General features: G+C 61.0%; 52 protein-coding genes and 1 pseudogene (1 of these 53 only partly in view). 24 read left to right on the forward strand and 29 right to left on the reverse strand.

Annotated features, from left to right (window positions below; translation table 11 throughout):
* The 9 genes in view from QX071_RS21750 to QX071_RS21790 are tightly spaced (at most 51 nt apart) and all read right to left on the reverse strand, a layout consistent with a single transcriptional unit that may run on beyond the window.
* Nucleotides 1–120: the 5' portion of a hypothetical protein gene (locus QX071_RS21750; protein ID WP_315704717.1), read on the reverse strand. 69 nt of this gene lie to the left of the window's left edge; only the first 120 of its 189 coding nucleotides appear in the window; its start codon is at nt 118–120; the stop codon falls past the left edge of the window.
* A gap of 27 nt (nt 121–147) precedes the next feature.
* Nucleotides 148–555 (reverse strand): DUF4440 domain-containing protein, encoded by a 408-nt coding sequence (locus QX071_RS21755; protein ID WP_315704718.1) that lies wholly within the window; start codon nt 553–555, stop codon nt 148–150.
* Between the two features lie 39 nt (nt 556–594).
* Nucleotides 595–1,161 carry a nuclear transport factor 2 family protein gene (locus QX071_RS21760; RefSeq protein ID WP_315704719.1) on the reverse strand — a complete coding sequence of 189 codons (567 nt, stop codon included), beginning with the start codon at nt 1,159–1,161 and terminating at the stop codon, nt 595–597.
* Between the two features lies 1 nt (nt 1,162).
* Nucleotides 1,163–1,699 carry a flavin reductase gene (locus QX071_RS21765; RefSeq protein ID WP_315704720.1) on the reverse strand — a complete coding sequence of 179 codons (537 nt, stop codon included), beginning with the start codon at nt 1,697–1,699 and terminating at the stop codon, nt 1,163–1,165.
* A 7-nt stretch (nt 1,700–1,706) separates the two neighbouring features.
* Nucleotides 1,707–2,666 (reverse strand): PDR/VanB family oxidoreductase, encoded by a 960-nt coding sequence (locus tag QX071_RS21770; protein WP_315704721.1) that lies wholly within the window; start codon nt 2,664–2,666, stop codon nt 1,707–1,709.
* Nucleotides 2,667–2,684: 18 nt separating this feature from the next.
* Complete coding sequence (locus QX071_RS21775; protein ID WP_315704722.1) at nt 2,685–3,443, reverse strand: SDR family NAD(P)-dependent oxidoreductase; 759 nt, start codon at nt 3,441–3,443, stop codon at nt 2,685–2,687.
* Entirely contained in the window at nt 3,440–3,922 is a 483-nt protein-coding gene (locus tag QX071_RS21780; RefSeq protein WP_315704723.1) for an aromatic-ring-hydroxylating dioxygenase subunit beta, read from the reverse strand. The genes QX071_RS21775 and QX071_RS21780 overlap by 4 nt, the downstream gene beginning before the upstream one ends.
* A gap of 15 nt (nt 3,923–3,937) precedes the next feature.
* The gene (locus QX071_RS21785) at nt 3,938–5,203 is read right to left on the reverse strand and encodes an aromatic ring-hydroxylating dioxygenase subunit alpha (protein WP_315704724.1); all 1,266 of its coding nucleotides are present in this window, start codon (nt 5,201–5,203) and stop codon (nt 3,938–3,940) included.
* A gap of 51 nt (nt 5,204–5,254) precedes the next feature.
* Nucleotides 5,255–6,418 carry an acyl-CoA dehydrogenase family protein gene (locus tag QX071_RS21790; RefSeq protein ID WP_315704725.1) on the reverse strand — a complete coding sequence of 388 codons (1,164 nt, stop codon included), beginning with the start codon at nt 6,416–6,418 and terminating at the stop codon, nt 5,255–5,257.
* A gap of 327 nt (nt 6,419–6,745) precedes the next feature.
* Between QX071_RS21790 and QX071_RS21795 the strand changes: the two genes are divergently transcribed.
* The 6 genes from QX071_RS21795 to QX071_RS21820 all read left to right on the forward strand — a co-directional run bounded on the left by QX071_RS21795 (nt 6,746) and on the right by QX071_RS21820 (nt 14,087).
* Complete coding sequence (locus tag QX071_RS21795; RefSeq protein ID WP_315704726.1) at nt 6,746–7,210, forward strand: MarR family winged helix-turn-helix transcriptional regulator; 465 nt, start codon at nt 6,746–6,748, stop codon at nt 7,208–7,210.
* 246 nt (nt 7,211–7,456) lie between these two features.
* A complete protein-coding gene (locus tag QX071_RS21800; RefSeq protein WP_315704727.1) occupies nt 7,457–8,596 on the forward strand; it encodes an ABC transporter substrate-binding protein in 1,140 nt (379 codons plus the stop codon).
* Between the two features lie 63 nt (nt 8,597–8,659).
* The gene (locus QX071_RS21805) at nt 8,660–11,521 is read left to right on the forward strand and encodes a branched-chain amino acid ABC transporter permease/ATP-binding protein (protein WP_315704728.1); all 2,862 of its coding nucleotides are present in this window, start codon (nt 8,660–8,662) and stop codon (nt 11,519–11,521) included.
* A complete protein-coding gene (locus QX071_RS21810) occupies nt 11,518–12,273 on the forward strand; it encodes an ABC transporter ATP-binding protein (protein ID WP_315704729.1) in 756 nt (251 codons plus the stop codon). Before QX071_RS21805 ends, QX071_RS21810 begins: the two co-directional genes overlap by 4 nt.
* A 44-nt stretch (nt 12,274–12,317) precedes the next feature.
* Nucleotides 12,318–13,070, forward strand: coding sequence for a class II aldolase/adducin family protein (locus QX071_RS21815; RefSeq protein ID WP_315704730.1), 753 nt, complete (start codon nt 12,318–12,320; stop codon nt 13,068–13,070).
* Between the two features lie 21 nt (nt 13,071–13,091).
* Complete coding sequence (locus QX071_RS21820; RefSeq protein WP_315704731.1) at nt 13,092–14,087, forward strand: 2-dehydropantoate 2-reductase; 996 nt, start codon at nt 13,092–13,094, stop codon at nt 14,085–14,087.
* A gap of 172 nt (nt 14,088–14,259) precedes the next feature.
* On the opposite strand, the gene QX071_RS21825 is transcribed toward QX071_RS21820, so the two are convergent.
* The 4 genes and pseudogenes from QX071_RS21825 to QX071_RS21840 all read right to left on the reverse strand — a co-directional run bounded on the left by QX071_RS21825 (nt 14,260) and on the right by QX071_RS21840 (nt 18,897).
* A complete protein-coding gene (locus tag QX071_RS21825; RefSeq protein ID WP_315704732.1) occupies nt 14,260–14,925 on the reverse strand; it encodes a sugar transferase in 666 nt (221 codons plus the stop codon).
* Nucleotides 14,926–15,074: 149 nt separating this feature from the next.
* Nucleotides 15,075–15,176 (reverse strand): annotated as a pseudogene (locus tag QX071_RS34110) (PEP-CTERM sorting domain-containing protein); the annotation flags it as partial.
* A gap of 783 nt (nt 15,177–15,959) precedes the next feature.
* Nucleotides 15,960–16,514 carry an FxDxF family PEP-CTERM protein gene (locus QX071_RS21835; protein WP_315704734.1) on the reverse strand — a complete coding sequence of 185 codons (555 nt, stop codon included), beginning with the start codon at nt 16,512–16,514 and terminating at the stop codon, nt 15,960–15,962.
* 1,195 nt (nt 16,515–17,709) lie between these two features.
* Complete coding sequence (locus tag QX071_RS21840) at nt 17,710–18,897, reverse strand: glycosyltransferase family 2 protein (RefSeq protein ID WP_315704735.1); 1,188 nt, start codon at nt 18,895–18,897, stop codon at nt 17,710–17,712.
* A gap of 160 nt (nt 18,898–19,057) precedes the next feature.
* On the opposite strand from QX071_RS21840, the gene QX071_RS21845 reads away from it, so the two are divergent.
* The gene (locus QX071_RS21845; protein WP_315704736.1) at nt 19,058–20,281 is read left to right on the forward strand and encodes a glycosyltransferase family 4 protein; all 1,224 of its coding nucleotides are present in this window, start codon (nt 19,058–19,060) and stop codon (nt 20,279–20,281) included.
* A 32-nt stretch (nt 20,282–20,313) separates the two neighbouring features.
* Here the strand turns inward: QX071_RS21845 and QX071_RS21850 are convergent, their stop codons facing one another.
* From QX071_RS21850 to QX071_RS21865, 4 genes are all read right to left on the reverse strand, one after another.
* Entirely contained in the window at nt 20,314–21,009 is a 696-nt protein-coding gene (locus tag QX071_RS21850; RefSeq protein WP_315704737.1) for a metallophosphoesterase, read from the reverse strand.
* 64 nt (nt 21,010–21,073) lie between these two features.
* Nucleotides 21,074–22,006 (reverse strand): exosortase, encoded by a 933-nt coding sequence (xrt, locus tag QX071_RS21855; RefSeq protein ID WP_315704738.1) that lies wholly within the window; start codon nt 22,004–22,006, stop codon nt 21,074–21,076.
* A gap of 91 nt (nt 22,007–22,097) precedes the next feature.
* Entirely contained in the window at nt 22,098–22,319 is a 222-nt protein-coding gene (locus QX071_RS21860; RefSeq protein ID WP_315704739.1) for an XrtV sorting system accessory protein, read from the reverse strand.
* Nucleotides 22,320–22,360: 41 nt separating this feature from the next.
* Complete coding sequence (locus QX071_RS21865; RefSeq protein ID WP_315704740.1) at nt 22,361–23,191, reverse strand: hypothetical protein; 831 nt, start codon at nt 23,189–23,191, stop codon at nt 22,361–22,363.
* A gap of 277 nt (nt 23,192–23,468) precedes the next feature.
* On the opposite strand from QX071_RS21865, the gene epsI reads away from it, so the two are divergent.
* Nucleotides 23,469–24,170 carry an exosortase-associated protein EpsI, V-type gene (gene epsI, locus QX071_RS21870; RefSeq protein ID WP_315704741.1) on the forward strand — a complete coding sequence of 234 codons (702 nt, stop codon included), beginning with the start codon at nt 23,469–23,471 and terminating at the stop codon, nt 24,168–24,170.
* A gap of 131 nt (nt 24,171–24,301) precedes the next feature.
* Here epsI and QX071_RS21875 read toward each other — a convergent pair whose 3' ends face one another.
* Both QX071_RS21875 and QX071_RS21880 read right to left on the reverse strand, forming a co-directional pair.
* Nucleotides 24,302–25,093, reverse strand: coding sequence for a CpsD/CapB family tyrosine-protein kinase (locus QX071_RS21875; protein WP_315704742.1), 792 nt, complete (start codon nt 25,091–25,093; stop codon nt 24,302–24,304).
* 21 nt (nt 25,094–25,114) lie between these two features.
* Complete coding sequence (locus tag QX071_RS21880; protein ID WP_315704743.1) at nt 25,115–26,446, reverse strand: sugar transporter; 1,332 nt, start codon at nt 26,444–26,446, stop codon at nt 25,115–25,117.
* A gap of 352 nt (nt 26,447–26,798) precedes the next feature.
* On the opposite strand from QX071_RS21880, the gene QX071_RS21885 reads away from it, so the two are divergent.
* The 3 genes from QX071_RS21885 to QX071_RS21895 all read left to right on the forward strand — a co-directional run bounded on the left by QX071_RS21885 (nt 26,799) and on the right by QX071_RS21895 (nt 29,502).
* Nucleotides 26,799–27,548, forward strand: a complete 750-nt coding sequence (locus QX071_RS21885; protein ID WP_315704744.1) for an ExeA family protein — start codon at nt 26,799–26,801, stop codon at nt 27,546–27,548.
* Between the two features lie 125 nt (nt 27,549–27,673).
* Nucleotides 27,674–28,252, forward strand: coding sequence for a polysaccharide biosynthesis/export family protein (locus QX071_RS21890; protein ID WP_315704745.1), 579 nt, complete (start codon nt 27,674–27,676; stop codon nt 28,250–28,252).
* Between the two features lie 110 nt (nt 28,253–28,362).
* Nucleotides 28,363–29,502, forward strand: coding sequence for a hypothetical protein (locus tag QX071_RS21895; protein WP_315704746.1), 1,140 nt, complete (start codon nt 28,363–28,365; stop codon nt 29,500–29,502).
* A 250-nt stretch (nt 29,503–29,752) separates the two neighbouring features.
* On the opposite strand, the gene QX071_RS21900 is transcribed toward QX071_RS21895, so the two are convergent.
* Together QX071_RS21900 and QX071_RS21905 are read right to left on the reverse strand one after the other, a co-directional pair.
* Nucleotides 29,753–32,128 carry a tetratricopeptide repeat protein gene (locus QX071_RS21900; protein WP_315704747.1) on the reverse strand — a complete coding sequence of 792 codons (2,376 nt, stop codon included), beginning with the start codon at nt 32,126–32,128 and terminating at the stop codon, nt 29,753–29,755.
* A 17-nt stretch (nt 32,129–32,145) separates the two neighbouring features.
* Complete coding sequence (locus tag QX071_RS21905) at nt 32,146–33,384, reverse strand: WecB/TagA/CpsF family glycosyltransferase (RefSeq protein ID WP_315704748.1); 1,239 nt, start codon at nt 33,382–33,384, stop codon at nt 32,146–32,148.
* Nucleotides 33,385–33,590: 206 nt separating this feature from the next.
* Between QX071_RS21905 and QX071_RS21910 the strand changes: the two genes are divergently transcribed.
* The 4 genes from QX071_RS21910 to QX071_RS21925 all read left to right on the forward strand — a co-directional run bounded on the left by QX071_RS21910 (nt 33,591) and on the right by QX071_RS21925 (nt 37,097).
* Complete coding sequence (locus tag QX071_RS21910; protein WP_315727670.1) at nt 33,591–34,199, forward strand: serine acetyltransferase; 609 nt, start codon at nt 33,591–33,593, stop codon at nt 34,197–34,199.
* 85 nt (nt 34,200–34,284) lie between these two features.
* Nucleotides 34,285–34,803 carry a serine O-acetyltransferase gene (locus tag QX071_RS21915; RefSeq protein ID WP_315704750.1) on the forward strand — a complete coding sequence of 173 codons (519 nt, stop codon included), beginning with the start codon at nt 34,285–34,287 and terminating at the stop codon, nt 34,801–34,803.
* A complete protein-coding gene (locus QX071_RS21920; protein ID WP_315704751.1) occupies nt 34,803–35,792 on the forward strand; it encodes a glycosyltransferase family 2 protein in 990 nt (329 codons plus the stop codon). Before QX071_RS21915 ends, QX071_RS21920 begins: the two co-directional genes overlap by 1 nt.
* A 72-nt stretch (nt 35,793–35,864) precedes the next feature.
* Nucleotides 35,865–37,097: a glycosyltransferase gene (locus QX071_RS21925; protein ID WP_315704752.1), complete on the forward strand. Its 1,233-nt coding sequence runs from the start codon at nt 35,865–35,867 to the stop codon at nt 37,095–37,097.
* A gap of 75 nt (nt 37,098–37,172) precedes the next feature.
* Here QX071_RS21925 and QX071_RS21930 read toward each other — a convergent pair whose 3' ends face one another.
* Together QX071_RS21930 and QX071_RS21935 are read right to left on the reverse strand one after the other, a co-directional pair.
* On the reverse strand, nt 37,173–38,213 hold the full coding sequence (locus QX071_RS21930) for a glycosyltransferase family 61 protein (RefSeq protein ID WP_315704753.1): 1,041 nt from the start codon (nt 38,211–38,213) through the stop codon (nt 37,173–37,175).
* A gap of 265 nt (nt 38,214–38,478) precedes the next feature.
* Complete coding sequence (locus QX071_RS21935; RefSeq protein WP_315704754.1) at nt 38,479–39,255, reverse strand: class I SAM-dependent methyltransferase; 777 nt, start codon at nt 39,253–39,255, stop codon at nt 38,479–38,481.
* A gap of 56 nt (nt 39,256–39,311) precedes the next feature.
* On the opposite strand from QX071_RS21935, the gene QX071_RS21940 reads away from it, so the two are divergent.
* A complete protein-coding gene (locus QX071_RS21940) occupies nt 39,312–40,664 on the forward strand; it encodes a glycosyltransferase (RefSeq protein WP_315704755.1) in 1,353 nt (450 codons plus the stop codon).
* On the opposite strand, the gene QX071_RS21945 is transcribed toward QX071_RS21940, so the two are convergent.
* The 3 genes from QX071_RS21945 to QX071_RS21955 form a co-directional block, all read right to left on the reverse strand.
* Nucleotides 40,641–42,023, reverse strand: a complete 1,383-nt coding sequence (locus QX071_RS21945; protein WP_315704756.1) for an oligosaccharide flippase family protein — start codon at nt 42,021–42,023, stop codon at nt 40,641–40,643. The genes QX071_RS21940 and QX071_RS21945 overlap by 24 nt on opposite strands.
* 27 nt (nt 42,024–42,050) lie before the next feature.
* On the reverse strand, nt 42,051–43,454 hold the full coding sequence (locus QX071_RS21950; RefSeq protein ID WP_315704757.1) for a hypothetical protein: 1,404 nt from the start codon (nt 43,452–43,454) through the stop codon (nt 42,051–42,053).
* 124 nt (nt 43,455–43,578) lie between these two features.
* The gene (locus QX071_RS21955; RefSeq protein WP_315704758.1) at nt 43,579–45,723 is read right to left on the reverse strand and encodes a hypothetical protein; all 2,145 of its coding nucleotides are present in this window, start codon (nt 45,721–45,723) and stop codon (nt 43,579–43,581) included.
* Between the two features lie 394 nt (nt 45,724–46,117).
* Here QX071_RS21955 and QX071_RS21960 point away from each other — a divergent pair, with 394 nt between their 5' ends.
* Together QX071_RS21960 and QX071_RS21965 are read left to right on the forward strand one after the other, a co-directional pair.
* Nucleotides 46,118–47,221: an acyltransferase gene (locus QX071_RS21960; RefSeq protein WP_315704759.1), complete on the forward strand. Its 1,104-nt coding sequence runs from the start codon at nt 46,118–46,120 to the stop codon at nt 47,219–47,221.
* A gap of 210 nt (nt 47,222–47,431) precedes the next feature.
* Nucleotides 47,432–48,442: a glycosyltransferase family 2 protein gene (locus QX071_RS21965; RefSeq protein ID WP_315704760.1), complete on the forward strand. Its 1,011-nt coding sequence runs from the start codon at nt 47,432–47,434 to the stop codon at nt 48,440–48,442.
* 7 nt (nt 48,443–48,449) lie between these two features.
* Here the strand turns inward: QX071_RS21965 and QX071_RS21970 are convergent, their stop codons facing one another.
* Entirely contained in the window at nt 48,450–49,109 is a 660-nt protein-coding gene (locus tag QX071_RS21970; protein ID WP_315704761.1) for a hypothetical protein, read from the reverse strand.
* A gap of 399 nt (nt 49,110–49,508) precedes the next feature.
* Here QX071_RS21970 and rfbF point away from each other — a divergent pair, with 399 nt between their 5' ends.
* The 5 genes from rfbF (at nt 49,509) to QX071_RS21995 (ending at nt 54,116) form a co-directional block, all read left to right on the forward strand.
* Complete coding sequence (gene rfbF / locus QX071_RS21975; RefSeq protein WP_315704762.1) at nt 49,509–50,279, forward strand: glucose-1-phosphate cytidylyltransferase; 771 nt, start codon at nt 49,509–49,511, stop codon at nt 50,277–50,279.
* 4 nt (nt 50,280–50,283) lie between these two features.
* Nucleotides 50,284–51,348 carry an SDR family oxidoreductase gene (locus QX071_RS21980; RefSeq protein ID WP_315704763.1) on the forward strand — a complete coding sequence of 355 codons (1,065 nt, stop codon included), beginning with the start codon at nt 50,284–50,286 and terminating at the stop codon, nt 51,346–51,348.
* Entirely contained in the window at nt 51,345–51,911 is a 567-nt protein-coding gene (rfbC, locus tag QX071_RS21985; protein WP_315704764.1) for a dTDP-4-dehydrorhamnose 3,5-epimerase, read from the forward strand. The genes QX071_RS21980 and rfbC overlap by 4 nt, the downstream gene beginning before the upstream one ends.
* On the forward strand, nt 51,812–52,837 hold the full coding sequence (locus QX071_RS21990; RefSeq protein ID WP_315704765.1) for an NAD(P)-dependent oxidoreductase: 1,026 nt from the start codon (nt 51,812–51,814) through the stop codon (nt 52,835–52,837). Before rfbC ends, QX071_RS21990 begins: the two co-directional genes overlap by 100 nt.
* Before the next feature lie 895 nt (nt 52,838–53,732).
* Nucleotides 53,733–54,116, forward strand: coding sequence for an H-NS histone family protein (locus QX071_RS21995; protein ID WP_315704766.1), 384 nt, complete (start codon nt 53,733–53,735; stop codon nt 54,114–54,116).
* A gap of 764 nt (nt 54,117–54,880) precedes the next feature.
* Here the strand turns inward: QX071_RS21995 and QX071_RS22000 are convergent.
* Nucleotides 54,881–56,311 (reverse strand): undecaprenyl-phosphate glucose phosphotransferase, encoded by a 1,431-nt coding sequence (locus QX071_RS22000; protein WP_315729647.1) that lies wholly within the window; start codon nt 56,309–56,311, stop codon nt 54,881–54,883.
* 200 nt (nt 56,312–56,511) lie between these two features.
* Between QX071_RS22000 and QX071_RS22005 the strand changes: the two genes are divergently transcribed.
* Complete coding sequence (locus QX071_RS22005) at nt 56,512–56,784, forward strand: hypothetical protein (RefSeq protein WP_315704768.1); 273 nt, start codon at nt 56,512–56,514, stop codon at nt 56,782–56,784.
* Between the two features lie 197 nt (nt 56,785–56,981).
* Here QX071_RS22005 and QX071_RS22010 read toward each other — a convergent pair whose 3' ends face one another.
* Nucleotides 56,982–57,185 (reverse strand): hypothetical protein, encoded by a 204-nt coding sequence (locus tag QX071_RS22010; protein ID WP_315704769.1) that lies wholly within the window; start codon nt 57,183–57,185, stop codon nt 56,982–56,984.
* Nucleotides 57,186–57,420 lie beyond the last annotated feature (235 nt).

Here is a 57,420-nt window from a genome sequence, read left to right on the forward strand (position 1 = left end):
ATCGTCCGCGGTCTCGATGCGGACATGGGACACGCCGAACGGATCGCGCCATTGCTGGACGACGCGAACCTTGTAGCCGCGGAACGCATAGAGCCGCCACATCTCCGCCCGATCGGCCATGACGCTGCCTCCCTCTCCCGCTCGCGCCTACGCGATCCAAGTTTCCTGCAGATGGCGCCACACCGGCGTCGGACGATCGGGGCGGCTGAGCAGCAGTGCAGTCGAGACCCGCTCGGTGGTGCCGGAGTCCTGGATCTGCCGCTCGTGATAGGTGACGAGCGCAGTCGTGTCGCTGACATGCCGCACGACGACCTCGCTGATCTCCATGATCAGCGTCGGCCGCGAGCCGCGCATGGACGGCAGCCCGCCCGCAAACTGCGCGTAAGTCACCAGCTTGCCGGCGGGCGAGACCATCGTGAACCCCTCATCGAAGCGGGCGAGGATCGGCGCCGGATCGTCGCTGCCTTCGGCACGAAACCAGGCCTGCAGCAGCCGATGCAGGGCATCGGCCTCGGCGGCAGCGGCGGCGGTGAATGGACTGGCTGAAACGGACATGATGGCTCCTGATCTCGTGACAAATGAGGTTGATGCGGCTCAGGCGCGCATCAACACCGATTTTTCCGGAATGCTTTCCGCCCAGCCGGATGTCAGCGGCGCGACGAAGACGTTCTCTGTCCGCGTCCGCGCCAGTTTCCAGACGCCGTTCTCCTTGCGGAAGGCGTTGTTGAGCCGGCTCGACCGCAACAGCGACGAGCCGTCGCTGAAGATCCAGGGCTGGCAATGCACCCATTGACCATCCGCCTCGTCGCCGCGGACATGGATCTGCTCCGAGGTCAGGTAATGCACGTTGAGCACCAGCGCGGGATCGCGCTTGGTGCCCCAGAAGCCCTCGAAATGCTTGCGGATCGCGGCCTTGCCGACCATACGGCCGAACTGGTTGTCATAATAGGAGCCGACGCCTTCCCAGATCGCGTCTTCGGTGTAGAGCTCCATGATGCGGTTGATCCGCTCGGCATCGTCGTCCGCGCCGGCCTCCGGGCATGGGGTATCGCACAGGAACATGTAGCGGGCCTGAACCCGGCGAATGTCGGCTTCCGCGCGCAGCACTTCAACCTGTTTCTCAAGCGCCTCCAGCTTGGCCGCCAGATCTTCCAGCTTCATCTCAGGTGGTCTCCTGCTCCTTGGCCGGCAGCGCCGGCGCGGCCGCATTCAGGTGATGATAGGCACGGTTGAAATAGATGAGACCTTCCGGATCGGTCGCGATCGCAACATCGACCACCTCGCAGAAGAACACGGTGTGGGTGCCGACCTCCTCGTTGCGCACGATCCTGCAATCCAGGCTGACGGACGCATCGCTCAGCACCGGCGCGCCTGTGGTCAGCGCCCGCCACGACGCCCGCGCAAAACGCTCGGTGATCTCCAGCCCCTTGCCGCCGAATGCGCCGGACAGCGCCTCGTGCCGGCCGGTCAGGACGTTGACGCACAGCACGCCATTTTCGACGAGATGGGCATGCGCGCCGGCCTGCCGGTTGACGCAGACGAGCAAGGTCGGTGGGGTATCCGTCACGCTGCAGACGGCCGAGGCCGTCAACCCATGCCGGCCGGCGGGACCGTCGGTCGTCACCACATTCACGGCGGCTCCCAACCGGCTCATCGCGTCGCGGAATTCGTTTTGGCCGATCGGGCTCATCACAGTCATTCCGCCCTCAGAGATCGAGCACGAGCGTCGGCGTCTTCGAGCGAGAACAGCACACCAGGATCTGGTCGTTGGCTGCCTTCTCCTCGTCGGTCAGATAGTTGTCGCGGTGGTCGGGCACCCCCTCCAGCACCGTGCACATGCAGGTGCCGCAGATGCCCTGCTCGCACGACACTTCAACTTTGACCCCGATCTCCGCGAGCGCCTTGACGATCGGGACGCCGGCCGGAACCATGACGCTCTTGCCGGACTTGGCGAGTTTCACCTCGAAGGCATCACCCGAGGTATCCACATCGGCTTCGAAATATTCGCGATGGATCTGCGCCTCGGGGTGGCCCAGCCGATGCGCCTCGCCGATCACCCATTCCATGAATCCAGCGGGACCGCAGACATAAAGGTGAGTGCCCGCTGCGGGCGCCGGCAAGTCGCGCTCCGGCAGGAAGCGCTGGGCTTCGGGGCCGTCGTCCAAATGCAAACAGCTGTGCGCGGCGAGCGGTGCTGCCTCGAGCACATCCAGGAACGCGGCCTTGGCTCGGCTGCGCGCGCAATAATGCAGCGTGAAATCCTTGGCGTGGGCGGCACAATGCCGCGCCATTGCCAGCAGCGGCGTCACGCCGATACCGCCGCCGATCAGGATCGTCTTGCTGGCCGCGGCTTGCAGCGGAAACAGGTTGCGCGGCACGCCGATCCGCAAGTGATCGCCGGCGTGCACGTCCCGGTGGATCGCGGCGGAGCCGCCGCGCGAGCCTGCGGCCAGCAGGATGCCGAGCTGATAGCGCGAACGATCGGCCGGATCGCCGCACAGCGAATATTGCCGGATCAGATCGGGCCCCAGATGGACATCGACATGCGCGCCCGGCTCGAACCGCGGCAGGCTGGCTCCGGCCGCGGCCGCGAGATCGAGCACGACGATCTCCTCCGCCGGCTCGCTGCGGCTGACGACGACGACATCCAGCGTCTGTTCACTCATGCTCACTTTAATCTTTGCTCAACGCAGATAGATGCCGCCGTTGACGTCCCAGGTCGCGCCCGTCGCAAATGCCGCCTCGGGCGAGGCCAATTGCAACACCAGCTTGCCGATGAAGCTGGCGTCCCCGATCTGGCCGACCGGGATCGTCGCCTTCACGGCTTCCAGCCGCTCGGGCGACAGCGTGCGATGGACCATCGGCGAATCGATCGGGCCTGGTGCGATCGCGTTCACGGTCACCCCCGATGGCCCGAGGTCGCGCGCGAACACTTTGGTCAGCGTGATGATGCCGCCCTTGGATGCAGCGTAGTGCGCGCCGGTCGCTGTGCCGCCGTTCTGGCCGGCGAGCGAGGCCATATTGATGATGCGGCCGTGGCCGCGCGTCTTGAAATAGCTGCCGAACACCTGGCAGCCGAGAAAGGTGCCGCGCAGGTTGACCGCGATGACGGCGTCGAACTCCTCCGGCGAGATCTCCATCACCGGACGCGCCACCGTGACGGCGGCATTGTTCACCAGGGCGTGCACCGTCCCCCATTGCGCGAGCACTGCTTGCAGCGCCGCCGCGAATTGCGGCTTCTCGCGCACGTCGAGCCGCTGCGCCAGCGCAGTCGTGCCGGACGGATCGAGTTCGGCGACGACACGCTGTGCCGCCGCTTCATCGATATCGGCGACCATGACGCGATAGCCGCCGCCATGCAGCACGCGCGCGATCGCCTCGCCGACACCGCTGCCGGCGCCGGTGACGACGGCAGCCCGCTTCTCTTCACCGATCGCCGTCACAGGATGTACCCGATGCCGGTCAGCGCGTCCGTCGAGTTGATCAGGCGCACCACCTTGCGCGAGATCTTCAGCCTGCCGTCGCCGCCGCGCACCAGGCTGAACTCGATGTCGGCGGTGTAGTTGCGTTCGCGACCGCGGCGGAATTCGGTCAGGATCTGCGCACAGCGCAGCTCGCAGGCCGTCGGATCGGTTTTCAGGATCCGGAAGCGCGACTGCACCCGCACGGTGCGCGCCACCGGCGAGGTCGAGATCGACTGGCCGTTGCGCAGGCGGTCGACACGCTTCTGGCGCATGGAGTGGTCGTCATAGGCGTAGTTCAGCGTGTTCTCGAAATCGGTTTCTCCCGGCTCGATCGGAACCACATAATGGGCATCGGACGTCCACAACGACAGCCATTCGTCGTATTCGGCATTGTCGAGCAGGTCGGCCTCATACCAAGTGAAGGTCATGGCCTCGTCAAGGGTGATCGCCTGGGTCATGTTGTTCGTCCTCTCTCAGGCCGCCATCATCTTGGTCCATTGCGCATAGGCCGCGCGCATGCCGGTTTCTGCGCTGACGTCGCCGCGGCGATGGCCGTCCGGCATCGCGGTTTCCTGCGGCAGGCCGCGATTGAGCATCAGCCACAGATCGTGGTCGCCCTGCGCGCCATGCTGCACGCGATCCCACACCTCGGCGTCATCCGGGCTGCCGAATCCCATCGGCCCCTGGAAGAACTCGTGCAGCCGCATGCGCGCGCGGTTCGCCGCGGCCGGTCCGCCCTTCATGCCGATCGCGATGTGACGGATTTCGGTTTCTTCCACGGATACCGGTTGCAGCACCCGGAAGAACGCCATCGAGCAGGCGACATTCGGGAACAGATTGAGGTTGAAGCCGGAGCCGCCGACCGCACGGACGATGCGGCGGACTTCCAGATCGCTGTAATCCCTGGCGAGCTCGGCGGCGAGATCTTTGAACTTCTCCGGGATCGGCGCCTCCAGATTGTCTTCCAGATCGATCAGTTCGGGGATCATCACCATGACACTGTGGCCGTTGCCGAGATCTTCGACGAAGCCGCCATTGTTCATCATGTCGAGCGTGGTCTGCGTCTCGCTGTCGACCGCGGTCAGGAAGGATTTGTGCACCAGCGGGAAGTGATAGGCATCCGTGGTGTTCTCGAGCTGGATCTTCCAGTTGCCGGGAAAGCGGAATTTGTGCTCGCCGAGGGTCGTGACCGGATAGCCCGCGCCCTGCTTCATGAACAGGTCCATCCACTTCTTGGCCGGGCCGAGGAAATCGACCAGCGGCTCGATGTCGTCGCGGAAGGTCGCGAAGATCATGCCGGCATAGGATTCCACCCGCAGCGAGCGCAGCGGAAACTTCGCCCGATCCAGCACGCCCTCATAGCCCTTTTCATAGGGAACGCCGCGCAGCGAGCCGTCGAGCCCGTAGCTCCAGCCATGATACGGACAGACGAAGCTGTTGGTCTTGCCCTTTGCCACTTCGCACACCGTGGCCGCACGATGCCGGCAGCGATTGACGTGCACGTGAATGGCGCCCTTGCGGTCGCGCACGACGATCACCGGATGCAAACCGACCTGCGCGGTCTTGAAGTCGCCGGGATTGGCGATCTCGCTCTCATGCGCGACCCAGACCCAGGTGTTCTCGAAGACCTTCCGCATCTCCGTCTTGAATATATCGGGGTCGGTATAGAGCGTGGTCTTGGCGCGGTCGGGCTGGATCAGCGGGCGAATGTCGACGTTGGCTTCGGCGGTTGTGGTCATCAGCTGATATCCTTGAGGACGCCTCGGATCGAATTGGAGTTTAAAGACAGTTTATGGGAAGCCCGGCTGCGTCGGCAGCCCGAGCAGCACCCGGCCCGCGCTCTGCATCGTGCCCTCGCTCAAAAAGGCGTGCTGCGCGACGACGAGGCTATCGCACATTGCTCGCGCCAGATTGTGCGAGGTGTAGATCGAAGCCGTGCCGGCGAGACCGCAGGCGATACGGGCGACGTCCGCGCCCGACCGCGCCGCATGAGTTGCCGCCAGCCGCATCAGGGTGACAGTCTTCTGGTTCGGCGCGCCGTTCACCACTTCGCTCCACAGCTCTTCCGTCGCCTCATAGAAGAAGGCGCGGGCCGAGCGCAACAGCGCCTCGGCGCGCGCGATTTCGAGCTGGACGTAGCCACGATCGGCCATGACGGGCGCGCCGGTGATCGAACCGCGCGTCCCGGCCATCGCACTGACATCGTCCAGCGCCGAACGCGCGACGCCGATCGCGACGATCGCCAGCACCTGCGCGGCGAAGGCCAGCGACGGATAACGATAGATCGGCAGATCGAGCGTGGCCTTGCCGCCGCGGATCAAGGTCCATTCTTCCGGCACCACGACGTCGTTGACGATCAGATCATGGCTGCCGGTGCCTTGCAGACCAATGACGTCCCAGTTCTGACGGATCATCACCTTCTCAGCGGGCATGACAGCCACGCGCGGCAGGCCGCCGGTGGAATCGCCATCCACGGTGATGCCGACACCGATCAGCTCCGCACCCGGCGAGCCGCTGCCGAATTTCCAGACACCGTTGACCAGGAAACCGCCGGACGTGCGCTTGGCGGGCTGCAGCGGAAACAATCCGCCGGCGAACACGACATCGGGCCCCTTCGCATAGACCTTGCGCAGCGTTTCCTCTGGCAAGGCGGCGAGATAGCCGGCGGCACTGCCAAAACTCGCCACCCAGCCAGCCGAACCGTCCGCCTCCGAAATCGCCTCGATCAGGCGGCAGAACTCCGCCGGCGAACGCTCCTCGCCGCCGAACCGCTTGGCGACCATGGCGCGATAGACGCCGATCCGCTTGAACCCTTCGATGATGTCGTCCGGAATCTTCTGTGCGGCGACGAACTCGGAGCGGCGCGCCTTGATCTCGGCGAGCAGCGCCGGCAGGCTCTGCGCTGCAGCGGCTGCCTCCGTCTCTCTGGCGATCGTCGCAAGCGGTGGCGTCATCGGTCGAGCCTCATTGTCCAGACATCGATAGGATAAGAATGCCAATTAGTGGAAATTTCCAGCGAAAAATCTAGCTTCATTGCACAAAGATTATTCCGTGAGTGCCTGCTTAACGACCTTGCAGCGCACGCGCGCGGCAGCAGCAGCAGACGACCAACTCGCGGCCCTCCCTGCCGAACGCAAACTAAGCACCAGCCCGTTCGCACACGCACAGGACGGCGAGGGTGGCGCAGCACAGCTGCCTTGCTTTATGCAATCTGGTGTTGCTAAGGACGGCAGCCGGATGAGGAACGTCCGACGGAACCGAGACAAATGCGAAAGACCGAATTGGACGAGATCAAGCGCCATGTGAGGGCCGAGGACAGCCGCTTCCTCGCCAGCCGCTCCCCCTTCTACCATACCGTTCGCATGCTCGCCCGGTACTACGCGCGTATGAACGCGGTGCTGAAGCCATCCGGCATCGATATGGCGCGCTGGCGCGTGTTGAGCCTCCTTGCCGAGCGCGAACCTATTACCGTGTCCGAAATCGCAGAGGACTGCGTGGCGCATATTTCCACGATGGCAAAGACCATCACGCGCATGGTCAGCGAGGGCCTGGTGACGGTCCGCACGTCGAGCGCCGATGCGCGCTCGACCGAGGTCATGATCACTCCAGAGGGCCTCGCCCTCCTCGAACAGACCCGGGAAAAGACCAAACACGTCTTCAAGGAAGCGCTGCGCGGCTTGACCAAGACCGAGGTGCAATTGCTCAATTCGCTGTCGGCCCGCATCTTCGAGAACCTGTCGCCATAATAATGTGACTTCCCGCCGCTCCACGCGCGACGACGGCCGGGATTAGTACTCAACTGACTGCTAATCATGCAGCTTGCCGCGAGAAGCGGCGGATTCAGCCGAATTAACTTGCTTGATTGTTCTAGTGAATATGCGAGTAATTTGAAGCCGCCGGCAGAGAGCCACAGCCCGGCAGCCGGAGTGCCGGCAGCTCGGCACGCCGTGCCGCTTTCGCGGCCGTCATAAAGAATGTGAAAGGATCGTGTCGTGCTCAGACTTATTGCCGCGGCGGCGCTGCTGACCGCGACCGTATTCCCCGCCAGTGCCCAGATGAAAGTGGGCGTCATCGCTTCCTCGACCGGCCCGGTCTCCGTGGTCGGCGTGCAGCAGAAGAACACAGCCGCGCTGCTTCCGAAGAAGATCGGCGACGTCGCCGTCGATTATATCTACATGGACGACAACAGCGATCCGACGCAGGCGACCAAGAACGTCCAGAAGATGCTGATCGAGGACAAGATCGACGCGCTGATCGGTCCGTCCGGCTCGCCCAATGCCGTCGCAGTGCTCCCGTTCATCGCCGACGCCAAGACCCCGATGCTGGCGCCGGTCGGCACCACGGCGGTGGTGCTGCCGATGGACGACAAGAAGCGCTGGGTATTCAAGACGACGCAGAATGATAACCTCGTCATGGACGCGATCGTCGCGCATATGAAGAAGACCGGCATCAAGACGGTCGCCTTCATCGGCACCAGCGATCCGCTCGGCGACAATTTTGCGGCCGCTTTCAAGGCCGCCGCCGAGCCGGCCGGCCTGAAGATCATCGCCGAGGAGCGCTTCGCCCGCACCGATACCTCTGTGACCGGCCAAGCCCTGAAGATCCGCGCGGCATCTCCCGACGCCGTGCTGATCGGCGCCGCTGGTGCTGCGACCGTGCTGCCCGAAGTGACCTTGGTCGACCAGGGTTTTGCCGGCAAGATCTACCAGACCCATGGCGCTGCGACGCCGGAGTTCCTGAAGATCGGCGGCAAGAAGGTGGAAGGCACTTTCCTCGCCGCAAGCCCAATGCTGGTGTTGTCCGAGATCGGTGACGATGTCGCATCGCGCAAGGTCGCGCTCGACTACATCGCGGCCTACAAGAAAATCTATGACGTCGAACCCGGCACGTTCGGCGCCAACATCTACGATGCCGGGCTGCTGCTCGAGCGCGCCGTTCCGGTGGCCGCCACCAAGGCAAAGCCCGGCACCCCGGAGTTTCGCGCGGCGCTTCGCGACGCGCTCGAAGAGGTCAAAGACCTCACCGGCGCCCAGGGCGTCTACAACATGACCGCAAAGGATCATTCCGGCTTCGATCAGCGCAGCATCGTCATGATCGCGGTCAAGAACGGCAGCTGGTCGCTGGTCAAGTAAGCGAAAGGCGCGGGCGGAAAACTCCTTCCGCCTGCGCCACCGCGTTCCGGCCGGAGCATCTTCGTGAACCTTTTCGTCGCGCTCTACCTCGCCCAGGATGGCATCGCCAACGGCCTCGTCTATGCCCTGTTGGCGGTCGCAATCGTACTGTTGTTCTCGGTCACGCGCGCGATCTTCGTCCCGCAAGGCGAGTTCGTCTCTTTCAGTGCGCTGACCTTCACGACGCTGCAGGATGGGCACACGCCCGGAACAATCCCGCTCCTCGCGGTCCTCGTTCTCCTGCAATTCATCGCCGACGTGATCGCGGACGGCCGAAGCCGCGGCATCGCGGTGCTGCTCCCGGCCTTGCGGCGCGCCGTGCTGCCACTCGGCATCGCGGCGTTGGCGTTCATCGGCGCTCAACTCGGTCTGCCGCTGCTGTTCAAAGCCGTGATCGCGATCGCAGTGGTCGGTGCCTGCGGCCCCCTGCTCTACCGTTTGGTGTACCAGCCGATCGCCGCCGCCTCCGTGCTGGTGTTGATGATCGTCTCGGTCGCCTTGCATTTCGTCATGGTCGGCATCGCGCTGTTCGTCTTCGGCCCGGGCGGTCAGCGCTCCGCACCGCTGATCGACGGCAGCTTTATCGTGGCCGGCGTGCCGATCGCGGGCCAGACCATCGCGATCTTGCTGGTCACGCTGGCTGTGATTGCGCTCCTTTACTACGCCTCCCAGCGCACGCTCTACGGCAAGGCCATGCTTGCCGCCGCGATCAACCGCGAAGGCGCGCGGCTGATGGGCATCTCGGTGCCGCTCTCCGGCCGGATCGCCTTTACGCTCGCCGCAACCATCGGAGCGCTAGCCGGTGTGCTGATCGCACCCACGACCACGATCATCTACGACACCGGCTTTCTGCTTGGGCTGAAAGGATTCGTTGCAGCGATTCTCGGTGGCCTCATCAGTTTTCCGCTCTCGGCGATCGGCGCAATCGTGGTCGGCCTGCTCGAAAGCTACGCCTCCTTCGCAGCTTCGACCTACAAGGAGGTCATCGTCTTCGGCCTGGTGATCCCGATCCTCCTATTTCGTTCGATGCGGATGTCGCGACGGGAAAAGGAAGACATCGCGGAAGAACCGGCCGCCCATGCGCAGGAAGATCTCTGCCCTGAAGCGCTAGCGCGCCGGCGGCTTTGGCGCCGCGGCCTCGAACTCGCATTCCTCGCCTTCGTGCTGGTATCGCCGATCATCTTCTCCGATTACAGCATCGCAATGCTCGACTATGTCGGGTTGGCGTCCATCACCGTCCTCGGTCTCGTATTGCTTACCGGCGTCGCCGGCCTCACCTCGTTCTCGCAGGCCGCCTATGTCGGGATCGGAGCTTATGTCACCGGCTATCTTTCATCGGTCTACGGCATCTCGCCGTGGCTCACGCTCCTGGCCGTCCTGGCCGTTGCCTTTACGATCGCGCTGGTGAACTCGCTGATTGCGGTCCGCCTGTCCGGCCACTATCTGCCGCTGGCGACCTTGGCGCTCGCGATCGTCGCCTTCTATCTATTCGGCAGCCTGCCCCAGACCGGCGGTCAGGCCGGTATGAGCGACATCCCGCCGCTCTCGATTGCAGGCTTCGCGCTCAAGGATCCCAAAAGCTTCTATGTCGCGATCTGGACGGTGCTGCTCGCGCTCCTGGTCGGCACGCGTAATCTCTTGGATTCCCGGCCCGGGCGCGCCATCCGTTCGCTGCGTTACGGCACGATCATGGCCGAGAGCGTCGGGGTCAATACGCAAAGCTACAAGGTCGCAAGCTTTGTGATCGCCTGTCTGATGGCGGCGCTCGCCGGCTGGCTCTATGCGCATTTCCAGCGCTTCATCAACCCTTCCCCCTTCTCCTTCGGGCAAGGCATCGAATATCTGTTCATGGCTGTGATCGGCGGAGCCTCCTCGATCGCGGGCGCGGTGGCCGGCGCCGGCATCGTGGTGCTCTCCAATCAATGGCTGCAGAGCCATCTTCCGTCGCTCCTGCATGTTCAGGGCGATTTCGAGATTGTCATCTTCGGCATCGCGGCGGTCGCAATGCTGCAATTCCTGCCCGAGGGCATCTGGCCGGCGCTGATCAACCTGTTGAGACTCAACGTGCCCGACGCGCGCCCGAAGGCCGAGGGCGCGCCGCGCCTGCCTGAGCGCGACAAGCCGGCGCGCGGCCGCGCTATCCTCTCGGTGATCAACGTCACGAAATCGTTCGGCGTCGTAAAAGCCAACCGCGACATTTCGCTCGATGTCCATGCTGGTGAGATACTGGCGCTGATCGGCCCCAATGGCGCCGGCAAGAGCACGCTGTTCGACCTGATTTCTGGCGTGCAGTCGCCAACCAAAGGCTCGATCAACTTTCTCGGCAAGGAAAGCCGTTATGCCACCCGCGCACTGTCGCTTGACGGCATGGGCCGCACCTTCCAGCACGTCCGCATCATCCCCGACATGAGCGTGATCGAAAACGTCGCGCTGGGCGCGCATGCCCGTGGGGCGACCGGCCTCGTCACCGCCAGCCTGCTCCTCGATCGCAAGGAAGAGGCGACGCTGCTGGCGGAAGCACAACGGCAGCTCACACGTGTTGGTCTTGCGCAGCTCGCCGAGCGCAATGCCGGCAGCCTCGCGCTCGGCCAGCAGCGGGTGCTGGAAATTGCACGCGCGCTCTGCTCCGATCCCTGCCTCCTCCTGCTCGACGAACCCGCCGCAGGCCTGCGCCATCTTGAGAAGAAAGCACTCGCCGATTTGCTTTCACAGCTCAGGACCGAGGGCATGGCCGTGATGATCGTGGAGCACGACATGGACTTCGTGATGAACTTGGCGGACCGGATCGTCGTGATGCAATTCGGCGAGAAGCTCGCCGAAGGCACGCCAGCCGAGGTCCAGGCCAATCCCAAGGTGATCGAAGCCTATCTCGGAGGCGTGGAATGAGCGCCGCATCCACCAGCTCCGACGTCCTGCTCGCGGCCGAGAACATCAGCATCGGCTACGGCCGCGTCGAAGTCATCCGAAGCCTGAACCTTTCGATCCGGCGCGGCCAGATCGTCGCGATCATCGGCCCCAACGGCGCCGGCAAGACCACATTGCTGAGCGGCCTGATGGGGCAATTGCCGGTGCGCGGCCGGCTGACCTTCTTCGGTGAAGTCGCGGCGGAACAGCCGCCCGTCGAGACGCTGGTTGGCCGCGGCATGACCTTGATCCCGGAGACCCGCGAATTGTTCACGACTATGACCGTCGAGGACAATCTGATGCTCGGCGCCTTCCTGCGCTACCGCCGCGGAGACAAGAGCTATTTAAATACTCTTGAAGAGGTCTACGCGCTGCTGCCCCGATTGAAAGAGCGGCGTTGGCAGCTCGCGAGCACCCTGTCTGGCGGCGAGCGCCAGATGCTGGCGATGGGCCGCGCGCTGATGTCCAAACCTCAGCTTCTGATGCTGGATGAGCCGAGCCTCGGGCTTGCCCCACTCGTCACCCGCGACATTTTGCGCTCCGTGGCCGGCTTGCGCGATCGCGGCGTATCTTGCCTGCTGGTCGAGCAGAATGCGCGCGCCGCGCTGCGCATTGCCGACTACGCCTATGTGATGGAATCCGGTGCCATCATGCTCGAAGGCCCGGCCTCCGAAGTCGCGAGCAATCCCGACGTGATCAATTCCTATCTCGGGATTCGGGCAGCCGCATCCTAGACGTTCTCGAAGCCCGCAATGGCGCGGGCAAAGGCAGGTGCAACATGCTGATGGTCAAACGAAGCGAACGGGACGAGGAACATCACCTCCGGAGCGAGCTCGCGCTGTTCTATCGGCTGGTCGATTTCTTCGGCTGGACCGAGATGATCTTCAACCACATCTCGGTGCGCCTACCCGGCGTCGAGAAGCGCTACCTGGTCAATCCGTTCGGACTGAACTACAACGAGGTCACGCCTGACAATCTGCTGACCGTCGACGTCACTGGCCATCTGATCGGCGACTCGAACTACAAGCCAAATCCGGCCGGCTTTGCGCTGCACGGCGCGATCCACGCCGCGCGCGAGGACCTCCACTGCGTCGCGCATGCGCACACGACGGCGATGTCGGCGGTGGCGCAGAAGAAGGACGGGTTGAGCCACGATAATTTCTACGGCGCGCAGCTCGCCGGACGCACCGGCTATCACACCTTCGAGGGCATCACGCTGTTCGACGACGAGCGCGAGCGCATGCTGGCGAGTCTTGGCAATGGCGACGTGCTGATCCTGCGCAACCACGGCGTCGCCGTCGGAGCCGCCGACGTGCCACGCACCTTCATGCTGCTGTGGACCGTGCAGCGCGCCTGCGAGATCCAGTGCCAGGCCGGCATGATCCCGGGGCCGGATAGCGCGCTACCGGATGCCGTGCGCGCGCAGTGCGTCTCGAATTCCAAGCGTCTGATCGAGGAAGCCGAATTCGCGAGACTATTCTTCGACGCGGCCATCCGCCGCATGAGCGCCGTCAAGGGCAAGCCGTTCTGATCGCGCGATCGGGCTTCATCGATGCCGCCGGCTCAGCCGCTTAAGATCGGAATCGTCGGGGCCGGCGCAATCGGCTCTGCGTTGGCCGCCCAGCTTGCGCTCGCCGGCCAGCCCGTGTCACTGGTTGCGCGCGGCGCGCGCCGCGAACTGCTGGCCAGGGAGGGCGTGCGGCTGCGCAGCGGCGAGCTCGCGATCGCGCATCCCGCGATCATCACGCTGCGCGAGCTTGCGACCTGTGATGTGGTCGTGGTCGCAGTGAAGGCGCAGGCGCTGCCGGAGCTGCTGCCGCAGCTTGTGCAAGCCATGGCGCCCTCGGCGCTGCTGATGCCCGCCGTCAATGGGCTGCCCTGGTGGTATTTTCTCGGTGCGAGCCGTTTTGCCCGAACCTCGCTTGCATCTCTCGATCCCAACGGCGACATGCTCTCGCACTTTCCGGCGGAGCGCCTGATCGGCTGCGTCGTCTATACGCGTGCTGCGATGAACGACGACGGCGACATCATCGTGCATGGCGAGCAAAGCCTCCGGATCGGACAGGTCGGACCTGTGCCGCCTCCCATTGCGCTCGGCAATCAGCTGGCGTCGGCGGGAGTTACCGTCAGCGTGGAGACGGATGTTCGCCGCGAAGTCTGGCGTAAATTATTGCGCAATGCTTCGACGAATCTGGTCTCCGGCCTGACCGGCACGAACCTGGAGCAAATCGGCAACGATACCGGCCTCCTCGCTGTCACGAGCAATATCGCGCGCGAGGTGGCTGAGCTTGCCGAGAAACTCGGCTATCCGACCGCACCTGATCTCGACGGCTTCGTCCACGAACTGCGGCGCGCAGGGCCGCACGTGCCATCGACGTTGCAGGACATCCGCGCGGGGCGTGCGCTCGAACTCGACGCGCTCGCGGAAGCACCGCTTGAAGTCGCACGGTGGCTCGGATGCCACATGCCGACGCTGGACTGTGTCCTCACGCTGCTGCGCGCGCAGCTTCGCTACGCCAACTCCGGCCGCCGGAATCAGGAGCGATAGACATCGGAAGTTACACCTAGCGAAAATCAACGGAGTCCCGTTTGAATTTCACTCCGTGCGATTCGACTTCCCGCTACTGGCGAGACCAGCAGGCAGACGCGGCGTGCAACCCGCTCGAACGCCAACTACATCAGGGTGAAACTTCGCTGACCGGCCAGGACGTATCGGCTCGTCAACAAGCTCCGTCGGACAGCAACAACGAAGGGATCGTCACGATCAGGATCTTTGCATCGAGCGCCATCGACCACTGATGGGCGTAGAACGTGTCGTAAGCAACACGTTCGCCGTAGCTCGTCGCACTCCGACCGCTAACCTGCCAGAGCCCAGTGATGCCGGGACGGCAAGCCAGATAAGCGCGGGCGGATTCCGAATATCGCACCAGTTCCTGCTCTGTCACGGGACGGGGGCCGACGATGCTCATATCGCCCTTCAGAACATTGAAGAGCTGCGGCAACTCGTCGAGGCTCGACCGGCGCAAAATGGCTCCGATCATCGTCACCCGCGGATCTCGCTTCAGCTTATGATTGGCAGCCCATTCTGCCGCGGCAGCGCTATCGTGCTCGAGCAGCCATCGCAATTGCTCCGACGAATCCACCACCATCGTGCGAAACTTCAGGCAATCGAAGTTTCGTCCGTTGAACCCTACTCGCCTATGGCGGAACAGAATGGGCCCGGAAGAGGACAGGAAGACCAGGAGGCCGCAGATGATAAGCAGCGGCGCCAAGAGGACAATGCCAGTCAGCGCGAGTATAATGTCTACAGCGCGCTTCGGCGTCAAGCCGATCGGACCGACCGGTGCAGCACGAGCAACAAGGCGCATACCGTCACGTCTAAGCATGTTCAGCACCAACTATTTTGCACAGCACTAACCAGATTTTGCGCAATACGGGCGAAACGGAAATTGACAAGTCGATTTAATCAAAAGTGGACCAACGATTAGATCGCGATCTGCACACAACGCGCAGCAGGCGGCCCCGGAAGAGCCGCTCAGGCCGCAGCCGTTCTCAGCCGCGAACGCCGATACGCCATGAAGCTTAGGCCGGTGAATCCAAGCAGCATCATTGCCCATGTCGAAGGCTCGGGAACGGCACTGACGTTGACATCAGCGATCGACCAGAGCTCATCCTTCGCCCCCTGAAAACCTGCACGATAATCGCCGCCCAGGCTCTCATAAGAGAAGGTCAACGTGTTCTTTCCCGCCACCAGCGGGATGGAGGCAAAACTGAATTGCTGCTCACCGCCGCAATAGCAAATTCCAGTGCCGTTATTGGTTGGGTTGCTGAAAGTTGCACCGAGCGGATTGGAGTATACGACAGCCTGCGTTTCGTCGGATCCGCCGCCGAGATTGAAGGTCCCCCGGAATATCTGGGTGCCATTCAATGCAAGCCTGAAGTCGTCCTCGAAATAGTTATGCCCATCGAGACTGATATAGCCATTAAGCACGAAGCTCAGGCCAGAGGAGATCGCGTTGGACGAATGGAAGTCGACCGAGAAAGATGTGTCTGTCACCATCGGAGTGGACGGGCCGCTGTAAACGATGGCTGCCCGCGCCGGCGCGCAAAACAAGCTGATAACCGTCAGGGTGATCCAGGCCGCTACATTACGCATACAAATCTCCCACTAAACCAGCCGAGCACCGTCTAGACCAAAGCTGAATGCATCAGCCGTACCAACTCGAATTACAAAGATTTACCGCTTCAATTCAGTCAAACATCCGTAAGCGATACGAATCAGATCGTCCGTTATGCGATGCGACGTTTGCCGAATCACGAGACGAGCAGGTCATGCGCCGAGTTCGCGCCCCTCCCTCGCAACGTTGCCCCGACACACGGGGCAACGACATCGATGAGACGGCAGGGCGAGAGTCTTACTTCAGATGAAGCGGAAGGACGCAGCGCTGCCGCGGCGACGGTAGGCCATGAAGCCAAGGCAAGCGAAGCCGATCCCCATCAGCGCCCATGTGCTGGGTTCAGGAACCGCGACAGTGAAGGTGTTGCCGGCAACCTGAAGGTTGGTCGGACCATTGCCCGAGTTCTTGCCGAAGATCTGCAGGATGTAGTCGCCGTTCGCCGCAAACGAATCGATAGCCTGGGCAAACTGCACCCCGGCAACCAGGAAACCGGTCCCGGACGCAACGAGCGTACCACCGATCGACCCAGACCAGATATCGACCGTCAGCCCCTGGACCTGTCCCGAGGCATCCGTGAGCCCGGCCTTGAAGTTGGAGAGGCCCGACAGAGACGACAGACTGAAAGTATAGTTGATGTCGAAAGCCTCACCGGCGTTCAGCCCACTGATCGTAAAATTGATGTTGGGGTTCAGCCCCAACGAGCTGCCGCTCGCAGGCACTACGGTATAGGCCTTGGAAGGCACTATGGATGCTGCGACCATCGAGAGCGCCAGCAAACCGGCCTGAATAAGCTTCATATCTCGCCCCTTTCTATTCGAAACTGATCAAACGAATTAGGAAACAAGTCTGGGAGCATCAGACGTCGACAGAACGTTCAGGTTGTCCCGCGAGCTATCAATCGCGGCGACCTTTCGCCTCCTGCCTCCTCTACGACGCGGCCTCTTCCACGGCTAAGGACCGCCCCAGACTCGCTCCCTTCGGATTTAATTCTTATCTTAATCGAGCCGGCAGCTCAATGGATTATTAACCAATAAAATGTTTTTAAACAATAAAATACATGAAATAAATCAATTGCTTAGATTCGACGCAACAATATCCAGCCACAACTGTGGCCGATCAGGAACAGGAATGCCGGCCACAAGATTATTTCAATTGGGATTATGGCAAAGCCGGAAGATCGACATTTAAATGTCCACCTTGGGATTCAAATCACCCTTCAGTCGACCGTCCGGACCTTGGTCAAGCAGGCGTGAATCGTTGATACGAAGCGGTTCTGGGCGTCGTACGCCCTGCCATTTTCTGCAGAAGCCGGATCCAACTGCCCTGGCCCTTGGAGGTCAGCCGAACAGGCTCGATGGTCTACTCGCGACTCGTAAGGCCTGACGAGACGCTCCGGCCCCTCCGTGACATTGTTGAGGGCCTCCAACAACTCGATGGCGAACCGATCCAACGACATGCGACCTCGCTCTCCAGCTTCATGGCGAGCCAGCACAATCCATAATTGGGTACGCAAACGCCTTCAGAGAAGCCGACCGGCAGTTCGTTCACAGCCGGATCAGCGCGAGCGAGCTACGGTGTTCGATTCTCAAGCCGGCCGTGCATCTCGACCGTTTCAGCTTTCATGACCTCTAAGCGAAGCCTTCGGACTTGCAAGTACAGCTTGGCAAGTTGTGGATGTCTCAAAGGCTGACGACATACGACAACGTCTCTCCAGGTCCACGCGCTACGAGAAGCATAACGGGATTGGGAGGATCTCAACCGAACTCTCGACACCATCAATACCTTAAAAAGTCGCTTGCTCAAAATACCGACTGGGAGGCTCAACTCCTACTTCGGTGGCTTTTGTGTCTCTTGGTCACACGGCTCGAGCAAAGGTTCGAATCGTGTGTCGCAACTCGGGCTGCGATTGCCGCTTGGAAGTCGCGGCAGAATTAAATTCGAATATTATGCCGCTCATGCCAAGAAAATATGAAGATACATCATCAATATCAATCAGCTTCGTCGACGCTCCGTTCTTATCCAGCTGCGTGGTCCGCGCCCACGAAAAATATCCACAAAAAGCTTCATCTGCCTCAACAAGCCCAGTCCGCTGAGCACGATGCGGCGGAACGGAAGAATGTTACGCCCAAATCCGGCCCACGCAATCAAGATTGTCACGCTGAGCAACACAAAGTCGGTGGCCGCGGTTGCGAAAGGAGCGAGCGCGCCAGTGACCGCGACCATCAGCACGTCGATGACGCAAACTCCGAGCGTCAGCAAGACGAGCAGCGACAGCGGAGGAATGGCGATGTCGAGCGCAAGCAAGAGAAGATCCCAGTTTCGCTGCCGGACCGCCCTAAGAATCAGACGCGGCACGGCAGTCATCAGCGAAAGATGACCTTGGATCCAGCGTTGACGTTGGCGATCCGCACCCTCCTCAGATACCGGAAACTCGCTGACGATTTCGACGAAGGGAAAGAAGCGGGGCGCGTATCCCTGCTCGGCCAGATCGAGCCCGAGCTTCATGTCTTCCACCAGATCCCCGTTCGCCAGTGGCGCACGTTCGATGACGTGCCAGGGAAAGGCCATGCCCGTGCCCATCAATTGAACAGGCCAGCCGAGTCTGCTTAGCCCGAGCGGACGGACCCAGTTCTTGATCGTCCAGGCAAATTGGGCAAGACCGCTGCCCCCCGCAGGTCCGGGAGCAGCGGTCATACGATAATTGCACTGCAACGGTTTCTGGATGCGAGAGCATGCGACCGACATCTTCCGAACAGCGCCGGCAGACAAGCGGCAGTCCGCGTCGACGAACATGATGATCTCTGGAGGATCGGACCGCAGGAAGTCGACCGCGTACGCCAACGCAAAGCCCTTGCCAATCCGTGACGGATCGTGGCGCTCGATGACCTCTGCACCTTCGCCATAGGCCACCGTGGCCGTGTCGTCGGAGCAATTGTCGGCCACGACGATGAGGCGGTCCCGATCGGTCATTTGCGTACGCAAGTCCCGAAGCGTGGGAACGATGCCACCACTCTCGTTGTGAGCGGGCACGACGACGGCCGCCCGTGGCGATGCGCCACGCTGCCCCTCCGCTTCTGCAGCCTTGAGCAGCGATGCGCAAACCTCGATCATCAAGAGGGCGATCGGAATACCGATTATTCCGGCGATCAACGTCAGCGATATCGTCAGAAAGATCGTCATCCTGCTGTCAATTGCCTCTCACTGCCCAGGCGCCATTTGCTGCGGGTCGGCGCGCCGGCGTGCCAAATCTCGTTCGTCGATGGCCCCTGCAACTTGACGAGCCGTCCGATTATGGTCTTGTGCTCGCAGTATTATCCACTTGTGGCGTACGGATTATTGAATGCGTCTTGCCTATTTAATCAATCGATATCCCGCTGTCAGTCATAGCTTCATTCGGCGCGAGATTCACGCGCTCGAGCGATTAAATCACCAGGTCTTGCGGATCGCCCTGCGCGGCTGGGCGGATGAGCTGAGCGACGTCACGGACGAGACCGAACGCAAACTGACCCGCTACGTTCTCGATCAGGGTCCTTTGCCACTCGCTTTCGCCTTCGTCAGGGTCGCCCTGACGCGCCCGGGACGGTTGTCGACCACATTGCGGCTCGTGTGGAAGATCGGCCGCCGCGCCGAACGTCCGCTGATCGTCCACCTGATCTATCTTTTTGAAGCTTGTCGCGTTCTCAACTGGCTGAAGGACGAAGGGATCGAACATCTGCACGCCCATTTCGGGACCAATTCGGCCGTCGTCGCGATGCTGGTCCATTCCCTGGGAGGACCATCCTGGAGCTTTACCGCCCACGGTCCGGAGGAATTCGACAAGGCGCAGATGATCGCACTGGCTGAAAAAATTCAGCGTGCAAGCTTCGTCGTGGCCGTCAGTTCGTTCGGCCGCAGCCAGCTGTTCCGGCAAGTCACTCACGATCAGTGGAACAAGATCGAGGTGGTTCATTGCGGAATCGAGTCGACATTCTATCGGCAAGCTGTCGCAGACGGCGCCCCGCCTGCACGCCTGGTCTGCGTCGGTCGCCTCTGCGAGCAAAAAGGACAGGCACTTCTGCTCGATGCGGCGCGACGGCTCGCCGCCCGGGGCGTGATGTTCGAACTGGTCCTGGCAGGCGATGGCGAACTGAGAGGCGCCATTGAGGCTCTGATCACCCGCTATGACCTGCAGAGGAAGGTGCGGATTACCGGCTGGATCGGCGGGGATCGCGTTCGCGACGAGCTCGTTGCGGCGCGGGCGTTGGTGCTGCCCAGCTTCGCCGAGGGACTGCCAGTCGTCATCATGGAAGCAATGGCATTGCGGCGCCCCGTCATCAGCACGTTCGTTGCCGGGATTCCTGAACTCGTCGTCCCGGGCGAGCATGGTTGGCTCGTACCGGCCGGCGACAGTGAGGCCCTGGCGGATGCGATGCAGGCCTGCCTCGATGCGCCGGCCGAAATCCTCGAAAGCTTCGGGAGCGCCGGCTACCACCGCGTTCGTGACCGGCACGACATCGACAAGGAAGCGGCCAAACTCGCCGATCACTTTCAGACGGCGATAGCGCAAAGCGCGATGGCTGGATAGCACGCTCGGTTGCGGCGCTGCGATCCGTTCATTCAGGGCACCTCGCGCCGATCGGACGAGCCGGTGATTTCCAGATACTCCAACGCGTTGCCGGGCCGATCATCATCGAAAACGCCGACGATCAGCCGTCCCGTCTTCCACGCCATTCCATCGAGATTGGTCCGGTATCTTCCGGCCAGCGGAGCACGAACATCGGCGTGATGGCCATGCACGACGTGCCGGCGGCCGTGGCCGATATCGGCCCGCTCCGAATAGCGTTTCCAGAGCAGCGTGCGCTCGCTCTGCGCCCGCAGCGGAACAGCGGGATCCACGCCGGCGTGAACAAACACCCGATGTCGGTCGGCATGCACGAGCGGAAGTTTGCTGATCCATTGCAGATGTGACACCGCCACATCCCGCATCTCGAACCTGCCGAGGCCCTCGCCGAACGAGGCCAACGTATCGCTGCCGCCGTTCTCGATCCACCAGTCCCATTCGCAGAGCCCGCTGCAGGCCTCCCACATCATCGCTTCATGATTGCCCTTGAGGCTGACGAGACGCATCGTGGCGGATTGCCAGGACATCAGAAGCTCGACCACCTCCCTGCTTTGCGGGCCCCGGTCGACATAGTCTCCGAGCGTAACAACCGTCGCGGGCGTCGCCCCCGCATGTCCTGCAATCGTCTCCATGGCCAGCCGCAGGAGGTCCGCACGGCCGTGGATATCCGGAATGGCGTAGGTCAGACCCATCTGGACAACAAAACCGCCACGACCGGCGCGCTTCCCTCAGGGCTTTCGAGCCCGGCGGACCGGATCAAGTCGAGGACGCCGCATTGAGAACCGGAGTTGGCGCAGAGCGAAGCAACGGGCGCCTGGCCAAGTTTGACACCAAAGTGAGAAGAGCGTCGAGCAGCAGCAGGAGAATGAGTGCAACTATGAAGAGACCGATGCCGGTGAGATCATGGACGATGCCTTCGAGCAGGTCGGGACCACCATAATAGGCGATGAGCACCAGCGTCAGAACGCGGATGAAATTGGCCGCAATGGTGATCGGGATGATCGAGGCCAAGAGGATGAAGCTACGCAGCTTCTCATCCCCTCGGAATACGTAGGCATAGAACACACCGATCGCCGACAAGGCAAAGATCGAGTTCAGACCCGAACATGCATCCTTCACCAGGAGCTGATAGGTCGAGATCATGATCATGACGCCGTTCTGCGCGATCGGATAGCCCAGGTGATACAGCACCTCCGTGACCGTGTTGGAGATGAAGACCTTCAAGGGGATTGTCGCAGCGTCGATCAGCCAATCGGGCATCGGCACCGCAAAGAATAGAAACCCGAGCGGAAATGCGAGCACGCGAAGCGTCGACCACCCGGCCGTGATCAGGACACAACCGATGATGACGAGGATCATCGACAGCGCCTCGAACGTCAGCAGTCCCTGCTGAATGCGGGCGAGAAACAACAGCACGAGCCCCCCCAGGAGAGCTCCCCACCCCAGAATGGGAGCGGGATTATCGACCACGGTCATGAGCCGGTTGCGGCTCTGCCAGATGAACCAGAGCGATGCACAGATCACCAGCGGTCCGTGCCCCTCCTGCTCGGTCTGCCAAGGACCGTCGATCAAGCCCCGGAAAGTCGGAACATATGCAACCAGAAACGCTGCCGAGAGCAGGACGGGTCCCCAGAGATTTCTGATGGAGAGGCCACCAGCCGATTGATCAGCGAACGACAGGGGCTTCATACCCGTCACCAATGAAGACGCACGATAAAGACCTTCCGACGATCACCAAGGCTAACATCCGACGCCATACCTAACAACAACTGCGTTATGTCTATCTCTGCGCTGCCAGAGTGACCCAGACAATCCCGGCCAATATCAAGACTGAAGCAAGGATCGCAGATCCAGCGTTTCCGAGTTGGTTTGCAACCGCGAACAACAGGCACGCCAACAGCACATTCAGCAGTGTTTGGATACCGCGATCGGTGAAGCGAAAGAAGATGAGCACGACCACGCCGAAGCAACCGACCGTAACGAAATCAAAGATCGTGCTCATGCTGCCCTGATGCTGGCGTTGCCGCGACCGGTGCGACCGTTTTACTTGCGGATGGCGCTCTGAGGACCGTCGTCGCGCTGCATCGCCTTGGCATAATCGCCTTCATATTTGACCTCGATATTGGCAGCGTAGGCTGCGAGGCCGGCCTCGGCCTTCACCACATCGGCCCGCATCAATTGTCGCGCCATGTTGGCTGCCGCTTCGCCTTCGAGGGGACGAGCCTGTTCCCCGGTCACCTGGAAAAAAACCCCGGTGGCCCCCGCGCGAACGAAGAAAACTTCGTCCGGCTTGCGCTGCTCGATCGCTGTCAAATAGTCCGGGTTCAGATCGCTGCTGTTCAGAAGCCCCAGCTGCCGGACATGCATCAAGCCGGCTTCGGACAGCGCTTGATCGACCTCGTCGAGCGACTTGGCCTGTTTATTCGCCTCGACGAACGACTGTGCCTCCGGCGTAATCGGAAGGCTGATCTGCTCGATGTTGAAAAGCTTTCGGCCAGCGAATCTCGATGGATTGTTGGCGATGAATTGATCGATATCGGCTCGGCCGGGAGATCGGCCAGAGGCCCGGCGATTGAGATAGGCATTCTCCAGGACCTGCTCGCGGGAGCGGAGCACGTCCAGGAGCACGCTGGGCTCGCGATCCAGCCCCGCTGCCAGCGCCTGTTGTACGACATATTTGCGTACGACGAGCCCGCCTAGCACCTGCCGAACGGCATTGGGATCGTTCTGCCTGTCGAGCGAAACGTTGTTGGCGCGAAACTCGTTCTCCAACTCTTGCGTCGTCACGACGTCCTTGCCGATCCGCGCGACGACCTGGCTCGACGAGCTCGTTTGTTCCTTTTTTTCGCAGCCGACGAGCATCGCCGCAACCATCGCGACGAAAGCGCCTCGAACGAGACCCCGCCCAAGAGGTGCCAACCCGCGCCCGCACCGCAACAAGGGCATCCTAACGCTCATTTAATACTCCACAAACGCGCCGAGGGACGACCTTACCCACGACCCACAAATTATCCGCACTCCGTCATGATCGCTCGACCAGACGCTCGAGACGGCACGGAGGGCCACCGAAGCCATCGCGATTGGCATTAAATACGTTTATCGTATATTAAATCATCCGCTACCCCGCCGTTTCCCGGAGATCAACAGACAAATGAGCCTGCGCCACGCTCAGATCGTTCTGGCGTCGACCGCAATCGTCCTGGCCGCCATCCTTTCCCAGGTCATGGTTCCGAAGCGATTGATGGCCCGGACAGCCGCCTCGCCCAGCCTTGAGGAGATCATCCCGCGGCAGTTCGGCACTTGGCGGTTCGTTCCCGAGATCAGCCCCATCAAGCCGATCGATACCGATGCCTATTTCCAGCCCGACGAACGCGCCGCCAAGGTCTACAGCCAGGAGGCGGCTCGTGGTTACAGCGATGGACAGGGCAACATCGTAATGCTGCTGGTCGCATACGGGCCGGTCCAGAATTATCGGCTGAAAGCCCATCGGCCAGAAATCTGTTATACTGCCAATGGTTTCCGGGTCTCAGGCAAGACCGCGACAACACTGCAAATCGGCCCCGGCGAATCGCCGATCAACGTAGCAAGGCTGATTGCGGAACGAGAATCCCGCCTCGAGCCGATCACCTATTGGATGCGGGTCGGCAACGACATCTCGAATGGCGTGATCGACAATCAGCTGAGTCGTCTCAAATATGGCTTGAAGGGAATCATTCCGGACGGCGCCCTCATCCGAATCTCGACCATCGGCCTATCGGAGGATGCCGCATTCAGATTGCAGGATCAGTTCATCCGCGATCTGCTCCGCGCAATCCCGGCGCAAGAGCTGAAGTTCTTCGTCGGAGCGTCATGACATCGACCGCACATAGGTCAGTTCGGAGGGCGGCGAAGATCTTCGCAAATCGTCCGCCTCAGAACCGCGAGCCGATCGGCGGTCGTCCGCTCCAAGGCGGGTGACCTTGCTCGGACTTTGGACGCAGCCGCTCAATAGTAGCCGTAATAGGTGGAGTGGGACTCGGGCGCCTTGTTGACGACGACGCGCACGATCGGCGTCCGCTGCAGATGTTTCTGACACTCCTTGATCTCGGTCGTCGTGGTCGTCCCGACTGCCGTCACCAGAAGCACCGCATCCATCAACGGCAGGATCGAGATGACGTCGTCCCCAAGCAGAAGCGGCGGCAGATCGAAGATCACGAGACTCGATCGGAAGTCGCGCCTGATCGTCTGCAGCAGGGAAACCATGCGATGCGACGCCATCCACTCCGAGGGTCCCGACGAGACGATCGAACCGGGCAGCACGGTAATCTGATTGGGGCCAAATCTCGCGCGCAGCATGGCCGCACTCGGCTTCAGGCGCCCTTCGAGCAGATCGATGACACCGGCACCGTTGTCGAGGCTGAGGTAGTTCGCGACCGACGGCTTGTGCAGGTCCAGATCGATCAGAAGCACCGATCGCTCCGGCAACCGGCCAACACTCAGCGCGAGGTTGCACGCCGTCACGGTCTTTCCACAGGCCGGCGAAGGCGAGGTGATCGCGAGAAACTGCCATCCCCGCTTGTCCATCTCCTGCAGCACCTGAGTGCGCAGCATGTCATACGCACGCCCGTTCGGATTGGTGCCTCCCAGAGCCACGACGCGTTTGGCTTGCAGATCCGGTGGCACCAGCCGTACTTCCCTGGCAATCGGGGTAACGCTGGAGTGCACGAGATCCGAAGATGCGCTTCCGCTGCCGTCGCCGCCACGCGCCAGATTGATCGCCTGCTTGATCGGGTCCAACCGAAGCCTCCGTCCCTAAGCCTATTTGAACAGACCTACCCTCGCCTTCGCAACCATGAGGTCGATCGGCAGGAAGAGATAGGCCGCGATCAAAGTCGCAGAAACCAGCGCAACCAGACCCAACAACAAGATCCAGATCCGCCATTGCTTCCGGCGCTGCTCGGCCGCCGTCTCGATATACGGAATCGATAAAACGAGCTGGCTATCCACCAGGCTGAAGATATCACTGGTGCGGCGGATCGACTTGTCCAGCATCTCGAAGACCATCGTCAGCCCGGCCCCCGCGGCCAAAGCGAGCAGAAGCGAGAGAGCTGCGAGCTTCGGGCGATTCGGCTTGATCGGCCGTTGCGGGACGGTTGGCTGCTCGATGACTTCGAGCTTCTCAGCCTGTTGATCCTTCTCGAGATTTTCGCCGAGCCGCGCTGCCGCCAACTTTGCCGTCGCGGCTTCCAGATTCTTCTGCAATGCATCCTGCTGCGCCAACAACGCCCCCAGCGTCGCGCCCTGGATGGTCTCCGCCTTTGCAACCGAAGCCGCCGCAGCCTCCAATGCCTGAATTTGCTTTTTCAAGGACTGAATCACGGGATGACGCTCGGAATAGAGCGCACTCTTCTGCACGAGTTCAGCCCTGAGTTGACTCAGCATGGTGGGCTGATCGGCCGCGGCTGAGGTCGGCCTCGACTGCCCGACCTTCAACTGGGCAATCTTCGTGTCGAGGGCAGCGTTGTCGGCCTGAAGCTTTTGGACCTCGCGCGCGAGGAACTTCGTGGTGTCGATCGCCCGGCTCGTGCGATCGCGCAGGTCCTCATTCAATATCCGCGTCATAAGTTCGTTGGCGACCTGGGCCGCAACGGCCGCATCGGAATATTCGAAGCCAACGGAAAACACGATGGTCGGAGGTTCCGAGGAGCGCCGCTGTTTGAAATCGAGATCCAGATCGACGGGAGCGATCTTCGTCTGCTTCTTCATCAGCTCGACGAGCTCGGTCACCGACATCAACGTTCGCTTACCCGGAAAGAGTTGGAACTTGTCTGCGATCGCGACCAGATTGTCGCGCGTCATCGTCCGCTGCTCGATCACCTGGATCCGCTCCTGGGCGGCACTGGTGATCGTGGGGCGTACCAGTTCGGTCGGAATCTGCTGCGATTGCACCAGGATCTTGCCTTCGGACAAATAGGTCGCGGGCCAAACGATGGCCACGGCGATCCCGAGGCTGCCGAAGACGAGGAACGGCACAAGGATCAAAGCCCAGCGGCGCTTCAGAACTTCCAGGTAAAAGCTTGCAGTCAGCAGGTAGCTGCGATCCTGCTCGTCCTCTTCGAAATCGTCCTCGTAATCAAGCTTCTTAAGCATGCTTCATGCCATGAATTGGCCAAAACGACCTGAATGGGAGCCTTTCCGAAATATAGCATCGCTTCAGATTTAATTGAGAGATTAATGCGCCTTGCCATCAAAAACCGTGCAAACCAGTGACGGCGTGGCCGGTGCGGCGTGCATCTTGCATTAATTTGCCGGAATTCGATACTTTTCCCAAGTTGCCTCTTTTAATTGCGCTATAATTGCGGCGGTCAGCTGCGAATTCCGCTATAGTCAATCGGAGTCCCAGCAAGGAATTTCGATGTACGAGGCATTCTATCAGCTCCGGGAGAAGCCCTTCACGATCCTGCCTGATCCCGATCTGATCTACTGGGGCAAAATCCATTCGATGGCGTTCACGATGCTGGAATTCGGCATCATGAACAATGCCGGGTTCACCGTAATTACCGGCGAAATCGGATCCGGAAAGACGACGCTGGTCCGTTATCTCCTGCGGCAGGTGACCCCGGGAATCACCATCGGCTTGATCTCCAGCGCTCCCCAGGGCCGCGAGGAACTGCTGCAGTGGATCCTGATGTCGCTCGGCCAGCCCTTCGAGGGCAGTTATCCAGCCCTGTTCAAGCGCCTGCAGGATTTTCTCCACGGACAGTTTGCAAGCCGCCGCCGGACCATTCTCATCATCGACGAAGCCCAGAACCTGGAGCCCGGGGCACTGGAACACCTGCGGATGTTGTCGAACATCAACTCCGACAAGTTCCAGATCCTGCAGTTGGTCCTCGTCGGGCAGCCTCAGTTGCGCGAGCTCCTGCAGAGCTCACAGCTGCACCAATTCGCACAGCGCATCTCGTCGGATTTCCACATACCGGCGCTCGATGACAACGAAGTCGCCTGCTACATCGACTTTCGCCTGAGAGCCGCAGGCTCGCCTCGACCACTCTTCACCTTGGATGCCTGCAGTCTGATCGCAAAGGCCAGCGGAGGTATTCCCCGGATGATCAACGTGCTGTGCGATATCGCGCTGGTCTACGGATTCGCAAACGAGAGGACCGTCATTACGGACCAATTGATCCAGGACGTCATTGCAGACAAGCAACAGTACAGTATTTTTCCGGTCAAGACGATCGCACGAGTTCCCTAAAACATTGGCTTCGCATTAATTCTTCATTTAAGAGTCCAACCGGTGGCGACACTGCGCTTTTAATTCGACCGCGCCGGGGACGCCACCAAAAATGCAGTAATATTCAATACTTAGGGCCTGCGAGCATGCGAACTCTGGTATTTATTTTTTGTCTGCTCGGTTTAATTTCCAGTGCCAAGGCGCAGGCACTGAAATCGGGCGACACCCTCGCCATTACGGTTTTGCAGGAGCCCAAGCTCGACCGAACGGTCGTGGTTGACCCGCTCGGCGAGATTGCCTTCCCGTTGGCAGGCCATGTCCGGGTGAGCGGCCTCACGCCTTTGGCAGTCGAGAATATCCTCAGGGCCAAGCTCCGGGCGAATTACAAGGATGGCGATCTCGATATCACGGTCGCGGTCGCCAATGCGGCGACCCCGGAGGAAGATCTGAAGCCGCGGGTTTACATCACCGGCGAGGTGCTCAAGCCCGGCTACTACGTCGTACGCCAACCGACGAACTTGATGCAGGCCATCGCACTGGCCGGGGGGCTTGGACCATACGCCGCCAAGCGGCACATTCAGATCAGGCGGCGCGAGGCCAGCGGTAACGAGGCGATCTTCGTATTCGATTATAAGGCCTACGAAGCCGGCGCCGCCGTCGAGGGCAACATCATGCTCCGCGCCGGCGACGTCATCATGGTTCCGGAACGAGGGCTGTTCGACTAGTTGAATTCGATCTCGCGTCGAGGCACAGCGCTGTGAAAAGGGCGGCCATAGCGGTCCCGGTCTGGCTCGGCTTGGCGGCATCACCGGCCCTTGCTGTGGACTGGTCGCTGATGACGTCCCAAAGCCAGACCGTCGAGCTCAACAGCAATCTCTTCTTGAACACGCCGCCCGCAGGTGTGGTCGGATCCTATTCACTGCTGTCGGCCCAAGCGGAAGCGCGGACCCCCATCACCAAATTCAATCTTGATGTGGACGGGTCCTATCGCAAGAACTGGGGACCGGCGGCGAACCTGCAGGCATCCGAGTTCATCAACTACGGCGTGAACGCCCGCTATGAGTTCAAGGAAAAGACGGCGTTCGATCGAGAATATGTCGAAACGAGCTGGCGGCAGCAGAGCACCGCGCTTGCGCTCCTGAGGGATCTCGGCGTCGCCACCAACGTCAACGGCTTTCTCGATCGCCTGACACTCGGCGGGGGGATCGACCGAACCTTGACTGCACTCGATTCGATCAGTCTCAGGGCATTCTCGACACGGACGAGCTACGAGCCCGCGACCGGCGGCACCCCCTTTACGGATACCCTTGCGACCGGCTTCTGGCGACACAATCTATCGCCGATCGCGGCCATGACGGCCTCGTCAGAGGCCGAATTTCTCAACTTCGACAACGCGTTCAACACGCGGATTCAGATCTATCGGAACCAGATCGGGACCGATCTCGCGCTATCGCCGCAGCTTTCTTTCCGCGGCAGCGTCGGGCCTGCCGTCACGTCCATCCAAGGCGGTGTGCCCGCGACCGGTCCGATCGTTCCCTTCGGAAGCACCAGCACCGACTGGATCGGTAATGCGGTCTTGACCTACAAGATGTTCCGAGACACGACCTTGATCGTCGCGGCCGACCAGTCGATATCGCCGAGCATCGTCGGCAGTCTCTTCAAGCGCGACTCGCTCACGACGACGCTGAACTACACGATCAACTCGCATTCATCGTTGTCCCTCTCGGCCAGCGGCAATCGCCAGGTGTCAACCACGACGACCGACTTCGCCTCGGCGTCAGCCGGCTACACCCACGAGTTCACACGGGAATGGAACGCCCAACTATCCTACCGCTACCTGCACCGCTTCTCGAGTTCCGGGACCACGATCTTTGATCCGATCACCGGCCTCCCCACCGTCACCGGCTTGGGCGCCGCCGACTCGCACTCCATCCTGATGGTGGTAACCCATAGCTATATGGTGCTTCCGCCGTAGCGCCGGATGACGTGCCCCCCCGCGGGCCACGGCGAAACGCACCCCACGAGGCTTGGCCGTCGTCCCTGGACGGCCGACGCGACAATCCTCAAGTTCGACGCGACGGAGTGGGGTCGGCCTTCGTTGCGATCGCCGGCAGGGCGGAAAACCCGGGCCATCGCTCGACCGTGTAAGAGGCCGCCCCGCTGACTACGGCACGAGCAGGCCTTGCGAAGTACCGGCCGCCATGGGCGAACAGCCGGCGGCAGGCCTATTGGATCGCGGTGCGGATGCGATCCTTCAGCTCGGTCCCGTCCGGCTCGAGGTTCAGAGCGGTCTTCAGCTGATCGGCGGCCTTGTCGGCCTGCCCTGCTGCCTTGTAGCTCATGCCGAGATGATAGCGCGCCACAGCCAGATTGGGGACTGCCGCGACGACATCCTCAAGCGTTGCAATCGCGCTCTTGTAATCTCCGCTGCGGTATTGAGCCCATCCCAGCGTATCCTTCAGAGACGGCAGCGCGGTCCCCTTCAGCGACTGCGACAGCGTGACGGCCCGATCAAGGCTCTGCTGGTCCGTGCGGTAATCCAGCAACAGGCTGACCAGATTATTGGTCGCAACGACGGACGTCGGCTGATCGCGCAAGATCGCTTCGTATTGGGCGATGGCGGCTTCATAGTCCGGCCTCAGCAGCTTCACGCCAGCCAGAGCGAGACGGAAGTTGAGATTATCAGGCATCTGTTTGAGCGCTGCCTGAATGACCTCTTCGGCCGCGTCGTATTTCTTCTGGGAGTCGTAGAGGTCGGACAGAGCCGTGTAGCCGGCGGCGTCCTTCGGCTGCCTGGCGATCGCCTCCTTGAAATGGTTGATCGCATCTCGTTCCTTGTTCTGAGCGAGCTCGACCTTCCCCAGCGTCACGAGCAGCTGCGCATTATCGGGGTTTTTCTGCCGGGCTTCGCTCAACACGGCAAGTGCCTTGTCGAAGTTCTTAGCCCTGGCGTAGGCCGAAACCAACGCCACCAGCGGAGCCACCGCATCCGGTGACGCTCGCCGGGCTTGTTCCAGCGCGGCAACGCTTTCCTCGATCTTGTTCTGGCCGGCGAGCGCAGAAGCGCGAACTTCGTCGGCCAACACGCTGCCGCCGTTGACGTGGCCGATGGTCTCGGCCAGCGCCATGGCACCAGCCCAGTTTTGGCGCGCCAGCCTGATCTGGGCCAATGACGACAGCACCTGCAGATTGCCGGGTGTCCGCCCGGCGGCCTCGGCCAGGATGTCCTCCGCACGCGAAAGATCCTTCCTTCGCTGCAGGAACGCGACATAACGAAGCACCACTTCCGGATTGAATTCGGAAGACCGCAGCGCATCGGCATATTGCCGATCCGCAAGTTCGTTCTTGTCCCCCCGCTCATAGGCGAGCGCCAGCGCCATCAGGAGGTCGACCGATTTCGGCTCATCGTTGAGCGCTTCGCGCAGATCAGCGACCGCACTGTCGAACTGTCCCCTGCCGACGGCGATACCGGCCCGTAGGCGCAGGGCGCCCGAATTGCGCCGGTCCTTGGCCAGGATACCGGCGATCAGCGGCTCCGCGGCAGCCAGATTGGACTTGGCGACGTACATCTCCGCGAGCTTGACCTGCGCTGAGAGCTTCCGCTCCGGGGGCGAGGCATTGGCGGCCAGCGCTTGCAGCGCCTGGACCGCATCCGCAGCGTTACCTTGGGCAAAATTGAGCTCCGCCAGGGCAAGCTGGTAGTCGAAAACCTCACCGCCTGCCTTGATGCGGCTTTCCAGCTCGCTGCGAGCCGCATCGGGACCGCGTGCGCTCGCCAGGAACCGCACCAATTCGAGCTCAAACTTGCTATCACCCGGATGGGCCGTGGCCCGCGTCCGCAACACCTTCTCGGCATCGTCGAACCGACGCTGGCTGAGCAGGAAGCGGAGCCAAGACTCCTGATAGGTCTCCGGATCGAGTGTCACGAGCGTCTTCAGGAGACCTTCGACTTGTTTCAGGTCTCCCTTTTTCTCGAAGGCCTGCGCTCGTAGAACGGTGACGCGCGCTTCGTCCGCCGGCGTCACCTTGACGGCCCCAAGCAACTTCAGGGCGCCATCGGCATCGCCGTCGGACAATGCCTTGGCCGCCAGCAGGGTCAAGGCCTCGGAATTGGAGGCATCGATCTCGACCGCGCGGCGCGCCTCGCGCACAGCGCCCTGCGTGTCCTTGTTCCGCAACAGCGCGATGGCTCTGACGGCGTGCAATTCGCTGTTCGGCTTGTCGCCTTCCGTGGCGACGTCGAGGACCTTGAGCGCAGCCTCGGCCGCTCCGCCGGACACCATAATCCGCACCAGCTTCAGACGTGCGCCGAGATCGTTCGGGTCGAGCTCGACGATACGGCGGAGATCGAGAAAGAGCGACTGGGCTTTGGTGCGCTCGTCGATCCCAGCCAAAGCACGCCAGACCTCGACCTTGTCGCTCTTGTATTTGACCGCCTTCAACAGTTCCACGCGGGCATTGAGGTCGTCCTGCTTTTCGATCAAAGCCATGCCGCTTTGATAGTAGGCCTGCGCCTTCTCCTCCGGCGAACCACAGCCGGATAGCAGCAGGCTCGACAGAACGATCGATGCCGCGGTCGCAAGCCACCTGCTCGTACTCATTGGAAGCCGACGCAACATCATCTGCATACCTCGAACTCAAGATCTGGTACTGCCACACCCGTCTGCGACAGAAGAAACTCGAACCTGTTCAGCCTGAATAACCGCCTCATCCCGCGCCTCAGCCCGGTGAAGTCGAGTCGGTTGCCACCTTCGGAGAGGGCCTGCCGCAGCGTCAGCAAAAGTCCGAAGAAACGAGCATCGATCCGGCGCGCCTCAGACAGATCAATCGATATCGATTTTCCTGCGGCCAGTGCCGTCCGGAACTGGAGGATCGCGCCATCGACATGCGCGGCGGTGGCGTCGCCGGCGAGGCGCACCACGACCGAATCGGCGTTCTCCGCAACGGAGATCCTCAAGGCGTCCTGCGATCGGCGCGAACGAAGTGCTTCCAACATCAACGGCAGCACCGAGCCGGCGAGGAGGCCGAGCAGCGCCCTGCCATCGTTGAAGTAGCGGCGCCAGAGATAAGGCTCCTCCTTGATCCGCCATAACCACTCAAGGCCATTACGCCGCATGAATCGCGGCGCTCGCCTGACTCGTCCGGCCTCGAAATTGATGGTCGCGCCGAACTGGGCCCGGATCGGCGGACGCAACCGTTGCGCGTTGTGCATCAGCCAGCCCTGCGCCTTTTCCGCGCCGAAGAACACCGCGAGCAGGTCGGCGGGATTTTCGTTGATCTGGTCCAGCACGGCCGGGGCGCTGATCTCCTCGATGGAGCCATAGCCCGGGTTGAGCGCGCCGACACAACGCAGGCCGCACTGCTCCGCGTTGAGCTTGTCGCGGACTTCCGCAGCGACCCCCTCCGCGCCGCCCACCAGAAACACCCGCAACGGCCGTTCACTGCTGACCGCCGACTTCAGTCGGCTGAACAGGTCGGCTCCTGCAATCCGCTCCGGCAGCGGAATCCCCAGCAGCCTCGCAATCCAGATCAGCGGCATGCCGTCGGCGAGGCAGAGATGGCTGCACAGGAGCGATTCCCGGAAGGCGGCACTCTCCTGGCTCTTCACCAGAAAATTCACGTTCGGCGTCGAAATCAGAAACGGCGCCCCACGGTCCGCAGCGTCCTGGATGGCACCCAGCAGGATGGTAAAGCTGATCGCGTCGATGGGGATTCCCAGCAGGCCGTAGACGTTACGCGAGAGATGATCGTTCCTGTCGTCCTGCGCCGGGGTCGACTGCGCCTCGTCCTGAAATGCAGGCTGCGTTCGCGCCGCCGTCGCTAACCCAGCACCACGACCGAAACGCAAGGTTTTCACGACAACGCCTCGAACTAAAACAATTATACCAATATCGACGATAACGGCCCGATGCCTCCCGCCTTTAAATTTAGTTTAACGCAGAATACAAGGGCGGTAAATTCGATTTAATCCATTTAATTTGCGGCGCAGCGTGGCAAACCAGTCACATCACCCAAGGGCATCCTGTCCCGCTATATCCACTCCCGGCAGCCGCCCGTCTCCCAATGACCGTGGCCGACCGGCTGGCAGAGAGCAGAAATGTGCTATTCGGATCGTCGCGGCGCGCCGCGCACCCGCCAACCGGCATTCCCCATTCGGCCACCTGGCCCTTCAATATGATGGATCGGACGTTACCCGAGATCAGCGCGGACATTGCGGACTGGAGCCGCGAACAGCCGCGGCAATTATGGGATCCGGGACGAAAGCTGCTGCTGGCCATTCGCAACTACCAGGCCTGGCGCGCGCGGCGTGGGCTGTTGCCGAAACTGCTCTGCAAGCTGGCCGTCCTTCGCCATCGCTTCTGGAGCGTCGTCACCGGCGCCGATATTCCGCTGACCTGCAGGATCGGCGGCGGCCTTTTGATCCCCCACCCGAACGGCATCGTCATCCATCCCGCAGCCGAGATCGGGGTCAATTGCCTGATCTTCCAGCAGGTGACGATCGGCAGCCGCGAGGGCCCCGGCGTGCCGCTTATCGGCGGCCACGTGGATATCGGCGCCGGAGCCAAGATTCTGGGTGCCTTGACCATCGGCAACCATGCACGGATCGGCGCCAATGCCGTGGTCATCACCGACGTTGGGCCAGGCCAGACGGCCGTCGGACTGATCCGTTGACGACGCGGAGCCACGCGTTGCAGGAGCGCCATGCGAAATGAGCGATTTGACCCGAAGCAAACCGGACCAGCGAAATCAATCATCCATGTTTGAGAACATCCGCGCTGATTTTGCCGCGCATGGGCGCAACTGGGGCGCACAGGGACTTTGGGTCATGGCCGTCTACCGCTTCGGCCGGTGGCGTTACGGCATTCGATCTCCGCTGCTGCGCAAGCCCTGCTCGCTGCTTTACAAGTTCATGTTCAAGCTGGTTCAGATCCTGACCGGCATCGAGCTGCCGTGCGAGGCGGTGGTCGGCCGCAATTTCGTGATCGATCATTTCGGCGGCATCATCATCAGCGGCTACGCACGGTTCGGCGACGATTGTCGGATCCGCAACGGCGTCGTCGTGGGGCTGCGCCGCGTCGATGAGCCCGCCGCCCCCGTCATCGGCAACAATGTCGACATTGGCGCGGGCGCCAAGTTGCTCGGGCCGATCACGATCGGCGACAACGCGATCATCGGCGCCAACGCCGTGGTCTTGCAGGACGTCCCCGAGAACTGCATTGCGGTCGGCGTTCCCGCCGTCATCAAGCCGCGATCGCGCGGCGCCGAGGAAGCATGATGCCGGCCGTCTGCAAGCCGCCCGCCTATGGCGTGGTCGCGATCGGTCGCAACGAGGGTGAGCGGCTCAAGCGCTGCCTCTCGTCGGTGTCGGACGCGGCGCTGACGGTCTATGTCGACTCCGGCTCGAGCGATGGATCGATGGAATGGGCGACGAGCCGCGGCATTGAGGTGGTGGAGCTCGACACCGCGGCGAGCTTCACCGCGGCGCGTGCGCGCAACGCCGGCTTCGCCCGCCTGATGGAGCTGGCGCCTGATCTGCTCTATGTGCAGTTCGTCGATGGCGATTGCGAGATGATCTCGGACTGGCCGGCGCAGGCAATCGAATTCCTCGCTTGCCACGCGAGAGCTGCGGTCGTTTTCGGCCGGCGCCGCGAGCGCCACCCCGAACGGTCACCGTACAACTGGCTGTGCGACCAGGAATGGTCCGGGCAGCCCGGCGAGGTGCGTTATTGCGGCGGCGACATCATGGCACGGACCGAAGCCTTGCGCGCCCTCGGCGGCTATCGCGACACGATGATCGCCGGCGAAGAGCCCGAACTGTGTGTGAGGCTGCGGGCGGCCGGTTGGTCAATCTGGCGGATCGAACAGGAGATGACGCGGCACGATGCCAACCTGCTGCGCTTCGGGCAATGGTGGCGCCGCACCTTGCGCAGCGGCTATGCCTTCGCCGAGGGCAGCCATCTGCATGGTGCGCCCCCGGAGCGCTTCTGGGTGTGGGAAAGCCGCCGCGCGCTGATCTGGGGTCTCGGACTGCCGCTGGCGGTCCTGGCAACCTTGGCCGCGATCGGCCCCATCGGCCTCGCGCTGCTGCTGCTCCTGCCGCTGCAAGTGCTGCGGCAGACCCTGCGCGGCTCAGGCCCGTGGCAGGAGCGCTTCAAGCTCGCTCTGTTTCAACTGATGGCGCGTTTTCCCGAGGCAATCGGGCAGATGAAATTTCGGGTAAACCGTTTGAACTGCAGCAGCCAGGAGATCATCGAATACAAGTGAGGCCTGATCGAACCGGGCGAACCTACCCACATTAATCTCCACTTGGCATCTGCCCCTCCTGACATCGTCGACATGATGGCAAACGAAAGCATTCTCCTTGTGCTGCCGCTACGGGCGTACAACGTTCACGGCAGGATCTTTACCGATGATCAGGCGTGCAATGGCCTGCTGAGGTGGCTGGACAACTTCCAAACCGTCACTCTGGCATGCCCCACCATCGTTGCAAGCGAGGCACCAGCCGATACCCTGCCAATCGATTCCCTGCCGACGCAAGGTCGATTTTGCTTCCATGCATTACCCTATGCATATTCACCCGGCACGTTCGCCCGCGCCCTCCTGCCGACGATGTCCCGGCTGCGGACCCTGATTGCGGAATCGAATTACCTGCACTTTGCGATCGGCGGTTTCTGGGGGGACTGGGGCTCTTTTTCATGTGTGCTCGCAAGCCGCATGCAGCGCCCCTACGCCGTCTGGACTGATCGGGTGGAGTCTGACGTCATCCGTTTTCAGGCCTCATCAAAGAGCGGCCTGAGGCGCCTGTATGGGCAGATGAATGCGATCCTAACTCAGCTCCTGGAACGGTCCGTCATCAGGCGAGCTGGCCTCGGCCTGTTTCACGGCATGGATTGCTACAACGCCTACTCTCGCTTTTCGACGAACCCGCAGCTGGTTGACGACGTACACCTTGGTACGGACGCTCATATCTCCGAAGCCGAACTCTCCACACGGCTGGCGAGGCAATCATTACGCCATTTCGTTTACGCCGGGCGCGCACATCGAGACAAAGGCATCCATGATTGGATCGCGGTCTTCGCCACGCTCGCGCAGAAACGGCAAGATTTTCGCGCCACCTGGTTTGGCAGCGGCCCCGATCTGGAGGCTGCCCGAGCGGAGGTCAAAAGACGGTCTCTCGATGCGGTCATCCGCTTCGAGGGATCGATCTCCCATAACGACCTGCTGAGTGCGCTCAAGAACGCCGACGCTTTCGTGTTCTGTCACAAGACCCGGGAATCGCCTCGATGCCTGATCGAAGCCCTGGCATGCGGCCTTCCCCTGGTCGGATATCGCTCGGATTACGCTTCCCAACTCGTTGCCGAACATCACGGTGGACTGTTGATTTCGCCGGATGACGTCGTCTCTCTGGCCGCCGCGGTCGAGACATTGTTCGATGACTCGACCCTGCATTTGCGTTCAAGGGCAGCTGCGCGCGACGGCTCGCTATTCTCGACCGAGGCCATCTTCAAGCACCGCTCTGATCTGATGAAGCGGTTGATACCCATATTGTTGGAGGCTCGCGACAGTTAGCGACCTAGGCGTCGCCGGCGGCTTACAGCTAGAACCACTGACGCGCGCTTTCAACAATCCGGGGCTGCGCAGAACCTATGCCAAGCCGCTCAGGACCAGATCGGCCGTTCTGAGGATCTCCTCGGGGTGGAAGACATACGCCGCTCGGTCTACCTCGCCCACGACGAAGCCGAGCCCGACGCCGACGCATTCGGTCCAATGTCGGTGGATCGCCGTAAACCGGTCCGCCGGCTGCAGGAGCACCAATCCGCATCCCGGATCGAGCGTAAAGGTACAGTGCGCGACATGACTGCCCTCCATCGAGATCACCAGCTTGGCCCGCTGGAGCGTAGGGATTATCTCGCTGAGCGGCCCAGCGACGTCGACGATCTCGAATCCGTTCCGCTGGAGAGCATTGATGAGTTCTGGCTCATCCTTCACGACGCGGGCCGCTCCGGTGTTGCCACGGCGAAGATAGATCAACTTGTCGCGCCTCAAAGGCGGTGGGAACGACTCCGCCAGCCGCTGCGACAGTATCCTGTAGCGCTGGTGCTTCAGGCTGTTCTGCGCGAAATCCTGATAGATCGTCAGCTCGCCGAAAACCGCATATTCCATCGGCGTCCACGCCTGCCGCAAACACGACGCATAGGGCGGAAGATGTTCGAACGCCGATGGTCTGAACACGCAGATCGGATGGCCCGCCTGCTCGGCGAGCAAATATTGGCAACAATCGTCCCGCAGCCAATGGCCGAAATAGGTGTAGCCGACCGCGCTCGATGCCAGGGCCCCCTTGCGGATGTGGCGAACCTGTCCCGCCCGTCCTGTACGCCGGCCGATAAAGTGTCGCATATTCTTCGCATAGATCGACCCGTCGTGAAGCACGGCATCGCGCAGGTGATATGCGATCGTCGGCGCATGCGTGTAGCGCACCGCGAGCATGCTCTCAATCTCGACGCTCAGCGGGTTGTGGCCTGTGCTCGCGGTAAGGCGGTCAAGTTGACCCGCGAGGTACACCGGCGGCCGGGTCGCGGCGATCTCTTCCGGGCAGAGGACCTCACGATCCACCGCAGCCGACTCCGCCGTTCCGGGGCCTTGAAACACCCGCCGCACCAGCCGACCATACGGCGCAGCCGCCACCGCTGGAGAAAGGTGCAGATTTCTACGGAACATGCAGTTTTACACACTAAATTACAAGCATCGATTAGTCATGATTTTTATAAGCAACGAAGAGGATATTTAATATGCAAACTCTGCAATAATCGATTCATCCACGACAGATTTCGTCGACGCCACGTTTTTTTCGATTTCAGCGGTTGAACATTGTTTCGGCCTGATAATCGTTGATGGGCTTAAACGAAAGGCAAAGCCGGTATCTGACGTGTCTCCGGCGTAGAACTCCGCCTCAACTCCTCAGGGGCTGCGCGGCAGCCACCAATCCGTCGCGCCAAATGGGACGAAGGCTCAAGGGCGCCAAAAGTCTACGAGCGAGGCGAGCCTTCGGAGAATGGCCCACCCGACCCAAATCGTCGTGCTCAAGAAAGACGACGTCGAAACCTGCGCGATCAAGCTGCCACCGCAAATGATCCGCCGAATATTCGATCTGGTGCCCCAGCCCTTGCCCCGGCTGCGGCAACATGAAGCGGTCCAAGAACTCTATGCCAAGAGCCATCCTGATCAGATTGCGCATCCTGAACAGATTCGGCGTCGTCAGAAAGAGAAAGCCATTCGGTTTGAGTAGCCGCTTAAGACGATCAAAGATCACATAGGCAGGCAGAGGGAGATGCTCGACCACCTCCAGCAGAACGATCGCATCATATTCATCGTCGGAGCTCTGGGCCCGCTCGTCCATCAGGTTGAACTCGACGAACTCCAAACCAGCTTTCAGAATCGGTTCGACGTACCGGTCTGATACGTCCCCGACCACACAACGATCTTCAAACAAGGCCTTACAAAGAAGCGCCATCTGTCCTCCGCCGATCTCGAGGATCCGAGCCGGCCGGGGCAACGGCAGTTTCAACAACGCATTCAGCGATCGCCAATATCGCTCGCGATCGTTGACATAGTACTCGTCTTTCTCGAAAAAGCCGGCTCCAACGATCGAGCTGTCATACAGCGCGTCAAAACGTTGCCTGAGACTCTTGATCGCATGGCGGCCCGTTTGAATCCTCGGTTCGTACATTTTACTGGGTTTATCCCCATCGAAAGTTCGCGTTCAGCCCTTGAGAGTACCTGCGAATGAATGAATTCGCCAATATTAAACCCACTGCTCTCGGCAAGGTGCTGCTGCTGGCCGAAACGGCCAATCCTGAATGGACGAGTGTGCCACTGATCGGCTGGAGCTTGTGCAAGGCCCTGTCTGACCGGCTCGACACCCACATCGTAACCCAGGTGCGCAACCGCGCAGCTTTTCTTCGTGCCGGACTGAGGGAAGGAGAGGATTTCACCGTCATAGACAATGACGCCTACGCAGCTTCGTTCTGGCGCATGGCCGATCGATTGAAGGGCGGCTCCGGCAAGGGTTGGACGATGTCGACGGCCTTTGCATCCCTCGCCTATTATACGTTCGAGCAACAGGTGTGGTCTCGCTTCAAGACCCGGCTGCTCGCGGGCGAATTTGCCCTCGTCCACCGCGTGACGCCGGTCAGCCCCACCAGCCAGAGCTTGATCGCTCCGCGCCTTGCTCGGGCCGGCATTCCCTTCATCATCGGGCCGCTGAATGGCGGTATTCCGTGGCCGCCACATTTCAAACACCGACAGATGGCCGAGCGCGACTGGCTGTCGGATCTACGCGCTCTCTATCGCCTCATGCCGTTCTTTCACGCGACCCGGCGCTCGGCCGCAGCCATCCTATGCGGATCGAGACACACGCTGGATGAGATGCCCTCAGCGGTCAAAAGCAGATGTATTTATCTGCCGGAGAACGGCGTCGACCTCGCGAAATTTCCGCTCGGTCAACGCCGCCCGCAGTTGCCGCTTCAGGCGGCCTTCGTCGGCCGTCTGGTCCCTTACAAGGGTGCAGATCTGCTGTTACGCGCCGCTCGCGCACAGTTGCGAGCCGGTCGGCTTCATCTCCATATCGTCGGCGACGGCCCCCAGATGCCCGATTTGCGCCGGTTGACGGCAGAGCTCGGCATCGACTCCCGCGTGACGTTCCATGGCTGGGTGCCGCATCACGCCATCCATGACATTCTTGGCCGCTGCGACTTCACGGCGCTGCCAAGCATTCGCGAATTCGGCGGCGGAGTGGTGCTCGAATCGCTCGCTATGGGCCTGCCCGCCATTGTTGCCGACTATGGTGGGCCCGCGGAATTGATCGATTCCTCTCGTGGCGTTCGTGTCCCGTTCACCGACGAACAGAGCCTTTTGAGCGGCCTTACATCGGCAATCAACCGATGGGTCGACGTTCCTACTCTGCTTGCGCCACTCGGGGCTTCCGGCCGCGCCTTCGTCGAAACAAACCTGACCTGGGAGGCCAAGGCCGCGCAGGTCGAAACAATCTACTATGCTGTTCTCGACGGAAGCCGCACGCTGACTGACATCAGCATTTTCGCTCCAGCCCCTCTGTCAGCCACCGTAGGCGAGCGATAGGGGCCAGCCGGCCAAGCAGCCCAACGGCCAAGCCAGCAGCAACAGCGCTTCATAGGCAAAGCTATTCAGCTTGAACTGGCGGTTGAGGTAAAAGGTGAGGAGCGCGGCAGGCAGCATCTGAATGGCAACGCCCAGGAGAGCCCCATCCACTCCCCACAGAACGTAGAGCGACGGCACGATCACGAACAGAGAGGCCAGCCTGACCGCAGTCAGCAGCGTCACGTATTGGGGCCGCCCCAAGGCCAGATACACATTCGACGCCAACCCATAGCGCGACAGTAACAAACCGAAGGACAATAGCTGCAGGACGTGGCCTGCAGAAGCATAACGTATGTCATACATCAGATGGATGATCGCCGGCCCAGCAGCAAAGAAGAAGCCGGCAAGGCCGATTCCCGTGAGGTCCATCATCCAGCGCATGCGCCAATAGATCTCGCGAAGCCGATGCGGCTGGTCGCGCCAGATCTCGCTTAACGCAGGCAGAGAAATTCCGCCCTGCAACCGCCCGATCACGCCGTCGGGGATCCCGGCGATATTGTTCGCAATCGAAAAATAGCCCAGGACCGTGGGACTGACCAAGGCAGCCAGCAGCAGGCGATCACCATTTAGTCCCAAAGCGCCAACCGCAGATGAGACGAACACCCATTTGCCGAAGCGCTTCAACTCGGCAGCGGCTTCCTGATGCCAGCCGAACCGCGCCTGTCGGCCGGGCAGCCAGACGTAGCTCAGCGCCGTGTTGAATGCCGCTCCGGCAAGGCCGCCAATGACGTAGGCCCAGATCGATCGAGTCATCAGGGCAAGAATGATCACGACCAGGAGACTGCCAAGCTGTGCGACCAGCTCAATCAGCGTGAGTCGACCGAGATTCAAGGCACGACCAGCGACGATCGCGTTGATCGACTGAAAACCGAGGATCACGCTGGCGAAGCTGCTGACGAGGACTAGCGCAGGCAGTTGCGACTCCGCATAAGTCGAATTCGCCGGCACAACCCCCGCCCGCTGAACCATGAAGGCCAAGGCGGCAAGGAGAGCTGCCACGCCGAAGACCACTCCTCCCCGGATCACCTGCAGCGTCCAGGCCGTATCCTGAAATTCCGGTTTGTCGCCATTCGCGCTCCGCACAACCGCGGGCCGCAGGCCGATGTCGGTCAAGAGTGCCACGACGACCTGAACTGTCGTGACGATAGCCAAAATTCCAAATACATCGGGAGACAACAGCCGCGTGAGTATGATCGTTGCAGCCAGCCGTAGTGCCAGCGAGGCAAAATGCCCAACCACGGCAATGCTCGCAGCCCGAACAGCACGCACTTTGAGTGACTGAGCCTCGGTCACCCAATAATTCAAGTTGAACCGCAGCATCAGGACTCGTGGCTCTGGAGGGGCACGTCAGCTATACGCGGGTGCGTTGAGTTGGTCCTGCGGACGCTCAATCAGCCTCGTGCGTTTTCGGCTACGCGCGACGAGATTTTCGCTCCTTCCCACGAGAGAGCCTGCCATCAGGAAGGTCAACGGCAAGAGAGCGGAGTTGGGAAGCAGATCGAGCACATTGAGCGCGAGGATCAAGGCTATCGCGCCCAGATACACCGCTTCACGTTCGGAGCGGACATATTTCAGCGCGCCAAGCGCCCTGAAGACACCGTAAGTCAACAAGCCGAACTCGGCAAGGAATCCGAACACGCCATATTGTCCGAGCACGATGATCCAGCGTCCATCCGTCACCGAGACGTCGCTACCCCATTCCGCGTAGACGCGGTTTCGGCCAAATCGCCCCCATCCTGTCAGGATGCGTTGATTGGCGCGTTCCAGCAGCTGATCCTCATTGATGAAACGGAACTCCAAGGAGTCCGCCCTCTCCTCGCTCCACAGGCGCACGACCGACAGGATCGAACCGGTCGGCACCAGTCCCTCGGTGCGCAAGAGCGGATATCCAACGGAAATGACGGACAACAACACGGCGACGCGCAGCATCGTGCGCGGAGTCGCGAAGCGGACCAGCGGGACGGCAATCAGGGCGTAGAAGGCGGCTCCCAGGCTCTTGCACAACAACAGTACAAGACCGAGATAGCCGGCGACCGGCCCCGCCTTCACAGGAAGCCTGCTCGGCGCTCGCGCACGCCACAGCGCGACCGCAGCAACCAGTGTCGCCATCATGAAGAAGCTGGCGATGAGGCCATGGCCCATGAAGACCATGGGCCGATATCCGCCGCCACGGATCGCCTGGATGAAATCGCTGGAATAGTATCCGTAAACCCAATAGTGCAGCTGCGGACTGAAGCGAACCTCGAACAGCATCGGCAGCGAGTAGATAATGCCCGCGAGCATCAACGCCCGCAGCAGATCTTCGCTGTCCTGCTCGGTTCGAAGCGCGCGGCGGCCGAATACGAACGGAAGCACGGTGAAGAGCGCCAGCTCCGCCGACGAAAAGCCGTCATAGAAGCCGACACCGGGAAGGACCCGGTCACCGATGAGGATCGTATCCTCATTGGCAAGGCTGGAGAGTATAGGCACGCCGACCGCCAAGGTCAGAAGAACGAGCGGCCAGCCGAGCCTGAATCGCGGGCTTCGCGACCGGGACGCAATAAAGAATATTCCAATCGCGGCACATAGGGTCGGAACCAGGGCTTTGTCGATCGGCGACAACACCGGGACCTTGAATGATCCCGCTGCCGGCAACAGCATCTGCGCGCCGAGAAACGTCCATATCGTGGCACGGCCGACCGGCAGCTGGCTGTAAAGCACGAGCGCGACGACGGCCCACAGTCCAAAGGCAATGATCCCGCCCGTCCCCATTCGACATTGCCCGATTGATCGCCCGTGCCAGGCGCGCCGGACGGCCCCGCCACGGCATACCCTGAATTAAATTCAGGATTGAATAACAGGCATGGCTGCAGAGCGGAAGCCGGTAAATCTCACGTCAGCCACCATGATTAAATGCGAGGGCAGCATCCCAGGACTTGAATTTGGGGGCATAGGTATCGCCGGCGCTCAAGGCCCATTGATTGACTCCTGGAATAAGCAGCCAGGCGGCCGTGCGCGAGGCCGGCATGCTCATGAAGTCCTGCCATTGCTCACGCACGAGCGCGGCGAAGCTGTCCGACATCTTGTAAGCCTGGAGCAGCGCGGCAACCCTGCCCTTCGGTCCACCATAATCAGTCGAGATGCCCAGCGCGGTACAGGTCTGCGTCGAAGGATACCAGCTCTCGAAGCCGCCTTCATAGCACTCGACCGATTTGCCGAATTGCTGCGCGATCCGGTCCCAGACAGGATAGATGCCGGTGCCGTTCGCTCCCGACTTGAGCGCACGCAACGTTTCTCCACCAGGCTTGCCGTTGGCCAATGTTCCCGCCCGGATATCCTTGTCGAGGAAATCGAGCGCCGCGGCCATCTTGGCGGGAACGGCACTGGCGTAATCGTCAGCCGCGGCCAACAGACCCGCAATATTGGCCGGTCCCCGGCTGATGTAATTGCCATCGAAGTTCGTGCATTGCGCTCCGGAGTAATAGGTCGCGTAGGACAGCACGTCGCACAGGTCGATCGGCCGGTGCGGAGCGACATTGTGATCGGCAAATCCGTACCTTGCGTAATTTGGGTAGAGCGACCCGGACAAATCGGCACCTTGGAAACGATAGCTCAATGTCGCCCCCGCTGCGCCAAACGCCTGAAACGCCATGACGCGCCGAAGCTGGCTGGCCGAACGCGGCGACCACGCCTTCTTGACGAGCTCCATGACCTGGCAATAGCGGGCTGCGTACCAACCATGCATGCGGCGATTATTGTCGGCCGGAAAACCGAGCGCGGCCCCTCTCGCCGCCGCCCAGTGCGTGACCGGGAAGCTGAAATTCCAGACCTCGTTGCCGTACTCGAAATAGGCGTCGAGCGACGGCGACAGCAGATCTCTCACCAGAGCCGTCACGGCGGTGATCGACGCATCGTCGAAATAGGCGGGAAATGTGCACCAGTAGTGCGCGTTGATGCGGTTGGCGAAGGCGACCTGAAGCTCGAAGGGAATGCAGGGTGTTTGGCCGCCCGACTGCCACATGAATGCATTCAGAAGCCCATCGTAAGTCAGGGTGGCAAGGCTATTCGCCTTGATCACCCCGACCGCGAGCGGCTGACCTGTCTGCCCGCCGGAGCCGTAGAGGAGAGGCACAGCGCCGCGTCCGCCGGAATCGATCGTCACCTGGCTCGTTGTGTTGGCATCGACAAATTGCAGCTGGATCATCTCGCCGTCGACATAGCTCTTCCCGGCATCGCGCTGAGCCGCGCAGATATAGGCGTTCGTGCCGCTGGCGGATCCCGCCCAGGCACCAGGAGCCCATCGCTGCGTGCTTATGCCGAACCCGGTTCGCCAGGGGGGCACGTAACGGGATTGCGACGCAGATGAAAAGTTCGGGCCAGCCCATCCCATCGGACGAACTACACCGAGATTGAGCGAGCGATACACATTGACATAATCGTCGTCGAACATCTCCTCGGGCGTCTTTGCGTCGTCGATGGCATCCTCATCGACCAGCCGGCACAGCACCGCATTGTTCATTCCAGCGAACTTCGCACCGGCTGGAAAAACAAAGATGACGGACTCCGGCACCGACGCACTGAAAGTGAACACAACCCGCGCATTGGTGCCCGCGACAGTCATGTTGAAATCGGTCCCACCGCTGACGTAGCCAGAGCCGAGCAGGACACGAAACCCGGGCACGCCACGCATCAATTGGATGGTCCCGGTGCCCTTGAATTTTAGCACCATCTTGTCCGAAGGCTTGATTTTGGAAGGCAGGCCGATCCTTCCGGAAATGTTGTACTGAGGCGCCGCGGCTGGATATCCATTCGCATCAAGAATCGACGGATAGGCGTAACCAGCGTTCGACTGCAAACTATCGAGCGAACGAACCAGATTCTTGAACATGCCAGGCTCGATCGTGGTCCCGATCAAGAGCCTGTTCGCAGCCTTGGCACCGGCGGCTCCGTAAGCGACGCCGGCTCCGACGAGGGACGTGCCGATTGCCATCGCCGGAACGGCGGCCACGCCTGACAAGATGTCGCGCCTGGAGATTTGCATGTTGCCTTCCTCGAATCTCTCAACAGATTCGGCCGGCTTGTTACGGCGAATACCGTTGGGACGAAAACCTAATTAATGGCGAGGATCCCGAGAGATGACCGCCAGCCTCACATGCGTGGGTAGAGGTCCAGCGCAAATTAAATGATACAACAGTAGACTTCTAATACCCCGCAAGGATAACATGTCGCTGACATTATCCCCAAAGTCCTCCCTGGCCGGCGCCCCGACAAAATGGGACGCCGACAAGGTGGCATGATCTCCGTTTGCTCCGCGTAACTTCCCACATCGTTTGATCGAACGCGCTCGCATCTCACGAATTGAGCCCTTACCTTTTTCCTGCTGCGAACGACCCGGTGAAAGAAAACTGCAGAGATTGCTCCGGCCCGACCGTCAAATGAGCTACATTAAATCTCTTGACGGAATCCGCGGCATCGCGATCCTGTTGGTCCTTCTTTTTCACTCCGGCATTCTGCTCGTCGGCTGGGCCGGCGTACAGTTGTTCTTCGTGCTGTCTGGCTACCTGATCACGCGCGGTCTGATCGAGCAGAAGAATGGATCCTTGCGCGAATACCTGACCGGCTTCGTCTGGCGTCGATCCCTACGAATCTTTCCGCTATATTTTTTCTTTATCGCAGCGGTCGCCGTCATTTTCATGCTCACGACCGAGCCAGGCTCATTCAAACAGGACTGGCCTTTCCTTCTGACATATACGACCAATTTCGGCCGGCTGAGAGAGATCGATATCGACCCGGCATTCGTGCACTTGTGGTCATTGGCGGTTGAGGAGCAATTTTACCTGATCTGGCCACTCATCGTCTGGGCGCTGCCCCTTCACACATTCAAGCGCGTTGTGCTCGCTTTCATTCTTCTCACTCCAGGCGTCAGGCTAGGTCTTTTTCATCTCTTCGCCGAAATGGACCAGGAATGGATCGGGCGCAGCATTTACTGCCTTCCGATCTCTCAGTTCGACGCGTTTGCGACCGGGGCGGCGATCTTCCTATGGAAGCCTTACGAGTGGAGAAACGCCGTAAGCTTGGCCGCGGGAACAATCGGACTAACCACTCTGGCAGGCGCAATGGCCCTGGTCTATCAACATTTGTGTTGCCACAACGCCGTTAAATGGAGCTTTGGCTATCCCATGTACCTCATGCAAGCGAATGGCTTCGTCTGGGGATACACGCTGCTGAACTTCGCTTCCGCGGCCTTGATCATCGCTGCGATCAGGGGAGGTCCGGTAAACCTTATCCTTGAATCCAAGCCAGCCGTTGCAAGCGGTCGGATCTCGTACGGATTGTACGTGTATCATTTGCCGATGTTGTATCTGCTCAACATGGTCCCGATCGGAGGATGGCCGTGGAGCCTGCTCTACCTTGCCATCATTTTCGGCACGGCGCAGCTGAGTTTCAAATATCTCGAAAGCCCGTTTTTGCGGCTCAAGCGGCTGCATAGCAGGGCGGCCGAGGAGCCGGCTGCTGCTTTGAGGCCCGCGCCACCGTAACACCCGAGATTTATGAGCATGCATTACCGTCCTAGATCGACAACCTTCGAACGAAAACGGACAGCTAGGACTCAGGACACTCCAATCGCCGCGGCCGAAATGCCCCTATCGGAATTACGGAATCGTGGCACTGGATCACCGCTCCATCCCGCCATAAAATACACGCTATCTCGCCCACCACGCCGCGCGGCCCCACCGGATTGAACCACCTTGAAGCTGCTCGTTGTCATCGTCAATTATCGCGTCACCGACCTCGCCATCGATTGCCTGCGGTCCGTGGCGCCGGAGATCGCAAGCGTCCCGGACACGCAGGTCGCCATCTGTGAGAATGGGACCGGCGGCGATGCCGCGGCGCGGCTCCAGCGTGCCATCGACGAGCATGGCTGGGACGGGTGGTGCACGCTGACCACCCTCCCCGTCAATCTCGGCTTTACCGGCGGCAACAACGCCGTCATCCGGCCGGCACTCGCCGCGACCGACGCGCCGGACTACGTGTTGCTGCTCAACGCCGACACCGTGGTGCGGCCGGACGCCTTCAAGGCGCTGGTCGACTTCATGGATGCACATCCACAGGTTGGCATTGCCGGCAGCCGGCTCGAAGACCCCGACGGCACACCACAGCGCTCCGCCTTCCGCTTCCAGTCGCCACTCGGTGAATTCGAGGCGCATCTGCGGCTGGGCATCATCAGTCGGCTGCTCAATCGCTGGATGGTGGCGCCGCCCGCCGTCGACCGCACGTTTCAGACCGACTGGGTGCCCGGCGCCAGCATGATCATCCGCCGCGCGGTGCTCGATGAGATCGGCCTGCTCGACGAAGGCCTCTACACCTATTTCGACGATTGCGACTATTGCTTCCGGGCGCTGCGGCGGGGCTGGACCACATGGTATGTGCCGGGGAGCCGAGTTGTCCACCTCGTCGGACAGTCGACCGGCGTCACCGCAAGGCCGAAGCGCCTCCCCGCCTACGTATTCGAAGCGCGGCGGCGCTACTTCCTGAAGAATTTCGGGCCGCTGCGCGCAGCGCTGACGGACGCCGGCATGCTCACAGGCCTCGCGCTGTGGCGCCTGCGCGTGCGTCTCACCGGCAAGGAGGATAGCACGGCCCCCCACCTGCTCGGCGACTCGCTACGTCACAGCGTCTTCGCAAAGGGCTTTGCACTCAACACGGTGCGCAATCCGGCCTTGCCTGACTGCCCGCCCTCTCCCGCAGGAAGCGCCTAACGTAATCTCACCACGCGTCAGCATAGGCCGTCTCCAAGCAACTCCTGCACGCTGCCGCATCGAACCGAGACGATTTCCTGAACTCCGCCATCCTGCCATGCATGGCAACCAGTTCGGCGAAACTCTCGATGGTCTGATAATTCCGCCCGAGATAATCGTCGACCAGTATCCTGGTATCCCGCCCGACATGGCGCAGGCTTTCCAGCGCGCAGGCAACGCGGAAGCGCCCGTCGATCAGGATGGTGTCAGGAACGGCGTCTCGCAGAACAGGCCATGGTGCCTTGGGATACGCCTTCCATTTCTCGGTTCGCGACGGCGTCGGCCTGCCGAAGACGGGAAATCCCCACGCGTGAGTGACGCCGATATCCGGCCTCAGCACGGCAACCTCAGCCGTGGCGTCGGCGGGGATTGCGTCCAACACGGCCCGGCCGAAGACGGGATCGCTCTCGACGCTCACGAGCTTGCGGACCATACGCGATGCGGTCAGCGTCGACCCTCCGCTGCCATACTCGAGATAGACCGAGGTCGTTTCCAACGCGGTGGTGAAAGCGGCTAACCCCTCCTGATCCAGGGCGGGTGTCCGGATGACCTCGCAGCCCAGCAGCCGCTCGCGCGCAACGAAGATCGCGGCCTTGGAGAAATGTTCGACGCGCTGCCAGACTCCCATTCCAAGATCGCTCCTGCGACACGACCGTCGCGCCTCGCCTGGTTCCGGCCGCGCTCCAGATGGCGAGCCGTGCCCGTCCAACTGAGTACAGTTTATTCCCGCGCCCGATCCCTTTTGACGTGTTGTCGGCCAGCGGTGCAATCCCGATTTTCCCGTGAGCCGAAGGCACATGGGGAAAAACACCTCCAGCCGCCGGACCGACAGAGCCAGCCCTCGCGTGCCGAAAAGTCCGTTACCCTCTGGTTTTGCAGGATTTTTCCATTTCGACCGCTGCGCCGATTGAATTTAATCTCTCGACGATTTAAACGAGATTATACGGCACATTCCCGCGCTCCGCGCTGGACAATGTGTCGCGCCGGTCGCGGTTTTTCAAATCCATATTCAACAGTGTCGAATTAAATGCGTGCAGTGATTCTGGCCGGCGGCCTTGGAACCCGATTTGCCGAAGAGACGGATGTTCGGCCCAAGCCGATGATCGAGATCGGCGGCTGGCCGATCCTCTGGCACATCATGAAAATCTACAGCCATCACGGCATCCACGACTTCATCGTCTGCCTGGGCTACAAGGGTTACGTCATAAAGGAGTACTTCTCCAATTATTTCCTGCATCAGTCCAACGTCACCTTCGACCTGCGCGAGAATCGCATGGAAGTGCTCGAGAAGCACGCGGAGCCCTGGCGTGTCACGCTGATCGACACCGGCGAGGACACCATGATCGGAGGACGGATCAAGCGGATCCTGCCGTACGTCCGCGATGACGATGCGTTTTGTCTGACCTATGGCGACGGCGTAGCCGATATCGACATCCGGGAAAGCATCGCGTTTCACCGCCGGGAAGGACGACTTGCAACGGTGACCGCAACCAAGCCGCCGGGCCGCTTCGGCGCCATCAATCACGACGGCACGCGCGTGACCGGTTTCCAGGAAAAGCCCCGTGGTGACGGCGGCTGGATCAATGGCGGCTTCTTCGTGCTTTCGCCCAAGGTCGGCGACTATATCGCCGACGATGCGACGGTCTGGGAAAAGGAGCCCATGACCGCTCTGGCCCAGGACGGCCAGCTCAGCGCGTACTTCCATGACGGTTTTTGGCATCCGATGGATACACTGCGCGACAAGCGCTACCTTGAGGATCTCTGGTCGCGCAAGGTCGCGCCTTGGAAGAAGTGGTAGGCCCATGCGGATATTGATTACCGGGGCGATGGGCTATGTCGGGCCCGTTCTGGCGCGACATCTGCGCCGACGATTTCCCACGGCCGAATTGATCGGGTTCGACAGCGGCTTTTTTGCCCACAATCTCACCGCAGCGCAGAGGCTTCCGGAGACGCTGTTCGACCGGATCCATATCGGCGACATACGCGACTTCCCTGCGGAACTGCTCGACGGCGTCGATACCGTGGTCCACCTCGCAGCGATCTCGAACGATCCGATGGGCAAAGAATTCGAGCACGTCACGGAGCAGATCAACGAGCGCGCGAGCATCCGCCTGGCGCGGCTGGCAGAGCACCGAGGGGTGGCCCGGTTCGTGTTCGCGTCGAGTTGCAGCATCTATGGCGCGGCCGAGGGGCGCCCACGACGCGAAAGTGACGAGCTCAACCCTCTGACGGCCTATGCCCGCTCCAAGGTGGCCATGGAGGATACACTGCGGGCCAGTAATGAAGGGATGATGACCACGACTTGCCTGCGCTTCGCCACGGCGTGCGGCATGTCGGAGCGGCTGCGCCTCGATCTTGTGCTCAACGACTTCGTTGCCGCTGCGATGGCGACCGGAGAGATCACCGTCCTCTCGGATGGCACGCCGTGGCGCCCGCTGATCGATGTGAGCGATATGGCCCGCGCGATCGAATGGGCGATCGGACGCGACCCAGACCAAGGCGGTCGCTTTCTGGTCGTCAATGCCGGCAGCAACAGCGCCAATTACCAGGTGCGCGATCTGGCGGAGGTCGTCGCTGCGAAAATCCCGGACGTGCGCGTCAGCATCAACCGGCAAGCCCCGCCTGACAAGCGTTCCTACAAGGTAGACTTCTCACTGTTTGCGCAGCTCGCGCCGTCGCATACGCCCGTCGTATCCCTCACCGATTCCGTCAGAAACCTGCACGATGGCCTGCGCTCGATCGGTTTTGCGGATAGAGAGTTCAGGACCTCGTCCTTGATCCGGCTGCATTCGCTGAAAACCCATATCGCCGAGCGGCGGTTGTCCGCCGACCTCAGATGGCAAGAGGCAGAGAACAACCGCCGATGAAGTTCGTCCCGACACCGCTGCATGGCGCCTTTACCATCGAACTCGAGAAGCGCGGGGACGACCGCGGCTTCTTTGCGCGCTTCTTTTGCCAGCAGGAATTTGCCGAGGCCGGACTGCCGATGGCGGTGGTCCAGATCAACAATTCGCTCACAGCCAAGGCCGGCACGCTGCGCGGCATGCATTATCAGCTGCCGCCGGCCGCAGAAATCAAGGTGGTGCGGTGCATCAAAGGCGCGCTGTTCGATGCGATCATCGATCTGCGCCCGGACTCCCCGACCCATGGGCGCTGGTACGGCACCGAATTGACGGCCGAGAACCGGCGCATGCTGCTGGTGCCGCGCGGTTTCGCCCACGGCTTCCTGACGCTCGCCGACGACACCGAGGCCTTGTATCTCGTGAGCGCCACCTACGCGCCGGACCATGAACGTGGTGTGCGTTTCGATGATCCGCGCTTCGGCGTGCAATGGCCGCGGCCTCCGGTGGAGATGTCGCCCAAGGACCGCAACTGGCCCGATTTCGACCCGGCGTTCCACGGTTCAGAGTTGATGCGAGGATTGGCGTGAGGATCCTGTTGACGGGCGCCTCGTCCTTCACGGGGCTGTGGTTCGCACGTGAACTGGCGGCAAAAGGGCACACGGTCGTTGCACCGCTCAGAAGCGGCGATTACGACGGCATCCGAGCAATGCGCATCGCTGAGCTAAAAAAAATTGCGGCCGTTGTCGAGAACGCCCCCTTTGGGTCGGCACGCTTCCTCGACCTGATTGCGGACGGGACCTGGGACCTTCTCTGTCATCATGCCGCACAAACGCAGGACTATCGCAGCCCGGGTTTCGATGCCGCAGCGGCGCTCGCCGAAAACACCCACAACCTTGGGACCGTGCTGAAACAGCTGTTGAGCCGCGGCCTGTCCGGGGTGGTCCTCACGGGCTCGGTATTCGAGAACGATGAGGGCGCGGGTACCGCGCCGCTTGCAGCCTTCTCGCCCTACGGCCTGTCGAAAGGATTCACCTGGCAGTCCTTCCGCTTTCTCAGCGCCACCATGGGGTTCAACCTCGGCAAATTCGTCATCGCCAATCCGTTCGGGCCGTTCGAGGAGCCTCGCTTCTGCAGCTATCTCATCCGGTGCTGGCTCAAGGACGAGGTCCCCTCGGTCCGCACGCCGCTCTACGTCCGCGACAACATCCATGTCGATCTGCTCGCACAAGCCTATCGGGATTGGGCCGAACGTGTGCCGGCGCAAACCAGCCGCATCGCAAGGTTCAACCCAAGCTTTTATGTCGAGAGTCAAGGCGCCTTCGCACGACGCTTCGCTGACGAAATGAGACCCCGCCTCGGCCGGCCGTGCGCCATTTCGCTGCTCGCTCAGACGGACTTTGCTGAGCCCATGGTCCGGATCAATACTGACCTAGTCGATGGCGGACGTTACGGCTGGAGCGCGACAGACGCGTGGCAGGCCGCAGCGGATTACTACCTGTCGATGGCATCGTAGCAGGGCATCGGGGCACAGAACCCGAATTGCAGATGCCCGGGTGGGTGAATGCCGCCGCGGTCCGAGATTGCTTCTTGCACCTAACGGGGCTTCCTCCGACCAAACATGCGTCGGCTCTGGAATTGGCGGCTCGCATGCGAACACCCGCTCGCCGCCGCGCGCAGCCGCCCTACTCCGAATTTGACCGAGCTGCTACGGCGGCAACTATCCTCGCGCTGACCTGCCCCCCCGCGCCCTCCTGACGGCGATGGCGATGTCCCCCAATCAGGGCAATTTCACCGCACATCGCGCAGAGTTCCGCAAGCATCCGCAGAGGGCCGGGTTTGACATCGGCTTCCAGGCAGCAGCTGTCCCCCGATTAAAGTGCGGCGAGGGCTCGGGCAGTAGAGCTACGGGGACGATATTTCTGCGCAGCAGAGTTCGATAGAAGCCATCAATTTAATGAAATGGAACATTTAAGCTGTCGACAATTGCTTTTTCCGAGAGGTCTCCTCCGGATATTGCCAATGGTGCAATGGCCGATTCTTATCGATACTTGAGTATGGCTTCCTGGCCGTTCGCATTAATGCCGCCGAGCAGCATTCGCTCAGCGCCGAATGACACCCTTCCGAGCCAGACCGCGGATCAGTGTCATTGCTATTTATCGTGCATTGCGAAACGAAAATTGGTTCGGCAGGCAATTCTTGCACAACTTTGCGATAAGGCCGCCAGTTGGCTTGCAATTTCCCGCCGCTGGTCACAAATACTGTGACGTCCTGTCAACTGCAAGTTGATCTGCGGTCATTTTTTCGTTTTGATGAGTTGCGAATCCGGGAAAATGTGACGCTCTTATCCTTCGCGCGACTTTAACTGCCACGAGGAGACGCTAGGCGCCAAGATGCCGAAGTCAGACCCCATGAAAGCATTCAATTTCAATTCCATGACCGTAGACGAGATGTGGCAGCTCTACGAGGAAGTTGGGCGGGTCCTTTCGGTGCGGCTGGCCTCTGAAAAACGCGAACTGGAAAATCGGCTCGCGCGGCTCAATCGGGAAAAGGGCATGGGTGGCCCTGATCTTTCTGCGGCGCAACCCGCAACTCGCGGACGAAGAAAATACCCAAGAGTTTATCCCAAATATCAGAATCCGAGTCAGCCGTCGGAAACGTGGTCCGGCCGCGGCAAGCAGCCACGCTGGCTGGTCGCAGCGCTCAAGACGGGGCGGCATATCGAGGATTTTGTGATCAAAAAAGCCGAAGATTCCAAGAGTTCTGGCCAGAAGAAGGGCCATCGTGCGCGATGATCCTGGTCGGCAATGGAGGCTGGACGTGAAACGTTTGGCAAGCGTGGCGTTATTCTGCATTCTCGTGCCCCATACGGTTTGGGCTGAAGGCCTTGCGACAAAATTTCGCGTCGCGCAATCGTCGACCGAAGCCTGCCTCGCCAATTGCGCCGCAGTGGATGCGTCCTGCAAACGTATCTGCCCAACGACCTTGGGAGCCCCCTGCGTCAGTTCGTGTGACGGCCAAGCTCAGACCTGCCGACAGGCCTGCAGGGGTCGTTAGCCGAGGACGGCGCCCCGACATCTCTGACCGCCGCGCACACACTTAACTCCATCCCCGTACTGGGATGTTCTATTGGTCTTTCGGAATTCTCCGACGATTGAGCGAGCGGCGGCGGCGCGCTTGCCGTTCTCTCTCCTCGACCTTGTCCCGAAGCTTCTTGACCTCGGCATAGCTCGCTCTCAGGGCCTCATCGTCGTGCAACGGGAGATCCGGCGGTTCGCTGCTCGTGTAACGCTTGTCCTTCATGACATACTCTAATGCACTATCTGCAATCTTCGAATGACCCACTATTGATGGGTGGCGCAGCGAACTGATCCAACCTCGATCGGCAATTGATCTCCCGCGACGAGGGACTTCAGATCCCACGGCTCGGCTCCAACAGTTGCACGACGAGAGGCGCCGCTCATCACGCATCACCGCTCTCTTAACTCCACATGCGCAAATGGCGTGCGTGGAGGGACATCTTCAAGTTCCGCGACGACCGACCTGTCGGCATCGTGCTCTAGTATGCGTTACGCTTCCGCAGGACCTCGAAAAACGTCTTGATGAGTATTTGGACGTCGAGCCAAAGACTCCAGTTGTTGATGTACCAAAGATCGAGCTTCACACGTTCCTTGACGTATTCCAGGGAAGGGGTCGCCCCTCTCGCACCATTGCATTGCGCCCAGCCGGTCATGCCTGGTTTGACATGATGCCGAAAGGCGTATTCCCGCAGAGCCTTCTCGAAATAACTGTCATGCGCGAGGGCATGTGGACGTGGCCCGATCAGTGACATCTCACCCCGCAGGACATTGAGAAACTGCGGCAGTTCATCGATGCTCGCAGCCCTCAGCGGCTTCCCCACCCGGGTGACCCTCGGATCATTGCGCACAGCCTGAACGATATCCGGTCCGTTCTCCTGAACCGTCATGGTCCGGAATTTGAACATGACAAATTCCTTCCCATTAAACCCCTTACGGGATTGCTTGAAGATCACCGGCCCCGGGCTGTCGATCTTGATGGCAACGGCGGTCAACAGCAGGACTGGCGAAAGAAAAAGCAGCGCCAGGCTGGACAGCACGATGTCCATACCACGCTTGACCAGTCGTTCCATGGCCGTAAGCGGCGCCCGCTGAATATCGACCGTCAACACCCGCTGCCGGGCGGACCACACATAACTCGTCAGCGTTCTGACCCGCATGTCAGGCAGCAGGCGCGCAGCGATGGGAACCGTTTTGAGGTAGTCGCGGACAAGGTCGAACCGCGCCGAGTCGTGCCAGGGCAAGATCACCAGCAGTTCCCTGCAGTCATTTTGGCGCACGAAGTTCGAGAGCGAGGCGAGCGTTCGCCGGTCCGCCGCCTCGCGCGCGTTGGGATCACATTCATCGCTCAAGGCAAACTGCACAGCACTGGGCGCGCCAACGAATCCGAGCATGTCCCGCTGGTCGAGAGCATCCAATTCCGTTCGATCGCCTAGTATCACGACGTCGCGGCGTCCGATGACGTCATGCACGAGCGCATTGGAAAGCCAATATTTCGTCAGCTTGCGCACGCCGAGCAATCCGACCGGCGTGACGACGTAAAAACCGATGAAAGCTCCCCGGGAAAAGAAGACGCTGACTTTGAACAGGAACGCAAAAAACGCGAGCAGCAAACCGGTCATCGACCAGACCACAACGACCTCGGTGATCTCCACGGTCGGCTTTGCGCTGTCGAACAGCTCATAATAGCCGCTACCGCTCATCCTCGAGATATGGATGAAGGCAGCCAGGAGACCGAGCGCGCAATAGGGAAGGAGGTCGGAGGCCCGATAGCCAGCCAGATACTCGTAACCCAGTCCGGCACCGACACAGGAAAACAGGATGATCAGGGCATCCGCGGTCGAAAGCACATAGGGAATCAGATTGCCGGAGAGGACGACGGAATCCCTGGTCGGGACCGCGGGCTGCTCCATCGCCTGATGTATCTCAGAACCAGTCGGCATGAACAAACACTCTGGGGCCGAAAGGCTGACGTAGCGACGCCAACCACACCCCAATAAGCGACGCATTAAAACACAGTTTAATTTCTTATTAATACTCGGAAAATATAAAATAAAGAAACGACAGATGCAAAATATCCGATGGCAGTCAGCCCACTACGGAACCCATAGAAATGACTGCACTTTCTGTGTACGCCTGTGTTGCTGGGATTTATATCGGCCTATATTTTGATATTTTGGCGCTCGTTCCGCTCTTCACCTTGGGTGCAGGCTTCCTCGTGCTGACGGGCTGGGTGGTCGGCGCCGACCTGGCCGGACTCGCCAAGCAACTGGTGGCGCCGCTCGTCTGCCTGCAGTTCGGTTACGTGAGCGGCATCTGGTCGCGCGACAGCTATGCCAAATTCCTCAGGCGAGTGAACCCGCGCGGTCTAGGCCCGCGAACCTGAAACTGCATCAGGCGCCGACACCCGCACAAATCGAGCGGGCACTGTACCGGCTTTCCAGGGCGCGATCGAGCTCAGACGAAGACACACACGCAGAGATCGCACTTATTTATCTTTGCGACCACAATAGGACCGACGCGAGCATGAGCTGACTGCTCCCGCAGTTCATTGCGATTGGCGCGGGCGAACCCGCGGTTGATCTACTCCCGGTCCGGCCAATCTGTGAAGGCCAGAACCCAAAGTGCGATCAGATTGACCAGCGGAATGAGCGTCAGGATCGACCAAATCGGCGAAAGCCCGAGACGGCTGAGAATGCGGCCCACCGGATAGATGACCACCGCGATCATTACGATGAACCAAAACCAATGGGCCGGGCCGAAGCCGTACATCCAATAGTCCATCATCTGCAGCCTCCAGCGAGAACCGGCCAGCATCCTGCCGCAGCTTTCAAATCGCTCGGTTGATCCAGATCAGGGTCTTGCCCACGTCCCGTTTGCGGGCTCGCTGACATGTGTGCGATGTGGAATTCTTCACAGCAAACAGCACTTCTCCTGTGGCGCTTGTGCTCCGTCAGATGGACCCGCAAGGGAGCACAGCAACGGAGTTCGCCCTTGCCGAGCCATTCTGTCGTCGATCATG

This window comes from Bradyrhizobium sp. SZCCHNS1022 (assembly GCF_032484835.1).
GTDB lineage: Bacteria > Pseudomonadota > Alphaproteobacteria > Rhizobiales > Xanthobacteraceae > Bradyrhizobium.

Excerpts from the sequence above, each read along its gene's own strand:
- QX071_RS21755 (WP_315704718.1), bottom strand. The coding sequence starts at position 555 with ATGTCCGTTTCAGCCAGTCCATTCACCGCCGCCGCTGCCGCCGAGGCC.
- QX071_RS21760 (WP_315704719.1), bottom strand. The coding sequence starts at position 1,161 with ATGAAGCTGGAAGATCTGGCGGCCAAGCTGGAGGCGCTTGAGAAACAG.
- QX071_RS21765 (WP_315704720.1), bottom strand. The coding sequence starts at position 1,699 with ATGACTGTGATGAGCCCGATCGGCCAAAACGAATTCCGCGACGCGATG.
- QX071_RS21770 (WP_315704721.1), bottom strand. The coding sequence starts at position 2,666 with ATGAGTGAACAGACGCTGGATGTCGTCGTCGTCAGCCGCAGCGAGCCG.
- QX071_RS21780 (WP_315704723.1), bottom strand. The coding sequence starts at position 3,922 with ATGACCCAGGCGATCACCCTTGACGAGGCCATGACCTTCACTTGGTAT.
- QX071_RS21785 (WP_315704724.1), bottom strand. The coding sequence starts at position 5,203 with ATGACCACAACCGCCGAAGCCAACGTCGACATTCGCCCGCTGATCCAG.
- QX071_RS21790 (WP_315704725.1), bottom strand. The coding sequence starts at position 6,418 with ATGACGCCACCGCTTGCGACGATCGCCAGAGAGACGGAGGCAGCCGCT.
- QX071_RS21810 (WP_315704729.1), top strand. The coding sequence starts at position 11,518 with ATGAGCGCCGCATCCACCAGCTCCGACGTCCTGCTCGCGGCCGAGAAC.
- QX071_RS21815 (WP_315704730.1), top strand. The coding sequence starts at position 12,318 with ATGCTGATGGTCAAACGAAGCGAACGGGACGAGGAACATCACCTCCGG.
- QX071_RS21820 (WP_315704731.1), top strand. The coding sequence starts at position 13,092 with ATGCCGCCGGCTCAGCCGCTTAAGATCGGAATCGTCGGGGCCGGCGCA.
- QX071_RS21825 (WP_315704732.1), bottom strand. The coding sequence starts at position 14,925 with ATGCTTAGACGTGACGGTATGCGCCTTGTTGCTCGTGCTGCACCGGTC.
- QX071_RS21835 (WP_315704734.1), bottom strand. The coding sequence starts at position 16,514 with ATGAAGCTTATTCAGGCCGGTTTGCTGGCGCTCTCGATGGTCGCAGCA.
- QX071_RS21840 (WP_315704735.1), bottom strand. The coding sequence starts at position 18,897 with ATGACGATCTTTCTGACGATATCGCTGACGTTGATCGCCGGAATAATC.
- QX071_RS21845 (WP_315704736.1), top strand. The coding sequence starts at position 19,058 with ATGCGTCTTGCCTATTTAATCAATCGATATCCCGCTGTCAGTCATAGC.
- QX071_RS21850 (WP_315704737.1), bottom strand. The coding sequence starts at position 21,009 with ATGGGTCTGACCTACGCCATTCCGGATATCCACGGCCGTGCGGACCTC.
- xrt (WP_315704738.1), bottom strand. The coding sequence starts at position 22,006 with ATGAAGCCCCTGTCGTTCGCTGATCAATCGGCTGGTGGCCTCTCCATC.
- QX071_RS21860 (WP_315704739.1), bottom strand. The coding sequence starts at position 22,319 with ATGAGCACGATCTTTGATTTCGTTACGGTCGGTTGCTTCGGCGTGGTC.
- QX071_RS21865 (WP_315704740.1), bottom strand. The coding sequence starts at position 23,191 with ATGGTTGCGGCGATGCTCGTCGGCTGCGAAAAAAAGGAACAAACGAGC.
- epsI (WP_315704741.1), top strand. The coding sequence starts at position 23,469 with ATGAGCCTGCGCCACGCTCAGATCGTTCTGGCGTCGACCGCAATCGTC.
- QX071_RS21880 (WP_315704743.1), bottom strand. The coding sequence starts at position 26,446 with ATGCTTAAGAAGCTTGATTACGAGGACGATTTCGAAGAGGACGAGCAG.
- QX071_RS21885 (WP_315704744.1), top strand. The coding sequence starts at position 26,799 with ATGGCGTTCACGATGCTGGAATTCGGCATCATGAACAATGCCGGGTTC.
- QX071_RS21890 (WP_315704745.1), top strand. The coding sequence starts at position 27,674 with ATGCGAACTCTGGTATTTATTTTTTGTCTGCTCGGTTTAATTTCCAGT.
- QX071_RS21895 (WP_315704746.1), top strand. The coding sequence starts at position 28,363 with ATGACGTCCCAAAGCCAGACCGTCGAGCTCAACAGCAATCTCTTCTTG.
- QX071_RS21900 (WP_315704747.1), bottom strand. The coding sequence starts at position 32,128 with ATGAGTACGAGCAGGTGGCTTGCGACCGCGGCATCGATCGTTCTGTCG.
- QX071_RS21910 (WP_315727670.1), top strand. The coding sequence starts at position 33,591 with ATGACCGTGGCCGACCGGCTGGCAGAGAGCAGAAATGTGCTATTCGGA.
- QX071_RS21915 (WP_315704750.1), top strand. The coding sequence starts at position 34,285 with ATGTTTGAGAACATCCGCGCTGATTTTGCCGCGCATGGGCGCAACTGG.
- QX071_RS21920 (WP_315704751.1), top strand. The coding sequence starts at position 34,803 with ATGCCGGCCGTCTGCAAGCCGCCCGCCTATGGCGTGGTCGCGATCGGT.
- QX071_RS21925 (WP_315704752.1), top strand. The coding sequence starts at position 35,865 with ATGATGGCAAACGAAAGCATTCTCCTTGTGCTGCCGCTACGGGCGTAC.
- QX071_RS21935 (WP_315704754.1), bottom strand. The coding sequence starts at position 39,255 with ATGTACGAACCGAGGATTCAAACGGGCCGCCATGCGATCAAGAGTCTC.
- QX071_RS21940 (WP_315704755.1), top strand. The coding sequence starts at position 39,312 with ATGAATGAATTCGCCAATATTAAACCCACTGCTCTCGGCAAGGTGCTG.
- QX071_RS21945 (WP_315704756.1), bottom strand. The coding sequence starts at position 42,023 with ATGCTGCGGTTCAACTTGAATTATTGGGTGACCGAGGCTCAGTCACTC.
- QX071_RS21950 (WP_315704757.1), bottom strand. The coding sequence starts at position 43,454 with ATGGGGACGGGCGGGATCATTGCCTTTGGACTGTGGGCCGTCGTCGCG.
- QX071_RS21955 (WP_315704758.1), bottom strand. The coding sequence starts at position 45,723 with ATGCAAATCTCCAGGCGCGACATCTTGTCAGGCGTGGCCGCCGTTCCG.
- QX071_RS21960 (WP_315704759.1), top strand. The coding sequence starts at position 46,118 with ATGAGCTACATTAAATCTCTTGACGGAATCCGCGGCATCGCGATCCTG.
- QX071_RS21970 (WP_315704761.1), bottom strand. The coding sequence starts at position 49,109 with ATGGGAGTCTGGCAGCGCGTCGAACATTTCTCCAAGGCCGCGATCTTC.
- rfbF (WP_315704762.1), top strand. The coding sequence starts at position 49,509 with ATGCGTGCAGTGATTCTGGCCGGCGGCCTTGGAACCCGATTTGCCGAA.
- QX071_RS21980 (WP_315704763.1), top strand. The coding sequence starts at position 50,284 with ATGCGGATATTGATTACCGGGGCGATGGGCTATGTCGGGCCCGTTCTG.
- rfbC (WP_315704764.1), top strand. The coding sequence starts at position 51,345 with ATGAAGTTCGTCCCGACACCGCTGCATGGCGCCTTTACCATCGAACTC.
- QX071_RS21990 (WP_315704765.1), top strand. The coding sequence starts at position 51,812 with ATGGCCGCGGCCTCCGGTGGAGATGTCGCCCAAGGACCGCAACTGGCC.
- QX071_RS21995 (WP_315704766.1), top strand. The coding sequence starts at position 53,733 with ATGAAAGCATTCAATTTCAATTCCATGACCGTAGACGAGATGTGGCAG.
- QX071_RS22000 (WP_315729647.1), bottom strand. The coding sequence starts at position 56,311 with ATGGAGCAGCCCGCGGTCCCGACCAGGGATTCCGTCGTCCTCTCCGGC.
- QX071_RS22005 (WP_315704768.1), top strand. The coding sequence starts at position 56,512 with ATGACTGCACTTTCTGTGTACGCCTGTGTTGCTGGGATTTATATCGGC.
- QX071_RS22010 (WP_315704769.1), bottom strand. The coding sequence starts at position 57,185 with ATGATGGACTATTGGATGTACGGCTTCGGCCCGGCCCATTGGTTTTGG.